Origin of the sequence: Pseudomonas sp. MWU13-2105 (assembly GCF_023242315.1) — a bacterium.
Lineage (GTDB): Bacteria > Pseudomonadota > Gammaproteobacteria > Pseudomonadales > Pseudomonadaceae > Aquipseudomonas.
The window spans coordinates 1-57671 of the sequence record NZ_JALLIY010000003.1; the positions used below are offsets into that span (position 1 = coordinate 1).

General features: G+C 61.5%; 47 protein-coding genes, 1 pseudogene and 1 riboswitch (1 of these 49 running past the window's edge). Of the genes and pseudogenes, 17 read left to right on the forward strand and 31 right to left on the reverse strand.

Annotated features, from left to right (window positions below):
* The coding region (locus M5B96_RS04805) for an OprD family outer membrane porin (protein WP_248795429.1) at window positions 1–279 on the reverse strand (279 nt) is incomplete at its 3' end.
* Window positions 280–849: 570 nt separating this feature from the next.
* Here M5B96_RS04805 and M5B96_RS04810 point away from each other — a divergent pair.
* The gene (locus tag M5B96_RS04810) at window positions 850–1032 is read left to right on the forward strand and encodes a hypothetical protein (protein ID WP_248795431.1); all 183 of its coding nucleotides are present in this window, start codon (window positions 850–852) and stop codon (window positions 1030–1032) included.
* Window positions 1033–1265: 233 nt separating this feature from the next.
* Here M5B96_RS04810 and M5B96_RS04815 read toward each other — a convergent pair whose 3' ends face one another.
* Genes M5B96_RS04815 through M5B96_RS04825 form a run of 3 tightly spaced genes read right to left on the reverse strand, consistent with a single transcriptional unit; the run spans window position 1266 to window position 4906 of the window.
* Window positions 1266–2240, reverse strand: a complete 975-nt coding sequence (locus M5B96_RS04815) for an FAD:protein FMN transferase (protein ID WP_248795888.1) — start codon at window positions 2238–2240, stop codon at window positions 1266–1268.
* Window positions 2230–4410 (reverse strand): PepSY domain-containing protein, encoded by a 2181-nt coding sequence (locus M5B96_RS04820; protein WP_248795433.1) that lies wholly within the window; start codon window positions 4408–4410, stop codon window positions 2230–2232. The genes M5B96_RS04815 and M5B96_RS04820 overlap by 11 nt, the downstream gene beginning before the upstream one ends.
* Before the next feature lie 25 nt (window positions 4411–4435).
* Window positions 4436–4906 carry a DUF2271 domain-containing protein gene (locus M5B96_RS04825; protein ID WP_248795434.1) on the reverse strand — a complete coding sequence of 157 codons (471 nt, stop codon included), beginning with the start codon at window positions 4904–4906 and terminating at the stop codon, window positions 4436–4438.
* A 197-nt stretch (window positions 4907–5103) separates the two neighbouring features.
* Here M5B96_RS04825 and M5B96_RS04830 point away from each other — a divergent pair, with 197 nt between their 5' ends.
* The 5 genes from M5B96_RS04830 to M5B96_RS04850 all read left to right on the forward strand — a co-directional run bounded on the left by M5B96_RS04830 (window position 5104) and on the right by M5B96_RS04850 (window position 12554).
* Window positions 5104–5763, forward strand: coding sequence for a response regulator transcription factor (locus M5B96_RS04830; protein WP_248795436.1), 660 nt, complete (start codon window positions 5104–5106; stop codon window positions 5761–5763).
* Window positions 5760–7103, forward strand: a complete 1344-nt coding sequence (locus M5B96_RS04835) for an ATP-binding protein (protein ID WP_248795438.1) — start codon at window positions 5760–5762, stop codon at window positions 7101–7103. Before M5B96_RS04830 ends, M5B96_RS04835 begins: the two co-directional genes overlap by 4 nt.
* A gap of 191 nt (window positions 7104–7294) precedes the next feature.
* A complete protein-coding gene (locus M5B96_RS04840) occupies window positions 7295–8725 on the forward strand; it encodes a GGDEF domain-containing protein (protein ID WP_248795439.1) in 1431 nt (476 codons plus the stop codon).
* Between the two features lie 551 nt (window positions 8726–9276).
* Window positions 9277–10227: an HD-GYP domain-containing protein gene (locus M5B96_RS04845; protein ID WP_248795441.1), complete on the forward strand. Its 951-nt coding sequence runs from the start codon at window positions 9277–9279 to the stop codon at window positions 10225–10227.
* A 164-nt stretch (window positions 10228–10391) separates the two neighbouring features.
* A complete protein-coding gene (locus M5B96_RS04850; RefSeq protein WP_248795443.1) occupies window positions 10392–12554 on the forward strand; it encodes a methyl-accepting chemotaxis protein in 2163 nt (720 codons plus the stop codon).
* 135 nt (window positions 12555–12689) lie between these two features.
* On the opposite strand, the gene atzF is transcribed toward M5B96_RS04850, so the two are convergent.
* The 7 genes from atzF to M5B96_RS04885 all read right to left on the reverse strand — a co-directional run bounded on the left by atzF (window position 12690) and on the right by M5B96_RS04885 (window position 22279).
* A complete protein-coding gene (gene atzF / locus M5B96_RS04855; RefSeq protein ID WP_248795445.1) occupies window positions 12690–14453 on the reverse strand; it encodes an allophanate hydrolase in 1764 nt (587 codons plus the stop codon).
* Entirely contained in the window at window positions 14450–18061 is a 3612-nt protein-coding gene (gene uca / locus M5B96_RS04860; RefSeq protein WP_248795447.1) for an urea carboxylase, read from the reverse strand. The genes atzF and uca overlap by 4 nt, the downstream gene beginning before the upstream one ends.
* A 183-nt stretch (window positions 18062–18244) precedes the next feature.
* On the reverse strand, window positions 18245–18871 hold the full coding sequence (locus M5B96_RS04865) for an urea amidolyase associated protein UAAP2 (protein WP_248795448.1): 627 nt from the start codon (window positions 18869–18871) through the stop codon (window positions 18245–18247).
* 10 nt (window positions 18872–18881) lie between these two features.
* Entirely contained in the window at window positions 18882–19595 is a 714-nt protein-coding gene (locus M5B96_RS04870; protein WP_248795450.1) for an urea amidolyase associated protein UAAP1, read from the reverse strand.
* Window positions 19588–20385 carry an ABC transporter ATP-binding protein gene (locus M5B96_RS04875; protein WP_248795451.1) on the reverse strand — a complete coding sequence of 266 codons (798 nt, stop codon included), beginning with the start codon at window positions 20383–20385 and terminating at the stop codon, window positions 19588–19590. The genes M5B96_RS04870 and M5B96_RS04875 overlap by 8 nt, the downstream gene beginning before the upstream one ends.
* Entirely contained in the window at window positions 20382–21197 is an 816-nt protein-coding gene (locus M5B96_RS04880) for an ABC transporter permease (RefSeq protein ID WP_248795452.1), read from the reverse strand. The genes M5B96_RS04875 and M5B96_RS04880 overlap by 4 nt, the downstream gene beginning before the upstream one ends.
* Window positions 21198–21211: 14 nt before the next feature.
* Entirely contained in the window at window positions 21212–22279 is a 1068-nt protein-coding gene (locus M5B96_RS04885) for a putative urea ABC transporter substrate-binding protein (RefSeq protein ID WP_248795453.1), read from the reverse strand.
* A gap of 65 nt (window positions 22280–22344) precedes the next feature.
* A riboswitch (guanidine-I (ykkC/yxkD leader) is annotated at window positions 22345–22447 on the reverse strand.
* 351 nt (window positions 22448–22798) lie between these two features.
* Between M5B96_RS04885 and M5B96_RS04890 the strand changes: the two genes are divergently transcribed.
* A complete protein-coding gene (locus M5B96_RS04890) occupies window positions 22799–23299 on the forward strand; it encodes a GNAT family N-acetyltransferase (RefSeq protein ID WP_248795454.1) in 501 nt (166 codons plus the stop codon).
* 88 nt (window positions 23300–23387) lie between these two features.
* Here the strand turns inward: M5B96_RS04890 and M5B96_RS04895 are convergent, their stop codons facing one another.
* The 5 genes from M5B96_RS04895 to M5B96_RS04915 all read right to left on the reverse strand — a co-directional run bounded on the left by M5B96_RS04895 (window position 23388) and on the right by M5B96_RS04915 (window position 30511).
* A complete protein-coding gene (locus M5B96_RS04895) occupies window positions 23388–25508 on the reverse strand; it encodes a TonB-dependent receptor (protein WP_248795455.1) in 2121 nt (706 codons plus the stop codon).
* A gap of 13 nt (window positions 25509–25521) precedes the next feature.
* Window positions 25522–26733, reverse strand: a complete 1212-nt coding sequence (locus tag M5B96_RS04900; protein ID WP_248795456.1) for an MFS transporter — start codon at window positions 26731–26733, stop codon at window positions 25522–25524.
* Complete coding sequence (locus M5B96_RS04905) at window positions 26723–28648, reverse strand: IucA/IucC family protein (RefSeq protein WP_248795457.1); 1926 nt, start codon at window positions 28646–28648, stop codon at window positions 26723–26725. Before M5B96_RS04905 ends, M5B96_RS04900 begins: the two co-directional genes overlap by 11 nt.
* Window positions 28649–29002: 354 nt before the next feature.
* Window positions 29003–29875, reverse strand: coding sequence for a helix-turn-helix transcriptional regulator (locus M5B96_RS04910; protein ID WP_248795459.1), 873 nt, complete (start codon window positions 29873–29875; stop codon window positions 29003–29005).
* 177 nt (window positions 29876–30052) lie between these two features.
* Complete coding sequence (locus M5B96_RS04915) at window positions 30053–30511, reverse strand: MarR family winged helix-turn-helix transcriptional regulator (protein ID WP_248795461.1); 459 nt, start codon at window positions 30509–30511, stop codon at window positions 30053–30055.
* A 70-nt stretch (window positions 30512–30581) separates the two neighbouring features.
* Here M5B96_RS04915 and M5B96_RS04920 point away from each other — a divergent pair, with 70 nt between their 5' ends.
* Entirely contained in the window at window positions 30582–32111 is a 1530-nt protein-coding gene (locus M5B96_RS04920) for an FAD-dependent oxidoreductase (protein ID WP_248795462.1), read from the forward strand.
* Here M5B96_RS04920 and antC read toward each other — a convergent pair.
* Genes antC through antA form a run of 3 tightly spaced genes read right to left on the reverse strand, consistent with a single transcriptional unit; the run spans window position 32101 to window position 35060 of the window.
* Window positions 32101–33144 (reverse strand): anthranilate 1,2-dioxygenase electron transfer component AntC, encoded by a 1044-nt coding sequence (antC, locus tag M5B96_RS04925; protein WP_248795463.1) that lies wholly within the window; start codon window positions 33142–33144, stop codon window positions 32101–32103. The two genes, M5B96_RS04920 and antC, sit on opposite strands and share 11 nt — an antisense overlap.
* Window positions 33145–33162: 18 nt before the next feature.
* Window positions 33163–33654, reverse strand: a complete 492-nt coding sequence (gene antB, locus M5B96_RS04930) for an anthranilate 1,2-dioxygenase small subunit (protein ID WP_248795465.1) — start codon at window positions 33652–33654, stop codon at window positions 33163–33165.
* Window positions 33655–33656: 2 nt separating this feature from the next.
* Window positions 33657–35060 (reverse strand): anthranilate 1,2-dioxygenase large subunit, encoded by a 1404-nt coding sequence (gene antA / locus M5B96_RS04935; RefSeq protein ID WP_248795467.1) that lies wholly within the window; start codon window positions 35058–35060, stop codon window positions 33657–33659.
* Window positions 35061–35329: 269 nt separating this feature from the next.
* Here antA and M5B96_RS04940 point away from each other — a divergent pair, with 269 nt between their 5' ends.
* Entirely contained in the window at window positions 35330–36340 is a 1011-nt protein-coding gene (locus tag M5B96_RS04940) for an AraC family transcriptional regulator (protein WP_248795468.1), read from the forward strand.
* Between the two features lie 34 nt (window positions 36341–36374).
* Here the strand turns inward: M5B96_RS04940 and M5B96_RS04945 are convergent, their stop codons facing one another.
* Genes M5B96_RS04945 through M5B96_RS04955 form a run of 3 tightly spaced genes read right to left on the reverse strand, consistent with a single transcriptional unit; the run spans window position 36375 to window position 40791 of the window.
* Window positions 36375–38759, reverse strand: a complete 2385-nt coding sequence (locus M5B96_RS04945) for a serine hydrolase (protein ID WP_248795470.1) — start codon at window positions 38757–38759, stop codon at window positions 36375–36377.
* Window positions 38711–39982, reverse strand: a complete 1272-nt coding sequence (locus M5B96_RS04950; RefSeq protein ID WP_248795471.1) for a putative glycoside hydrolase — start codon at window positions 39980–39982, stop codon at window positions 38711–38713. The genes M5B96_RS04945 and M5B96_RS04950 overlap by 49 nt, the downstream gene beginning before the upstream one ends.
* Entirely contained in the window at window positions 39979–40791 is an 813-nt protein-coding gene (locus tag M5B96_RS04955) for a polysaccharide deacetylase family protein (RefSeq protein WP_248795472.1), read from the reverse strand. Before M5B96_RS04955 ends, M5B96_RS04950 begins: the two co-directional genes overlap by 4 nt.
* 213 nt (window positions 40792–41004) lie before the next feature.
* Here M5B96_RS04955 and M5B96_RS04960 point away from each other — a divergent pair, with 213 nt between their 5' ends.
* On the forward strand, window positions 41005–41565 hold the full coding sequence (locus tag M5B96_RS04960) for a nitroreductase family protein (protein ID WP_248795473.1): 561 nt from the start codon (window positions 41005–41007) through the stop codon (window positions 41563–41565).
* An 18-nt stretch (window positions 41566–41583) separates the two neighbouring features.
* On the opposite strand, the gene M5B96_RS04965 is transcribed toward M5B96_RS04960, so the two are convergent.
* The 5 genes from M5B96_RS04965 to M5B96_RS04985 all read right to left on the reverse strand — a co-directional run bounded on the left by M5B96_RS04965 (window position 41584) and on the right by M5B96_RS04985 (window position 45115).
* Window positions 41584–42000 carry a hypothetical protein gene (locus tag M5B96_RS04965; RefSeq protein ID WP_248795474.1) on the reverse strand — a complete coding sequence of 139 codons (417 nt, stop codon included), beginning with the start codon at window positions 41998–42000 and terminating at the stop codon, window positions 41584–41586.
* 199 nt (window positions 42001–42199) lie between these two features.
* Window positions 42200–42970: an ABC transporter permease gene (locus M5B96_RS04970; RefSeq protein WP_248795475.1), complete on the reverse strand. Its 771-nt coding sequence runs from the start codon at window positions 42968–42970 to the stop codon at window positions 42200–42202.
* A gap of 5 nt (window positions 42971–42975) precedes the next feature.
* Window positions 42976–43788: an ATP-binding cassette domain-containing protein gene (locus tag M5B96_RS04975; RefSeq protein ID WP_248795476.1), complete on the reverse strand. Its 813-nt coding sequence runs from the start codon at window positions 43786–43788 to the stop codon at window positions 42976–42978.
* A gap of 165 nt (window positions 43789–43953) precedes the next feature.
* Window positions 43954–44379, reverse strand: a complete 426-nt coding sequence (locus tag M5B96_RS04980) for a potassium channel family protein (protein WP_248795478.1) — start codon at window positions 44377–44379, stop codon at window positions 43954–43956.
* An 88-nt stretch (window positions 44380–44467) separates the two neighbouring features.
* Entirely contained in the window at window positions 44468–45115 is a 648-nt protein-coding gene (locus M5B96_RS04985) for a BON domain-containing protein (RefSeq protein ID WP_248795480.1), read from the reverse strand.
* A gap of 289 nt (window positions 45116–45404) precedes the next feature.
* Here M5B96_RS04985 and M5B96_RS04990 point away from each other — a divergent pair, with 289 nt between their 5' ends.
* The 5 genes from M5B96_RS04990 (at window position 45405) to M5B96_RS05010 (ending at window position 51121) form a co-directional block, all read left to right on the forward strand.
* The gene (locus M5B96_RS04990; protein ID WP_248795481.1) at window positions 45405–46124 is read left to right on the forward strand and encodes an ABC transporter ATP-binding protein; all 720 of its coding nucleotides are present in this window, start codon (window positions 45405–45407) and stop codon (window positions 46122–46124) included.
* Window positions 46121–47008, forward strand: coding sequence for an efflux RND transporter periplasmic adaptor subunit (locus M5B96_RS04995; RefSeq protein WP_248795482.1), 888 nt, complete (start codon window positions 46121–46123; stop codon window positions 47006–47008). Before M5B96_RS04990 ends, M5B96_RS04995 begins: the two co-directional genes overlap by 4 nt.
* A complete protein-coding gene (locus M5B96_RS05000) occupies window positions 47008–48501 on the forward strand; it encodes an efflux transporter outer membrane subunit (protein WP_248795484.1) in 1494 nt (497 codons plus the stop codon). Before M5B96_RS04995 ends, M5B96_RS05000 begins: the two co-directional genes overlap by 1 nt.
* Entirely contained in the window at window positions 48498–49640 is a 1143-nt protein-coding gene (locus M5B96_RS05005) for an ABC transporter permease (RefSeq protein WP_248795486.1), read from the forward strand. Before M5B96_RS05000 ends, M5B96_RS05005 begins: the two co-directional genes overlap by 4 nt.
* 122 nt (window positions 49641–49762) lie before the next feature.
* A complete protein-coding gene (locus M5B96_RS05010; RefSeq protein WP_248795488.1) occupies window positions 49763–51121 on the forward strand; it encodes an MBL fold metallo-hydrolase RNA specificity domain-containing protein in 1359 nt (452 codons plus the stop codon).
* A gap of 58 nt (window positions 51122–51179) precedes the next feature.
* On the opposite strand, the pseudogene M5B96_RS05015 reads toward M5B96_RS05010, so the two are convergent.
* Window positions 51180–52160, reverse strand: a pseudogene (locus M5B96_RS05015) (zinc-dependent alcohol dehydrogenase family protein); the annotation flags it as partial.
* Between the two features lie 266 nt (window positions 52161–52426).
* Here M5B96_RS05015 and polX point away from each other — a divergent pair.
* Window positions 52427–54223, forward strand: a complete 1797-nt coding sequence (gene polX, locus M5B96_RS05020) for a DNA polymerase/3'-5' exonuclease PolX (RefSeq protein ID WP_248795489.1) — start codon at window positions 52427–52429, stop codon at window positions 54221–54223.
* Here the strand turns inward: polX and ftsH are convergent.
* The gene (gene ftsH, locus M5B96_RS05025) at window positions 54173–56065 is read right to left on the reverse strand and encodes an ATP-dependent zinc metalloprotease FtsH (RefSeq protein ID WP_248795491.1); all 1893 of its coding nucleotides are present in this window, start codon (window positions 56063–56065) and stop codon (window positions 54173–54175) included. The two genes, polX and ftsH, sit on opposite strands and share 51 nt — an antisense overlap.
* 294 nt (window positions 56066–56359) lie before the next feature.
* Between ftsH and M5B96_RS05030 the strand changes: the two genes are divergently transcribed.
* Window positions 56360–56614: an Lpp/OprI family alanine-zipper lipoprotein gene (locus M5B96_RS05030; RefSeq protein ID WP_248795493.1), complete on the forward strand. Its 255-nt coding sequence runs from the start codon at window positions 56360–56362 to the stop codon at window positions 56612–56614.
* A gap of 165 nt (window positions 56615–56779) precedes the next feature.
* Here M5B96_RS05030 and M5B96_RS05035 read toward each other — a convergent pair whose 3' ends face one another.
* Together M5B96_RS05035 and M5B96_RS05040 are read right to left on the reverse strand one after the other, a co-directional pair.
* Window positions 56780–57322, reverse strand: a complete 543-nt coding sequence (locus tag M5B96_RS05035; protein ID WP_248795889.1) for an Hsp20/alpha crystallin family protein — start codon at window positions 57320–57322, stop codon at window positions 56780–56782.
* 214 nt (window positions 57323–57536) lie between these two features.
* Window positions 57537–57671 carry the final stretch of a sigma-54-dependent Fis family transcriptional regulator gene (locus M5B96_RS05040; RefSeq protein ID WP_248795495.1) on the reverse strand. 1758 nt of this gene lie beyond the right edge of the window, so only the last 135 of its 1893 coding nucleotides appear in the window; its start codon lies off the right edge, out of view — the gene reads right to left on this strand; it ends in the stop codon at window positions 57537–57539.

Consider the following 57671-nt stretch of genomic DNA (forward strand, 5'->3'; position numbering starts at 1 on the left):
GTCGAGCTTGATGCCGAATTTACCGATGGCATCCACGCCAAATCCGATCGGCCCGGGTGTGTATCCAGATGCGAAGTTGAGGATAAAGCCTTGGGCCCACTCTTGAGACAAAGATTGCGTTGATCCGTGGAGAGCGGAGAAGTCTCGGCTGAAGAAGTAGTTTCGGGTCTGCAAAACCGCACTGGACTGTTCCAGGAACCCGGTGTCAGTGGCGTGAGCCAGGTTCACGCCAGCGCCTGTGAAAAACAGCGCACACAGCTTGCCTGTATTTCTGATCATAGTTCAGCTCTTGTTTTTATTAGACGTGACTCTCCATGGCCCTCATTTGGGGCTTGCTGGCAGGCGGGAGAGGTAGGACAGCAACTGGCGCGCTGCGTGTGCAGGGCCTGCGGTGTCGAGAGTCATACTCGCTGCATTGAGTGGGCGCAGCAAGAGCAACTTTATTCATGAGGCGTTGCTCAGAAGGCAACGAATGGGTGAGGCTGCTGAATGAACCTGAGGTAAAGCTGACGGTAGGTGTCTCTGACGCATTATGCGCATGCTGCGCCGAGCACAATGACGCAAGATATTAAGTCAGCGAGGTCGGTGTTTTTAAGCTCGTTACAGCCGTCTTGAATGATAGGAGGTCAGCGCGCGAGGAACGACCTGAATAACTATTTTTTCACAAATAACTAACGCTTTTATTACGCGGTAAGTTGCCGGAAATGCTGTCGGCGAGGGGGGTGGTGCAGTTAATGGTAATTACTCTCTTCTTGGTTTTTGATTTCGGATTTTATTAATATTCGCTAAACTTTTTAAAATATAGCCGATAAGATTTAAACAAATCACTGGTCCTTTGAGGTATTCGCCATGACATCAGCAATTGGTAGTTCAATCCGTGTAGCCATGCCCGTTAGCGCCCCGGTCAAGCCCCAGCAGGCGCCCGCCACCCAGATTGACAGCGACGGCGATCGCGACGGCAGCAAGCCGGGCGAAGTCGAGCAAAAAGCGACTTCGGGCTCCGTCGGTACGATCATCAACACCAAAGCTTAAGCTTTCATTGACGTCGACCCCGATCTTCACGCTTTTGCTTTGTTAGCAATAAAGCAGGAGCGGGAAACGGGGCCGACGCTCTCACTCTCAACTGTTTCAGTGCGCCGTCATCGCTAATGATGGGATTCAACTTGGGCCTATCCGCTTGCTGTTGTAATAGGCTCGCAAAAGTCAATCATACTTTCGTAGTAGGAAAGTTGCCTCTTATACAATAAAACTTCTGCGGCGCAATATCAGCGTTCTTCTCCTTCCTCCGCTGCAACTTGTAATTTTCCGTCCAGAACGTATATCTCCTTGAACGCTTGCCCATCGCGCAGCACGAACAAGGCCTGCATGCCGCGTTCCTGAGCCAGGCGTGGGCCTTGCGTTTCGCCCAGGACCATCAAGGCCGTGGCCCATGCGTCGGCGAGCAGGCAGGTTGGCGCCACCACGGTGACGCTGGCGAGGGGGTTGCTCAGTGGTGCGCCGGTCGCCGGGTCCATGGTGTGGGCGTAGGATCGACCCGCCACATCGACCCATTGTCGATAGTCCCCGGAGGTGGCAATGGCGGCGTCGCCGAGCTCCATGACCCCCATCACTTCACGCAGTCCCCGGTTGGGTTTTTCCAGGGCCACGGCCCACGCGCTGCCGTCGGGTTTGACGCCACGGGCACGCATTTCGCCGTCGATACCCACCAGGTAGCGGGTGATGCCAAAACCTTCCAGGCCATGGGCCAATTCGTCGACCCCGAAGCCCTTGGCGATGCCGTTCAAATCCAGGGTCAATGGCGCGCGCTTGCGTACCTGATTGCGCCGTGAATCGACCAACAGGGCGGCGCTGGCCGGCAAACGGGCGCGTGGCGGCATCGCCGCCGACGGCTGCGCGGTGATGGTCTGTTCGCCGGGGCCGAATCCCCAGGCCTGTACCAGGTCACCGACAGCGATGTCGAAGGCTCCGTTGGATTGCTGGCTGATACGCAGCGCCGCCGACAACACCCCAATCATTTCCCGGGGAACCGGCACCCATTCCTGTTCGGCGGCGGCGTTGAGGCGATTGAGGTCGGAGTCGACCTTCCAGGTCGACATCTGCTGGTCCACCTGACCCACGGCCTGCGCGAGGGCCTGGCCGATGGCGTCGGTGTCGATCCCAGCATCTGCATAGAACAACGCCGTGTAGCGCGTGCCCATGGTTTCGCCATTGAGGCTGTAGCGTTGCAGTTCAGTAGATATCTTCACGGTAGCGTCCTTGTGTCTTCAGGGTCAGCACACTGAGCTCGAGAGGCGCGAGCACTTCATCCAGCGCCTGCATCACGCCCTTGGCCATTTCGCGACTGCCACATACCAATACCTGCGCGCCTTTCTCAATCAACCGGCGCAGGGCCAGTGCATCGTTGATCAGCCTGTCCTGGACATAGCTGCGCTCCTGGGCCTGGGAAAAGGCCGCGCGTAACGCCGTCAGGCGGCGGTCCGCCAGGTAGCGCTTGAGTTCCGGCTCGTAGAGAAAGTCCGAGGCCGGGTGGCGTCCACCCCAATACAGGTGCATCGGGTGCCGGTCCTTGTTGTTGCGGATAAAACCGGCCAGGGGACCGATACCGGTACCGGCCCCGATCAGAATCACCGGCTGGCTGCCCGCCGCTGGACGAAACTGCGGGTTGGGCTGGATAAATGCATCGATCCGCGCACCAATTTCCAGGTCATGAAGAAACGCCGAGCACAGGCCGTCCTGGTGTTTACGTACGCAGATTTCCAGCACGCCATCCTCCGAACGACTGGCCAGCGAGTAGAACCGTGGCACCGGGCTGCCCGGGGGCAGGATTCCGACCAGGTCGCCGGCCTGGAAGCTCGGTAGCTCGCCGGCGGCCTTGAAGCCCAGGACCTGGGTCGGCGCATTCACCTGTTCACCGTAGACGGTGCGCTCAGTCAACAGCAGTGATTGGGTGCGCGGACGCTCTGGGGTGTGGACCAGGGTCAGCTCATGTCCGAGTTTCTCACCCAGGGCATGGCCCCAGCGGGCGAACGTCTGCGAGGATTGTCGGTTGATGGTTTCAAGTTCCAGCAACGCCGAGCCACCGGCTTGCAGCAGCGCGTCCTGGACCTGATGGGCGAACTGACAGAAGCGGGCAAACTGTCGATCACCAAAGCCCAGCACGGCAAACGGCAGACCGGGTTTGAGTCCGGACTTACCGAGTCGCGCCAGGAACTGTGTTGCCGAAGCCGGGGCATCGCCGTCGCCGTGGCTCGCGGTGAGAATGAACAGGCGCTTGGCGCTCTGGTACTCGCCGGTCCATTCATTCATCGAGGTGCTGTGTACCTGATGGCCGGCCCGGTGCAAGGCTTCATGCAGGGACTTGGCAAAACCCCAGGTGCTGTTGTTTTCGCTGCCGACCAGAAGCACGCAGTCGGCGGATTGCGCGGTGCTGTTGTGGTTCAGCTTCGGTCCGGCCTTGCGGCGACGCCACCAGAGCAAAATACCGGTCACGCTCATCAACGGTACGCACAGGGCGCAGGCCCCGAGCGGCAGGCCCAGCCACCAGAGGCCTTCAGCGGTATGCAGTTGGTAAATCCACTCGTAAGCGTTGTGCATCGCGTCGTGGGGCAGATAGGACAGCCAGGCTCCGTTGGCCGGGTCCACGTAACCATCGCCCTGGGCCGTGCGCAGGGTAAATACGTCCCGCGGATTGTCGGGGCTTGGGTAAACCAGCTCGCGCAGATCGTTCAGGTCGGTGCTCCGCAAGGCTTGCAGACTAGCGATCGGCAAGGCCGGAGCGGCGCTGATCTGGCTGGGGAAGGGCGGTTCATCCTGGCTGCCGTCGGCGACCAGCCCCAGGGTGGTGGCGGACAGGTACAGCCCGCTCAATGCCGATAGCAGCAGGCCGAGCAAGGCCAGGCGCCCGACTTCCGAATGCCAGCGCTGGCTGAATGTGCCCCGCAGCGGACGCAGCAGGTTGCGCCAGCCGCCCAGGCGCCGCGCCAGCAATAGCGTGCCGGACACCGACAACATCAGGATGAACAGCGCGCCGACGGCGGATACCGCGTGGCCGGGCACGCCGAGGAACAGCGAGCGATGCAGGTCTTTCACCCAGCGCGAGAAGGACGACGGCGCATAGGGCGCGAGGCCCTGGCCGGTCAATGGGTCGACGGTTTCCATCGCGGCCTGATCGTTCCGGGTGTAGTAGACGATCACTGTTCCGGAAGCGCTGCGGCGGATCTGCTCGACGCCAGGGAAATGCTCGGCGACGCGTCCGGCCAGTTGCCCGACATTGATTTGCCCGCTGGCGCTCGGAACACTGTGCAGGCGCTCCAGGGCCGGGTCAATGGACAGCAGCGCACCGCTGATGGCCAGGAGCATGACCAGCAGCGCGGCGATCAGGCCGGGCAGTGAGTGGAACTGGCGAAGCATGTTCAGCCTCCGGTAACGGCAGGTGTTACAGGTCGTAGGTAAAGGACTCGACATAGGTGTTGCCGATGGTCGGCTTGCCCGCCCCCTTGGTGGTCAGGGGCACGCTGACGTCGGCCCGGCCTTCGCGCTTGTTCTCCACGGCGCTGTCGATACGGATCTGAAACCCGGCATCGATCAAGCTGTCCGCCAACTCGACACTGACTTTGAGGGTGTCGCCGCTGCCGACGCTGGCACCGCTGACCCCATCAAATTCAGCGGGTTTCTGGCCGCTGCCGCGGGCCCAGTCGCTCAGATGCCGGTAATACTTGGCCTTGCGGCCGGCGACCCAGAGGGTTTTCTGGTACTGGCCATTGCCGTCGGTGACGTAGATCGCCAGATAGGCATCGCTACCGCTGTAGTCCTTGAGCTGGGTGGTCAGGGTCACTTCACGGGCCTGTGCCAGCTCCGGCAGGGCGAGGGCGCCGACGAGGCAGGTTGCAGCAATGAGGGTCTTCATGACGGTATCCTGTTTGAGCGGTGTGGCAAGAGAATGGACTTGCCGGCTGACAGCAACCTGAATCCTTGGAAATAGCTGCCGCAGCCGGCGTCTGTGGCATACCCTAGAGCGCATTCCTGACAGCCACCTGAATCTTCAGGCTCACGTCAGCAAAGGCATTTAAGCTGCGCCACGACAACCATCACGAGAGGTGCCGCATGCGGGTTTTACTGGTCGAGGACGCAGCAGGGTTGGGGGAGGCCGTGCGCGAGCAGATCGCCGATGATGGCCACGCCGTGGATTGGGTGCAGCGCCTGGACCATGCGCGCAGCAGTGTGCGCAGCACACCTTACGACCTGATCCTGCTCGACCTGATGCTACCGGACGGTCGCGGGCTGGACTTTTTGCGCCAGCAACGCTCGGCCGGGGATGTGACCCCGGTGATCATCCTGACCGCCCAGGACCAGATATCCGAGCGTATTGCCGGCCTGAATGCCGGTGCCGACGACTACCTGGTCAAGCCGTTCGATCTGTTTGAACTCTCGGCCCGGGTGGCCGCTGTGGCCCGCCGGTACAGCGGCAATCCCAACCCGCACATCAGGCTCGGTGATCTGCAGGTCGATATGAGCGCCCGCACGGTACAGCGTGGCGGCGCGATCGTGGATCTCACGGCCCGCGAGTGGGCGCTGTTCGAGGCGTTTGTCCAGCGTCCCGCGGCGCTGTTGTCCAAGTCGCAGCTCGAGGAGCGGCTGTACGCCTTTGGCGCCGAAATCGAGAGCAATACCATCGAGGTCTATATCAGCCGCCTGCGTAAAAAGCTCGGCCGGGAAATGATTGAAACCGTGCGCGGCATGGGCTACCGGTTGATCTGCGAATGAAGCCGTCGGCAAGCTTGCAGAAACGCCTGGGACTGGGCCTGACCCTGGGCATGACCTTGCTTTGGCTGGGGGGCACCGTCGGCGCCTGGCTGGTGGTGCAACATGAGTTGAACGAGGCGTTCGACAGCGCGTTGGAAGAAACTGCGCAACGCATCCTGCCGCTGGCAGTGCTGGAAATCGACAATCGCGAAGAACCGCGCGAGGCTCAACACGTTCCCACCCTGAGAATGCACAAGGAGTACCTGTCCTATCTGGTGCGCGATGCCAACGGCGAAATCCTGATGCAGTCCCACGACGCCAGCCCGAAGGTCTTCAGCAAACAGCCGGGCGAAGGCTTCTCCACCACTGAAAAGTACCGCCTGTACGGCGCCAGTGCACGGCATGGAACGGTGTTTATCGAGATCGCCGAGCCCTTGGGCCATCGCCGTGAAGCCGCGCGCGAAGCGCTGTTTGCCTTGTTGCTGCCGTTACTGGCACTGATCCCCATCAGTCTGCTGGGCACCTGGCTGTTCGTGCGGATCAGTCTGCGCAGCGTATTGGCCTATCGCCGAGCCGTTGAAGTGCGGGGTGTCGGTGATCTGTCGCCGATCCAGGTGGCACGCTTGCCGGCTGAAATCGATCCGCTGGCCGAAGCGGTCAACCACCTGCTGGAGCGCTTGCGCAAGGCGTTGGAGGCAGAGCGCAGTTTCACCGCCAACAGTGCCCATGAACTGCGTACCCCCCTGGCCGCGACGCTGGCGCAGATCCAGCGGCTGCGCCACGAGGCCCCCGAAGGCCCGTTGCGCGCGCGCGCGACAAAGATCGAAAGCTCCTTGCGGGAGTTGGCCAGGCTCTCGGAAAAGCTTATGCAACTGGCCAAGGCCGAAGGCGGCGGGCTGTTGTCCGAGACCCCCCAGGACCTGATTCCGTTGCTGGCCCATGTGGTTGATGAATGGAACCACCACAGCGCTCGGCGGATCGAGTTGCAGCTACCGGCCCAGGCCAGTGTCTTTACGGCCATCGACCCGGACGCCTTCGGCATCCTGTTGCGCAACCTGATCGAGAATGCGTTGAAGTACGGGGCGGCGGATCAGCCAGTCGAAGTCGGTCTTAGCGAGCGGGGGCTGTTGCGGGTGGTCAATGGCGGGCCGGCGGTGCCGGAGCCGGTGTTGCAGCGCTTGACCGAGCGCTTTGTCAGGGGCAGCAGCGAGGCGAGCGGTTCGGGGCTGGGCTTGGCAATTGCCAAGACCATTGTCCATGGGGTCAAGGCAAGCATGACATTGGCATCGCCCGCTCCGGGTCGGGCGGACGGTTTCGAAGTGGCCATCCAGTTTCATCTGGCATCGACTCTGCCCGGTTGAGCAGGGCCCTCTGGCTTTAATCGCCAGATAAGCGTCCTGGACAGCGAAAATGGGCGGGTGGTCTACAATTGAGATTCAAAATGTCCGGTCGCAGGATGTTTGCATAATGATGTAGAGAGCCGTTGGCATGTCGCAGGCTATGGAGTTGGCACTGGATCCGTGCCGGTAAAATGGATTTATGTGAGGGGGCTATGAATAATTCTATTGCTACCGACGAGCCGTCTGAAGCTATCCATCTTATAATTAAAATCTATGCTTGCTTGCTGCTCGCGGGGTTTGCGTTTGTTCCGGCCTATCTGACTGGCTACTTGTACTTCTTCCAGGATCCGAGCCTTTTATTCGAGAACCACACGTTCCATATCATTGCGATCACGGCCGCCGCCCTGGAGGGTTTGTTTGTTACTTACGTAACCTGGTGCTGCTATCAGTCGTCGGGAGATCCGCTGCTGCGCTGGATGACATTGGGCTTTCTCGGTTTTGTGATGACCTATGCCTTGCATGGGGCGTTCACCGGGCTTGCCCACTCCCATCTCTGGCTCTTCCTGCTTTACGGCCCGGCCTCGCGACTGGTCATGGCGATACTGCTGTTGGTCGGCATGCTGTCCTACCATCAACCCCCTGACTCTGCGGCCCAACGCACAAAGCTCCGCCCGTGGTTGACCTGGATAGGGCTGTTCCTGCTGGTTGACCTGGCAGTGGCATTCGTTGCTAACTCCCAGGTTGCTGGCCATCCCGCAGTACGCCTCTCGCTGGAAGGTGGGGCCCTGGTTTTTTCCGCCTTGAATGTGGCAGTGCTGCTGTTGCGTCGTTTCCGTTCGCCGCTGATGGTGATTTTTGCCATCTCGGTTACCGCGTTCGCGTTGTCTTCCCTTACGTTCATCCTGGCGCGTCCCTGGAACCATATGTGGTGGCTCGGCCATGCGATCTTCGCCGCTGGATTCTTCCTGTTGAGCTATGGGGTGGCGCAAGCGTTCCTCAGCACCCGCTCGTTCTCGAAAATCTACAGTCAAGGGGAACTGATGGTGCGTCTTGCCGAGGCGATGGCGTACACCGAAAATGCCTTGCAGGAACTGCAACGCACCAATCAGGAACTCGGCCACCTTGCGGCGACCGATCCATTGACTGGCGCGGACAATCGGCGTCGTTTCATGGAGCGAGTCGAGGCCGAAATTGACCGGGCCAAGCGCGGCGGCGTTCCGTTCTCGGTGTTGGCGCTCGACCTGGACAACTTCAAGTCCATCAATGATCGCTTTGGGCATCAGGTGGGCGATGACATCCTCAAGAGATTCGTGCAGGAGTGTCTCGAATCGATCCGGCCCTACGACGGCGTAGCCCGAGTGGGTGGGGAAGAGTTCATGATCTTGCTGCCCCAGACTTCACTCGAAGGCGCGCGGGTAATCGCCGAGCGTTTGCGAAACACCATTGCAACGACTTCTTTCAATATCAGCCAGCAACGGCTGACCACGGTCACAGTGAGCATCGGCGTATCGCAATACGGCCGTGACGGGGACGCCATCGAAGAAATTCTGCGTGTGGCCGATCAACGCCTATATGACGCGAAACACCAAGGCCGCAACTGTGTCGTCACTGCCATCAAAACCGTCCTGCAGCCTCTGCCCTGATCACCTACCGCCGGGTACTTCGCCATCGACAATAGATATGCCGTGGAGTCAGGCGTATTCGATGTCGCGGTTATTTTCGAGACGGTATCTGCGTAGCTGATATTTCCTGGCCTTCATCTTGATGTAGGGATTTTCCTACCCCGCTTCCCGGTATCCCTACCGCAGAATAAGGATGCGCCGATGGTGACGGTGCCATAGTTGAGCCACTATCTCCTTCAGCAGTCGAAACATCGCCAAACCAGCACGACACTTTCTTCAAAATCACCCGCGTAGGCTGACTTTCAAGAGCGCAACACTCAAGCCAAGGAGGCTTTATAGGAAGTGCCATAGAATAAATTTAACGAGGGCAGGTAATGTTGAAATGTCATGAGTTCTATCAGTTGGCTCCCGACAGTGAGGCAAAACCCTTTTGGAGGGATCGACCCACCAACCCTGAATTGGACGCGCTTTGCGCGTTGGGTTGTACCAGTGGAACAGCAGACGATAGCGGTTCATCCATTGCTGTTTCTCCCCAGGACGCCTCCAGCGCCCAGCAGCCCCCGCGAATGGCAATGAGCGACGAGCTGGTGGCAGCCAGGAACATCTGCGCAAAAGCCCAGGCCGCCGTGGTTGAGATGTTCAGGCATGTACGCATGGGGCGTGCTCTGGAACTGGAAAATATCAGCGCACTTGTCGATGACATTTCCAATTCGATTTCACGCCACCCCGACGCATTTATCAGCCTGGCTCGTCTGAAAAGTATCGATGATTACACCTATATGCATTCGGTCGCCGTCTGCGCCCTGATGATTGCCCTGGGCAATCAACTGGGCCTGCCCGAAGCCCTGATCCGCAGTGTGGGGCTCGCCGGCCTGCTGCATGATATTGGCAAAATGGCCATTCCCGGGTCGATTCTCAACAAACCCGGGCGCTTGACCGACGAAGAACTGCAGTTGGTGCGTACCCATCCTCTTGAAGGGGAAAAGCAGCTGTTGGCCACATCGCAGGTGTGCGAGATGGTCGTGGATGTTTGCCTGCACCACCACGAAAGGGTCGACGGCAAGGGCTACCCGCATCAATTGGCGGGCGAGCAGATCAGCCTCTTTTCGCGGATGGCCGCTGTTTGCGACGTCTATGACGCAATCACCTCCGATCGCTCTTATAACGATGGATGGGATCCAGCCGTTGCGATCCAGCAGATGTCATCCTGGGAGGGGCACTTTGATGATGAAGTATTTCGAGCCTTCTTGAAATGCGTGGGTATTTATCCCGTGGGCTCGCTTGTTCAACTGAAAAGTGGCGGTATCGGCGTGGTGGTCGAGCAGCACCGTCATTCACTCCTGACGCCCAAGGTGAAGTTGTTCTATGTGCCGGTGTTGAATGTTCATATAACACCAAAAATCGTGGACCTGAGTGATCCGTTGCAGAAGGACCGGATCTGTGCCCGTATCCCTGTCCAGCGCTATGGCTTCAAAGACATCGATGCCTTGTGGTTGGAAGATCGCGTACCGCAAAAAATTTGACAAAATATATAGCTGTACCGTCATTGCGGCAGATGGCTCTGGTAGCCGAGCGCGTGGCGCAAGCAGCATAAAAATATAATTCCAGCCTGGCGTGCGAAACATATTAGCGTGCCGACATCTGAAGATGTGGGTGATTATTAGCTTGGGCGGGAGATATAAATATCATGAAGTTTAACTCATTGCAGACTCGGATTTGCTTTACCGCTGGTCTGTGTCTGTTTATATCGTCGGCCAGCCTGGTGCTATACGGACTTTTTTCTTCTTCGGCCAATGAGCACTATGTGAGTGCTGAAGTTTCCACGCTTATTGAAAGCTCAACCATACGTGAGGTGCAAAATCTGGCGGAGTCCCGCGCCAATGCCATTCAGGCGAAGCTGCAAAATGCCCTCGATTCAGCACGAACACTGGCCAATGCATTCGCCGCCAGCAAGGCCGAGCAGAGTCCACTTCCGTTAGGTCGTGAACAGATCAATACGCTGTTGCTCAGCGTACTCAAAGACAACCCTGATTTTAATGGCACTTATTCCTGCTGGGAGCCGGACGCACTGGACGGCCAGGATCCGGCATTTCGCAATAACGAAGGCGGCAACAACCCCTTGACCGGGCGTTTCACCCCCTATTGGACGCGCAGTTCGGACGGTCATATCGCGGTTCAACCGCTGGTCGAATATGACTCCCAGGCTCGCCATCCCAATGGTGTGGCAAAGGGTGGCTGGTACACCGGGCCTCGCGACACCCAGAAAGAAAGCGTATTGGACCCCATCCCTTATGTGGTGCAAGGCAAGAACGTGTGGCTGACCACGCTTTCAGTGCCAATTATTGCCAATGGCAAATTCTACGGGGTGGTTGGCGCGGACTTCGATATCGCGTTTATCCAGAAACTCAGCGAACAGATGTCAGCCGGCCTTTACGGCGGCAAAGGCTCCGTTTCGATCCTGAGCAACCAGGGACTGGTCGTTGCAGACAGCCAGCGAACCGATCTGATCGGCCAACCGCTCAAGGGCTTACTGCCTGACACCTGGGAAAAAATCCTCGCCGATATCCAGAACGCCCGTGGTACCGGCCAGCTCAACAAGGACAGCCAGAACATCGAAGTGTTGATGCCCATTCAACTGGGCCGCACCGGCAAACCCTGGGCAATCTTGATTCGCCTGCCCAAGGCCGTGGTAATGAGCCAGGCGATTGTCCTGGAACAGGAGCTGAAGTCGCGCAGTCTCAGCAACAGCATCTGGCAGGTCTGCGTGGGCCTGAGCATTTCCCTCCTGGCCTTGCTGGCCCTCTGGTTCGCCACCGCCAAAATCGTCGGGCCGATTCGTGAGGCCGCAGCCTTGGCGGCCAGTATCAGCCTGGGGGATTTCTCACGTCGGCTGGTTCAAAAGTCCGAAGATGAAGTCGGACAGTTATCGTTCGCCCTGAATGATATGTCAGAAAGCCTGCAACGCCAGGTCAGAGTAGCCGAACGCATTTCCGAGGGGGACCTGGATCTGGAGGTCCAGCTATCGTCGCCCCAGGACACCCTGGGCAAGTCCCTGGCGAAAATGGTCAGCAACCTGAATAACCTGATTTCGGAAGTACAGGTCAGCGCGACTCAAATCACCGGCAGTTCCGCCCAGGTCACCGAGTTGAGTCAGTCGCTTTCGGATGGCGCGTCCAATTCCGCCTCGTCCATTACGCAAATCAGCGCGGTGATGACGCAGATGGCGGCACAGACTTCCGACAACGCCGCCAATGCCAAGAAAGCTGACGAACAGTCCCAGGTGTCACGGGGCGATGCGGGCGAAAGTGACAAGTTGATGAGCGAGTTGATTGCCGCCATGGCTGAAATCGACAAGTCGGGCAAAGACATCACCGCGATCATCACCACCATTGACAACATCGCTGCCCAGACCAATCTGCTTGCCTTGAATGCTGCGATCGAGGCCGCCAGGGCCGGTGAGCTGGGGCGCGGCTTTGCGGTAGTCGCCGATGAGGTCCGCAGCCTGGCCGCACGCAGTGCCGAAGCCGCCCAGCAAACGGCAGCCCTGATAGCCGACTCTTCGGTCAAGACCCAGCGCGGCATGATCATTGCCGGCCGTACTGCCGACTCCTTGAGAAACATCGTCAGCGGGACCAGCGAGGTCTCAAGCCTGGTGTCACTGATCTATCAGGCTTCGAGCGAGCAGGCATCCGGCCTGCAACAGGCCAGCCTTGGCCTTGAGCAGATCGATGAGGTCACCCAGCGCAATCAGTCCAACTCACAGGAGTGCGCGGTGGCTGCCAGGAACCTCTCGGAGCGTGCGAGCAGCATGCAACTCGGTCTCAGCCGGTTCAAAGTCAAAAGCGCCTAGGCCATGAGCAAACGGTGGTGGTGCGACTGAGCCGGAGGCGACGTCAAGTTATCTCAAGGAAAGACCACATTCGCCAGAACCGACGCCCCAGGGTCAGTGTTACCTGACCCTGGGGCGCTCATTGAGGTGCCGAACTCAGGATTGCGCGGACAACCAGGCCCGCCAGCCTCCCCAAGCGCTGACATCGGTTGCGCCGTCCAAGCCATGCCCCTCGCAAATGAACCCGGTTTCCCAGCGACCGTCGTCCAACTGCAGCTTACCCAACCCGAGAGGCGCCGGGATCCCGATCAGGAACGAGCCGAGCTCGCTGCTGGGCAATTGCCAGACCTCCACGGCGATGGCCACGCCGCCTTCCGCCACCCGGACCATCCCCGGCCGTTTCACGGGACCGCCGGCCAGCGCATACAGCCGATAGTTCGGTGAACTGCGGGTCGTTTCGAGCAAGCGCGCGCCCCGTTGCCGGAGTTGCCCGTTGAGCGCCAGGCCGTCCAGGTGCGCGCCGCAGACCACCAGGCGGACCTGATCATGGCGTGCCTCACGGCCCGCTGCTTGGCCCCCCTGGTAGGCATGGGCGAGGCTCAGCAGGTATTGATCGGTGAAGGCCCGGCCAAACAACGTCACGCCCCACGGCAGGCCGTTGTCCATGAAACCACTGGGGACGGCCACGGCGGCATAGTCCAGCAGGTTCATGAAGTTGGTGTAGTAACCCAGCTCCGCGTTGCGCAGCACCGGTTCTTCGGCTAACTCGGCCAAGGTCACCGGGCGGCCGAGGGTGGGCGTCAAGACACAATCCAGCTCGGCCAACAGGCGGTCGCATTCAGCCTTGAGTGCCTGCAGGCGATACTGGGCGCGGAAGGTCTGCACGCCGCTGACTTGTGGGGCTTTTGCCAGTACCGCATGGATCACCGGCAGGATGGCCTCCGGCCGGGTTTGTGCCAGGTCGCCGATGACGCTATAGCGCTCGGCCACCCACGGACCTTCATAGAGCAGCCGTGCGGCCTCGAGAAACGGCGACAGGTCGAGACTGACTGCTTCGCCACCCAACGCCTGCAAGCGCTCGACCGCGGCGGCAAACAGCCCGGGGCCTTCGGTGCAGCCGAAAAACTCCAGGTCCTGCGCGAGCGGCACACCAAATCGGAACGGCCGTACAGCGCCGAATGCAGTGCCATCGTTCCACGCTGGATTGGCGCGGCTGTAGGCGTCTTGCGGATCCTGCTGCGCGATCAGCGCCAGCAACTGGCTTGCCTCGGCGGCGCTGGCGGTGAAGGTCGTCACGCAGTCGAGGGTACGGCAGGCCGGGACTACTCCCGCGGTTGACAGCAGGCCCTTGGTCGCCTTGAGGCCGACCAGGTTATTCAACGCCGCCGGCACCCGGCCCGAGCCGGCGGTATCGGTGCCCAGGGCAAAGCTTGCCAGGCCCAGCGCGACCGTCAGCGGCGATCCCGCGCTGGAACCTCCGGATGGATAGTCATTGAGCACGCTGTTGCGGCAGGCACCGTACGGCGAACGGGTACCATTGAGCCCGGTGGCAAACTGGTCGAGGTTGGTTTTACCCAGCGGTATCGCCCCAAGGTCGATCAACTGCTGGACAACGCTTGCCGAGCGTTGCGGGGTATAGGCGAACGCCGGGCATGCCGCGGTCGTGGGGACGCCCGCCAGATCGATGTTGTCCTTGATCGCAAAGGGCACGCCGTACAACGGCAGCGTGTCCGGCGCGCGGGACTCAAGGGCGGCCAGGTAAGGCTCCAGCTCTTCGACACTGAGCAGGTGGATGAACAGATTGAACTCGGGGTTCAGCGCCTCGGCCTGTTCACGCAATGCGAGCAGCAGGCGGCGTGGCGAGCATTCGCCGCTCGCGTAACGTGCCCGCAGGACATCCAGTCGCAGATCATCTTTCATGGCTTTTCTCCTGTAGCGGTGACGGGCTCAATCACGACCACCCGCTGCCCGGCGCGTACCGCCGAGCCGGGTTGCACGCGCACTTCTCGAATGATGCCGGCACAGGGCGCCAGCAGCGGAATTTCCATTTTCATCGACTCCAGCACCAGCAACGCGGTGTCCGCGGCGACCCAGTCGCCCACCGTGACCTGAACCTGCCAGAGGTTGCCGGCAATCGGGCTTTCCACGCTGGTTTGATGAGCCGGCAGCGGGGCTTCGTCGCTGGCTTCGGCCACTGCTTCGGTACTTTCGAAATGAGCTTGGCCGCTGTCAATCCAGCGCTGTCTTTCAGCCGAGAATGCGCTTTGCTGCTGGTCCCGGAACGCTTGGATACTGTCCGCCTCATTGGCGAGGAAAGCCTGGTAGTCGGCCAGGCGCAGATGACTGCGCTCGATGTTCAGGTCGAAGCGGCCGAGAGGGAAATCGCGACGGATGCGCAACAACTCCTGTGCGCTGACCGGGTAAAAGCGGATCTGATCGAAGAAGCGCAACAGCCAGGGTTTGCCGGAGAACGCCGCGACTTCGCGGTAACGGTTCCACATCTGCAGGGTACGGCCGACGAACTGGTAACCACCCGGGCCTTCCATGCCATAAACGCACAGGTAGGCGCCGCCGATCCCCACCGAGTTCTCGGCGGTCCAGGTCCGCGCCGGGTTGTACTTGGTGGTTACCAACCGATGCCGGGGATCCAGCGGTGTCGCCACCGGTGCGCCGAGGTAGACGTCGCCCAGTCCCATGACCAGGTAGCTGGCCTCGAACACCGTGCGCTGTACTTCATCGAGGTCGGGCAGGTCATTGATCCGACGAATGAACTCCAGATTGCTGGGGCACCATGGCGCGTCCTTGCGCACCGTGGTCATGTATTTCTCAATGGCCAGCTGGCACGCCGGGTCATCCCACGACAGCGGCAGATGCACGATACGCGAGGGCACCTGCAAGTCGCGGGTGGCACAGACCGCGTCCCACTCGCCGGCGACGATCTCCAGCAACCGGGCCAACGGCAGTTGCTCAGGTTGATAGTGCACTTGCAGCGAGCGGATACCGGGCGTGAGGTCGATGACCCCGGGCAATGCCTTGGCTTCCAGGGCCTGCATCAAGGCGTGGCCACGGAAACGCAACACCAGGTCGAGTTCGGCGGCACCGATTTCCAGCAGCAGATGCGTATCGCCGGCCAAGCGTGCCAGCAGGCGCGTGTCGTCCTGGCCAAGGTCCAGGACAATGGGCGATTGCAGGGCGATTGCCTGCGCCGATGGGCCGGCATCCTCGGACGGCTCGGCCGTCAGCGCCGCCGTGGCGAGCTGGCGCGCCCGCGCGAGGTCGGTCGGCAGGAAGCGCACCTTGTCCCCGGCCTTGAGCTGGCCCAATTGCCAGAGGTCGGCCTCGATGACGGTTACCGGGCACACGAAGCCCCCCAGGCTCGGGCCGTCGGGGCCGAGGATCACCGGCATGTCACCGGTGAAATCCACCGCGCCGATGGCATAGGGGTTGTCGTGGATGTTGGACGGATGGAGACCGGCCTCGCCACCGTCTTCGCGTACCCATTCGGGTTTCGGTCCGATCAGGCGCACGCCGGTACGGCTGGAATTGAAATGCACTTCCCAGTCGGTGGCGAAGAAGGTGTGCATGTAGTGTTCGGTGAAATACTCCGGCGCGCCATGGGGGCCGTAGATCACCCGGATAGTCCGCAGCGCCGCCAGCGGCGCTTGCTCAGGGAGCCGCGCACCGGCGCTGGTATCGGTCAGCGCGGCCAGGTGCAGCACATCGCCGGCGCGTAGCGCTCGTCCGCCGTGGCCACCGAACTGACCGAGCGTGAAGGTGCTTTTGCTGCCCAGGTAATCCGGCACCTGCACGCCACCGCGCAAGCACAGGTAACTGCGCGCACCGGCACCCGTCATATTGCCCAGGTTCAAGACCGAACCGGCTTTGATCCGCAGCGCGGTATTCATTGCCATCTCGGCGCCATCGAGGGTCACCGGCAGCACCGCGCCGGTCACGGCCACTACGGCGTCCGTGTTGAAGCGCAGGCTCGGACCGTTCATGGTCACTTCGAGAGCCGCGCAACCCTCGGGGTTGCCCAGCAGCAGGTTGCCCAGGCGCAATGCCCGGCTGTCCATCGGCCCCGAAGGCGGCACGCCGACGGCCCAGTAGCCCTGGCGCCCGGGGTAATCCTGCACGCTGGTCTGAGTGCCGCCGCTGAGCACTTCGAAGGTCTCGGCGTGATAGCTCAGGCCTTCCAGGCAGCGGGTCCAGGGCTGGCCGCCGGCGAACGGCGCGTCGAGGAGGATTTGGCGCAGGTAGTCGCGGTTGGTCTCGACGCCATAAAGCTGGCTCTCACCCAGCGCCTGGTGCAGGTCCAGGCGTGCCTGTTCGCGGTCCTCGGCCCAGGTGATGATTTTGGCCAGCATCGGGTCGAAGTAGGGCGGGATCTCACAACCGGCCTCGATCCAGGTATCGATGCGCAGCGCCCGGCCATCGGCGCTTGGGAATTTCACCGCCGTCAACAGCCCCGGGCTTGGCTGGAAGTCCTTGCCCGGATCCTCGGCGTACAAGCGCGCTTGCACCGCGTGGCCGCGAGGTTGCAGGCGCGCGCCCAGCTCGCTGAGTGGCGGCAGGTCACCGGCGGCCAGTTGCACCATCCAGCGCACCAGGTCGACCCCCCAGACCTGTTCGGTAACACCGTGCTCGACCTGAAGGCGAGTGTTCACTTCCAGGAAGTAAAAGCGTTGATCGGCACTGTCGAAAACAAACTCGACGGTGCCGGCGCTGCGGTAGTTGACCGCCCGGGTCAATTGCACGGCGGCGCTGCACAGGGCTTCGGCCATGCCCTCGGGCAGGTTGGGCGCCGGGGTTTCTTCCAGCACCTTCTGGTTGCGGCGTTGCACCGAGCAATCGCGCACGCCCAGGGCCAGGACCTCGCCGGCACCGTCGCCGAACACCTGGACCTCCAGGTGGCGGGCGCGCTGGATGTATTTTTCGATGAACACGCCGGCGTTGCTGAAGTTGTTCTGCCCCAGGCGCTTGACGGTCTCAAAGGCTTCTTGCAGCTCTTTGGCGCCGTGGCAGACGCGCATGCCGATGCCGCCGCCACCCGCGGTGCTCTTGAGCATGATCGGGTAACCCACCTGGGCCGCGGCCCGCAGCGCATCGTCGAGGCTGTCCAGCAGTTCGCTGCCGTCCAGCAATGGTACGCCGTGCTGGCGGGCGAGGGCGCGAGCGGTGTGCTTGAGGCCGAACAGTCGCAGTTGTTCCGGGGTCGGGCCGACAAAGGCAATACCGGCCGCTTCGCAGGCCTGGGCGAAGTCGGCGTTTTCCGAGAGGAAGCCATAGCCGGGATGAATGGCCTGGGCGCCGCTGGCCCTGGCCGCGGCGAGGATCTTGTCCGCCGCCAGGTAGGTGCCGGCGGCGGCCCCTTCGCCCAGGCTCAGGGCCTGGTCGGCTTCCAGGATGTGGCGGCTGGTGATATCCGCTTCGGAATAGACCGCCACCCCTTTGACCTTGAGTTCACGCAGGGTGCGCAGGAGGCGGCAGGCGATGGCACCGCGGTTGGCAATCAATAGTGTGTCGAACATGACGGTTTCCCTGGAGGCGGCACTTGTCCGCCTCGGCTGGGGTGCGGGTCGTCCCACAGTTTTTCGAAAGGGTCTTGGGGTCGTCCCCAGACAGCGATCAAGGCCGCTGGCGTGGCAGCGTCTGGCCCGAACGACTCTGACACAGAGTGAACAGCCATAGCCGCAGGGGCTTGAGCCAGGGTTTCAGTCCCATATCAGCAGCTCCGCGGGCGTTGGGTTATAGCCATTGCACGGGTTGTTCAGTTGCGGGCAGTTGGAAATCAGCACGATCACGTCCATCTCCGCGCGCAGTTGCACGTACTTCCCGGGGGCGGAGATGCCGTCCTCGAAAGTCAGGGCACCTTCGGCTGTCACCGGCACGTTCATGAAGAAGTTGATATTCGGGCTGATGTCCCGTTTGCCCAGCCGGCCATCATGGGCGCAGGCGCGCAGGTAGTTGTCGCGGCAGCTGTGCATATGCCGTTTGTCCAGGGCATAGCGCACGCTGTTGCTTTCCTGGGCGCAGGCCCCGCCGAGGGTGTCGTGGCGACCGCAAGTGTCTTCGACGATGGTCAGCAATGGCCGGCCAAGGTTGGAGTAGAGCACGCTGCCGCGGCCCAGGTAGACGTTGTTCTGGCGCCGCAGGGTGCGTTGGACGTCGTAACGTTCACGCGGGTTGGCCGCGCTGTAGAACAGCGTATCAACCGCCTGGTTGCCTTTCAGGTCGAGGATGCACAGCGTCTGGCCGGCTTTCACTTCGGTGAGCCAAGGCTCGCCTGCCGGGACAGTGGCCCGATAGCGTGCCGATTCGGGGTGCGGATAAGTGGTCATGGGATCGTCCTCAGGCGAACAGGCGGTCGGTGTTGATGAAGCCGCGCAGGTTCTCCGGGCGCGAAGTACGGCAGTGTTCGGCGATGCTGGCATCGGCGCTGATGAAGGTCAGTTGCACCGGTTTGGGCGCGTACCCGGGGGCCGGGTCCATGGGGTGTTGCAGGGCGGTGATGATGAACAGGGTGTCCATCGGCGCGTAGAGTTCAATGCAAGCGCCTGCGGTGGAGTGGTTCTCGACAAAGTGCAACGCACCTTTGTCGTCGACATCGACTCGACTGAACAGATTCAAGGTCATGGACAGATCGCTGAGACCCAATCCCCACTTGCCCATTTCAACCAGCAGGTTGTCGCTGCCATTGCGGTAGAACCCGTTGCGCAGCTCCTGATAACGGCCCTGGCCATATTTTTGCGCGACTTCGTCGGCGCAGAGCACGCCGCCGAGACTGTCACTCCAACCGCAGGTATCACGAGTGATCGCCGCCAGCACCCGACCCATGTCCGAGTACAGGCAATGGCCGGCGGTCAGCTTGGCGGTGTGTTGGCATTTGAGGCTGTCGGGCAGGTTCAAGCGCTCGGTTTTCTCGTGCGCGTTGAACAACATCAGGCTGACGTTGGCGCCGCCTTGAAGGTCGGTCAGGCGCAGTAGCTGCCCGCGTTTGAGAACAAAGGAAAGGTGGCCTCCGCCGGGGAGGTATTCATCGGCAAAAACGCTCGTGTCATTCATGGGGCAGTCCCGGTATCGGTTGAAAAGTGCTCGGCAGAACGCTAGCGAGAGGTATCTGGGCCTCGCTGCGTTTGCTGTTGAGTGGCAGGTCGTAAGTGATGCGCGCGCCGTAGGCGTATGGCGCATGGGGATCGACGCGGACCTTGTCGAAGACCATCAGTCGGGTGCCCAGGCTGAAGCCTTCGCTGAGGTCGTGGGTGACCATGAACACGGTCAGCCGGGTTTCGCGCCACAGGTCCAGCAGCAAGCCGTGCATGTCCTTGCGGATGCCCGGATCGAGGGCGCCGAAGGGTTCGTCGAGCAACAGCACCCGGGGTTTCATGATCAAGGCCTGGGCGATGGCCAGGCGTTGCTGCATGCCGCCGGAGAGTTGCGCCGGGTATTTGTCCAGGGCATGGCCGAGGCCGACCTTGTGCAGCAGCGCCGCCGCCTGCTCGCGGGCCATGCGTTTGCGCTGGCCGAACAGCCGCCCCAGCAGCGGCGCCTGGGGCAGTTCCAGGCCCAGGGCGACGTTGTCCAGTGCGCTCAAGTGGGGGAACACCGAATAGCGCTGGAACACCACGCCACGGCTCGGGTCCGGCTCCGCCGCCAGCGCTTGGCCGTCGAGGAGGATTTCACCTCGGCTGGCCCGCTCCTGGCCCAGCAGCAAGCGCAGGAAGGTTGATTTTCCGCAACCGGAGGTGCCGACCAGGGTGCAGAATTCGCCTTCGGCGATGCTCAGGTTCAGGCCCTCCAGCACCACATGCTCGCCATATTGTTGCCAGACATTGTTGACTTGGATAAAGCTCATGAGCGGGCGCCTTCATACCAGGGGAAGGCACGCCGGGTGAGCCGCTTCAAGCCCCAGTCCATCAGCCAGGCCAACAGGGTGATCCACACCACATAGGGCAGAATGACGTCCATGGCCAGGTAGCGGCGGACCAGGAAGATCCGATAACCCAGGCCATCTTCGGAGGCGATGGCCTCGGCCGCGATCAGGAACAGCCACGCCGAGCCCAATACCAGCCGCAGTGAAATCAGCAGGCGTGGCAGCAGTTGCGGCAGGACCACGCGCAGGATCAGGGTCCAGGTCGAGGCCCCCAGGGTCTGGGCCTTGATCAGCAGCTCGACGGGGATTTCCCGAGCCCGCTGTTCCAGGTCGCGAGCGAGCATCGGGGTGATGCCGATGACGATCAGCATCACCTTGGACAACTCACCGAGGCCGAAGACGATGAACAGGATCGGCAGGATCGCCAGCGGCGGCACCATGGACAGCACCACCAGCACCGGCGACAGCGGCGCACCGAACAGCGGCAGGGTGCCTGCGGCAATGCCCAGGCATAGCCCCGCCAGCGCACTGACGCCCAGGCCGATGGCCAGGCGCCGCAGGCTCGACGCACTGTCCTGCCAGAACAGATAGCCGCCGCTGCGCTTGTCCTCGCTGAAGGCCATGCGTTTCACCGCATCGCTCATTTGCCCGGCACTGGGCAGGAGCTTGTCGTTGGGGTTGTCCGTCAGCCGTTGCGCGGAGCCCAGGAAATAGGCGCAGAGCAACAGGGCAAATGGCAGGATCACCAGCAACAACCGCGTTGGCCGATCGGGATGACGATTGATCAGGTGCATGGCGCGTCCTCCGCTTACAGCTTGCCGTCGACAGCCATCTGCACGTAGGTGGGATCAAAGCGCAGTTTCAGATTGGCTTTGTCGCCACGGGTGACCTGGTGGGCGAAGCTCATGCCGACCGCGCTGCTGTCCTTGGCCCCTTCGCCCAGCAGGCCGTGCTCAAAGGAGAAACCGGCAACCTTGTCCATGGTCTTGGGGAGCTCGGCGCTGTTGGCGAAGTCCAGCATTTGCTGCGGCGTGTAGAACAGCTGGGTCGTCGCCAGTTGCGATTTGAAGCCGGGCAGATCGGTGCCGGAGGCCTTGGCCATGTGCTCCAGGGCCGCTTCGCTGGCGGCGGAGTGGTTGGCCATCAAGGCCAGGACCTCGAACCAGGCACCGGTCAGGGCTTTGCCCAGCGCTGGGTTGTCTTTGAGCGTCTGGGTGTTGACCACCATCATGTCGATGATCTCGCCGGGAATCTTGCTCGAGTCGAACACTTCGCTGACCCCGGGTTTGGCCTTGATATCGGCGAGCATCGGATTCCAGGTTGTCACGGCCTGGACCGCGTCGGTGTTGAAGGCCGCGGAAATGTCGGCGTCGGAGGTGTTGACGACTTTCAGGTCCTTTTCCAGCAGATCGACGCTGTCCAGCGCGCGTGCCAGCAGGTAGTGCGAGACCGAAAGCTGGACCAGGTTGACGTTCATGCCCTTGAGGTCGGCGACGGTCTTGCCGTTGCCCTTGAGGACGATGCCGTCGTTGCCGTTGGAGAAGTCGCTGACCAACAGCGCGGTGCTGTCCACGCCTCCGGCGGCGGGGATGGTCAGGGCGTCCATATTGGTCATGGTGCAGCCATCGAACTGGCCGGCGGTGTACTGGTTGATCGACTCGACGTAATCGTTGAGCTGGGTGACCTTGATGTGGATACCGTACTGCTTGGCCCACTTGTCGACGATGCCCTGGGCTTGCGCATACTCCCAAGGCATCCAGCCGGCATAGATCGTCCAGCAAACGTTGAAATCGGTCTTGCTTGCCGCGTGGGAAGACAGGCTGATCAGCAGGGCGACGCTGGCGCTGAGAACTGCGGATAGAAAGGGCTTTCGCATGGTAGGACTCCAGTTGACGGTGGGCGGACAGGGAGCAGCGCGACACCTGGGTGAATAGGTGGTCTGTCTCCCGGGCTTTTATCCCGCCGTGTAACCTCAACTGGAGGTCGTCAGCTCTCGGACCAGTCACGCGCTTTCCAGCGAGTCGGAACCCTAGCCAACTATTTGCAAATTGTGGTGCGTTTAGCTCGCGCTACTCCTGCACATTCTGCTCAATGCGAGAGGCGTGCCAGATCAGCGGGATTTTCCCCGCGCCAAGCCGGAGCGGGCGGCGACGGGGGGAGAGCGCCGATTTTGCCGGAAGCGACGGCGGCTTGTTTCAGCGTCCAGCCCGCGGCTACGCTCCGGCTTGGGGCGGCTCGCACTCGATTGGGGCGGCCAGGTCGTCGCCAATGCCGGCAAACGTGGTGTCGCCCACCGTTGATGTGCAAAAAATATTGCTTATCCGAGTTGGACTGATAATGCTGCGGCGCGTGAAGACTTAAAGACCGGACCGTCAAGCAAGGAGAGGCGACCCCCATGAAAACAATCAGCATTCGCAAGCTGGAAAATACGGATATCGAAGCGTTGTTGGCATTCGAAATCCGCAACCGTGAATGGTTCGAATCTCAGATTGACGCGCGCGACCCTTCCTTCTACTCGTCGCAGGGGGTTGCCGCTCATATTGAGTGCTATCTGGCCGATTTTGCGCGCGGGACCTGGCACCCCTTTGTTATCGAAGATTCCATCGCGGGAATAGTGGGGCGGGCCAATTTGAAAAGCATTCACTCACCGAAGGGGGCCGCGGAAGTCGGCTATCGGATTGATCAACGCTTTTGCGGGCAGGGACTGGCCACCCTGGCGCTGCAGCATCTTATCCGGGAGGCGCGGATGCACTGGCAGCTTACGCAACTGTTTGCCCATGTATACAAAGACAATGTCGGCTCAAGAAAGGTACTTGAACGCTGTGGGTTCTTGCTTGAGCACGAATCCTGGATAGATGAAACGAAGGACGAATGTCGATTCATCCTGTCGATCTAAAAGAATAAATGGTGGGCAGGTAATAGCGTACTGAATGGCTGAGTCGGCGCAACCCAAGGGGCAGGGTTGCGCTTTCGCGGATCGCGTCTTACCAGTCGACCGCGTAACTCAGGCTCAAGGTCCGGCCTTCGGCATTCGGATAGGGTGCACGGGCGTTGGCCTGGGTGAACATGTTCTGGTAGTTGCGGTTGGCCAGATTGTAGACACCGCCTTCCAGGCGACCCACCGGCAACGCCACCGAGCCCAGCAGGTCGAACAGCGTGTAGCCCTTGATGTCGCGACCGTTGTTGTCCTTGAAGGCCACGTCGTAGTCCGACAGGCGCATGGCTTGCAGGCGCAGGTTGTAGTCGCCACGGTCATAACCGACGAAGGCTGTGGTCTTGGCCGGGGAAATACGCGTGGCGGGCAAGTCGATCCATTTGCCGTTCTGATCGGTCTCGCCCTTGGCGTAAGCGTAGGTGCCGCCCACCGACCATTGGTCCGTCACGTTGTAGCTCAGGCTGGTTTCCACACCACGCACGCGTTCCTTCTGGTTGATCAGGCGCAGTACGCGGTCGTTGGCATCATAGAACTGGGTGACATCCGAGGTGTTTTCGTAGGCCGTGACACTGGCTTGCCACTTGTCCCAGTTGCCACGCCAGCCCAGTTCATAACTGTTGACCTTGAGGGCCTGGGCGTTGAGTTGGTGGATGTCGTAGGTGCTGCTGACGTCGCGCAGGAAACGCTGGATATCTGGCAGGGAAAAGCCCTGGCTGAAGTTGACGAACACATCCTGGTTTTCGTTCAGGTGGTACACCGCCCCGAGGTTGTACAGCGTGTCGTTGTATTTCAGGGTGCCGCCGGGCAGCGTCGCGCGATTGCCGGTCTGGACGATTTCGCCATAGGCGATGCTGTCGGCAATCTCGCTGTCGATCCATTCGCGGCGCACTCCGCCACGCAGGGTCCAGTCGCCGATGTCGTAGGACAGTTGGCCGAAAATGGCCTTGGTGGCGGTCGCGACGTCCGGGCCCATTTCAAAGGTGGTGCCGGTCTTGGTGTAGGTCAACCCATTGACCCGGTACTGATCACCGCGCTGGCGCGAGGTTTCGTGATCATAGTCGGCACCCCAGACCAGCGTGCCGGTGGCCGCGCCGAGGTCCGGCATCTTGCTTTCGATCGCCGCCCGCAGGCCGTAGACATCCTGCACGCTGTTGTTGTCGGAAATCCCGGCCCGGCCCCGTGACAAGTCCGGGAAAAACAGCGCATCGGCACGCCGCCAGTAGCTTTCGAGCTGCAAACCCTGACCGTGGAAATCCTTGTCGGTGTAGTTGAGGTTGACGGCCTGATTGTGGGTGTACGGCTGGTCATCCAGTTGCAGGCCTTTTACCGCGACGGCGTTGTTGCTGTTGCGCGGGTCCTTGGTGTAGTCGGTGTCCTGCTGGTCCTTGTAGTCCTGCAGCGACAGGCTGATCTTCTTGTCGGCATCCAGCTCGTAGCCGAAACGACCTTGCAGGTCGTAGGTGCTGGTGTCCATGTTGCTGCCCTGGGACGTGTCCTGGGGGATGCGCCTGCCGTTGCCGTCGAACTGGTCGTTGCGCTGTACGGTGTTGGCCGACACGTACCAGTCCAGTGCGTCCTTGCGCCCCGTGGCGCTCTGGAACGCATCGTAGGCGAAGCCCTTGCGATTGAGGTTGTTGCCGGTGGTCATGCCGATCTTGCTGCTGAACGCCAGTTCTTCGCCCTTGTTGCGCTTGGTGATGATGTTGATGATGCCACCCGAGGCGCCTGCACCGTAGACGCTGCTGGCGCCGGAGATCACTTCGATGCGCTCGATGCTCTCCGGGGCGATGCTGTTGAGCTGGCGAAAGTTATCCCGCGTCGCGTTCTGGGAAACCCCGTCGATCAGGATCAGCGTGTTGCGCCCGCGCAAAGTCTGGCCAAAGTTGCTCATGCCGCCGCTGGAAGGGGCAATGCCCGGCACCAGTTGGCCGAGGATATCCGCGACCCGGCGTCCGGCGCCGGTCTGCTGGCGGATCTGCTCTTCATTGATCACCTGCACTGAGCCCGGAATCGAGGCGATGCTGGTTTCGCTACGGGTGGCGGACACCACCATTTCCTGCAGTTGCAGGGTGCCGGGGGCCGCCTGGGCGGGTTCGCTCTGATCGGCCCAGGCCGGTGTGCTCAGCGAGCCGATAAAGGGCAGCAGGATGGACAGTTGTGTTTTTTTCATGGTTCGTTCTTTTTCAATGCTGAGAGGGGTTGGTCGATAAAAAAGTGCTTTGCGGCGTTCGTGAACATGAGCGGATTGCGCGGATACCCAGGGCGGCAATGGCGTATGTAACTGCAACCAGCCAAAAGCTCTGCGCCAAGCCGACGATTCCCATGCCGATGCCACCCAGCAACGCCCCGCACAAGGCGCCGGCTTTGGCGGCGCTGTTGCCCAGGCCCAGGGCAAAGCCCTGCTGGCTGGGCGCAACGGTGTTGGCGATCAGGGTGTAGGCGACGGGCAGCAACGCGCCTTGCCACACGCCCCACAGCAGCCGGCTGGCCAGGAAGCCCAGCCATTCGCTGGCCAGGGCGGTAAAGGCCAGGGTCAAGGCACAGGACCAGGCGACCCATTCGATGACGCGCAGGGTGTGTGCCGGCTGATGGCGGTCGAACAGGCGCCCCCACAGCGGCGCGGACAAGGCGAGGGTGGCGGCACTGGCGGCATAGCTGGCGCCGATCAGCCATCCGGGCGCGTGCAGGACGTCCGCCACGTACAAGGCATAGAAAGGCTGCGGCATCATCTTGGCGGCCTGGATCAGGACGATGACGCCGAGCATTGCCCCCAGCCAACCCTTGGGCAGCGCCGTGTGCGCCGGCTTTTGCTTGGGCGGCAGGCGTTGCGTGTCGCTGGGCAGGAACAGACTGGTCAGCGCGCACGACAGGCAAATCGCGGTGGCGCTGTAGCACAGCAAGGCGAACCCCGAGACATCCATCAGCCAGCCGCCCAGCACCGGCCCGGCCAGCGAGCCCACCGCCGTGGCCGATTGCAGGCGGGCGAGCACCTGGCCCCGCCCGCCGGTGCCGCAGCAGGCCAGGGCGTAGGCCTGGGCCGCGGCGATAAACCCGGCCAACGCGCCTTGCACCACCCTGACGCCCACCAACAGCCAGGGGTCGAAGGTGATCGCGGCCAGCGCCTGGCACACCGCCAACGCCAGAAGCGCGCGAATGATCATCGGCTTGTGCCCGGTCCGGTCGCCCAGTCGCCCCCACAAAGGGGTCAGGACCATCGCCGCCATCATCGGCCCGGCGTACACCAGCGCCGACAGCAGGCCGGTGTACTGGGCATTGGCGGCGCCGAGCAGCTTCTGGATCTGCAGGGGCCAGAAGGGGCCGCTCATTTCCATGGCGCCCATGGATACCAACTGGATCCCGACCAGCAAGCGCAACGCCGTGTGGTTAGCTGCCATCGGCGTTGACGCTCAGCGGGTTGCGCAGTCTCCCGACGATATCGGCGTGACTGTCGAGCAGGCGCATGCGCATGAACGACTTGGCCGGCCAGTCCTGTTCCAGCAGGGCCTGACGTTCGCTCGCCCAGCGCTGTGGTTCCACCTGCTCGCGCAGGGCATCGAAGCACTGGCTGACCTGCGTCGCCAATTCACCCCAGAGCAGGGCCTGGGGGATGTCGAAGTGGCGGGCGCCGAGCAATACCAGTTCGCCCAGGTGACACATGAAGACCGTATGCAGCAACTTGTCGCGCACGAAGCCGGCGTCGTCATAGAGCGTCATCTTCGGATCGTGCAGTTCGATGTCCAGACCCTGTGCATGCAGGGTCTTGCGGTCGATCCGGATATCACCGAAGTCCCGCAGCAACAGGCGGCTCAGTTGTCCGTCCGCGGCCATGATCATGAAGCTGTTTTGCTGGTGGGCCTCGAACGCCACGCCGTAGCGCAGGTACATGCCCAGCAGGCCAGGTAACGCAATCGACACGTAGTCGTGGAAGAACGCTTGCATGGCGTCGCTGTCGTCCGTGCCCTTGGCCAGCCGCACCCACTGCTTCAACAGCGGTTGGCCGTGCTGGTCGATCGCAAACAGGCTGCCGACCGGAATGGCCATTTCGCCGGGTTGCAACTGGCTCAGCGGGTTGTCCCGGTACAGTACGGCCAGGTGGCGGGAACGTTCGTCGTCTGCCGGTTGCGGCTTGAAATGCACCCCGAGGCGTTCGGGAACGATCCCGAGAATGTTCCGGATCGCGGGTTCGCGTTCGAGGATGGTTTGCATCAATTGGCTGATGCGCGGGCCCATGCGTGCCGAGCGCGGTGAAACGGTGCGTTGCACGCTGGTCAGGCGCAGTGACACCGGCAGCTTGACCATCGGCGCATCACGTCGGCCTTCTGGCAATACAGTGCGGAACGACATGGTCGGGTGGGCGCTGAACGCGACGATATCGGTCAGCACCAGCAAGCGGTCGCCGATTTCGTTGGCGAAGGTCTGCGGCAGCTCCTGGCGGGCCTGCCAGGGATGGGCCGGCAGTGGCAGGTAGTCGCCGGCTGCAAGGCCTTGACGCGTCAGTTCAGCGCTCAACTGCTGTGCCGCCTGGGGGAAGTGGCCTTGCCACCACTGCCAGTAATCCGCGGTGCCCGCCAGTGACTCGACATGGGCAAACTGGCGGTGCAAGGCACAGAGGATCACCGGGAAACGGGCTTCGAACTCCGGCGAGAAATCGATGACCTGATCGGTGCTCAAGCCCAGTTTGGTCTTGTAGTTGGGATGCCATGGATGCCCCAGCGTGCCCCATTGTTCAAGCAGGGAGGTCGGATTGGCGACGCTCGGCTCATCCTTGAGCCAGCTCAGCAGATTGTCGTCATGCAGCGGGTCCATCGATTCATGCAGCTGGAGTGTCCAGCGTTCGTGGAAGGCCAGGCAGAGCGTGTCGTTGGCGAAACTGTCGTCGAGCTCTGCGTTGAGGCGCTGCAGTACCTTGGTGTCGGCGGGCGACTCGAGACCTGTGTTGAGCAGGGTCAGCAGTTCCGAGGGAAACTGGATCTTGTGTGGTGGATGATCGTCGCCGTAGGCCGTGATGTCGCCACGCAGGTCCCAGCTGCTCATGCGGCCCTGGAGCAAATGGTCGAAGCACAGGCGGGTGCGGTCGGGCAGTGTCAGCCAGCATCGAGGCGGCTCGTCGTATTCGAGAGCGCCGGCATCCAGCAGGCCTTCGCGAAACAGCGCCTGGATCAAGCGCTGGAAACTGCGTTCGGCGGCGGGCGCGAGGGTGTTGACCAGTGCATCGAGGGTGATGTGGTTGGTCTGGAAGAGAGGGCTGCCGAGCGCTTCGCTCCAGCGACTCAGCAGGGCTTGCGGTTTCTTGCTGTATACATTCGTCAAGTCAGACTCCTTGTGCTCGGCCTTGAGTGAAAAGCACGCGGAGGATAGCGATTAAAAACACTAAAACCAATGATAATCATTGTTATTTGTATCTTTAAATTTACCTTTACGCAAAAAAACGGTCATTTCCTCTGTTCGCAAAGGCCGCTCTAGCCCAGGTATTTCAGGGGCTCGGTGGGGTTCGGGGGCAGATCGGCCTCACCCATGCAGAGGAAATGTAAATATTTCCCTGCGCTGGAATGAGACCGGTCTTATGGTGGGGTTGTCTGGGCTGGTGGTTTACCAGGAGCAGCCACAACCTCCCTGAGGACCCTGTCAGAGGGGGGGCTTTGTCGATGACCCGACCGGTCACGCTTATCCATAGTCATCCGGTCGCCCCTCAACCGTGCCCAGCGGCACGCCAGGGCTCTCGGCGGAAACAGCCGGCACGTGCTTGGTCCGACTGGGCATGAAAGCCATCCAGCGTGTCAGCCCATGCCGGCCGCTGACCCCCAATTTGGTGGTGGCGCGCTTGAGGTAGGTTTCCACCGAGCTGTTCTTGACGCTCAGGCGTTCGGCCATTTCCGACACCGTGATACCGGTCAGCAGGCCCAGGCAAACCTCTTGCTCGCGGGCGGAAAGGTTGATGGCATCCTGCGCCAGGCGTTCGCTGAAGGCCTGATGCAAGGCGTCGTGCTTGGCCCCCGCCGGTGTGCCGGCGGCCCAGCGTGTCCGGTGTTGCGCGAGCAGTTGCGCGTGGTGCTCGACCAGCGGCAGCAACGTATCGGAGAGGCTCTTGAGCAGCGACAGTTCGGTCAGGGAGAACGGCCGCAAGGTTGCCAGGCGATGGAAGCCGATGACCCAGCGCAGATCGCCATTGCTCGAGACCGCGTTGCACTGGTGAACGCTGCGCCGCGGGTCTTTCAGGCCCGGCGGCGTCTTGATCTGGATCAGCAGTGGGGCCTCCATCTCCATGACGCTTTGCAACAGCGGGTGAGGGAGTTCGTTCGATACGCAAATGTCGTGCTGCTGGCCGGCGCTGCCGAGGTACTTGGTCGGGCTGATACTGGCCCGGTCGGCATCGAGGGTCCACTCGCTGAGGTCGAGTCCATGAATCGGCACCTGACTGTTGACGAACGCCAGCATTTGCTCGGCAAAGGCGCAGTCTCCGGTGCTGGAAACCAGTTCGCCCAAGCGTAGATAAAGATGCGGATCGTGGCTGTGTTCAAGGTCCTGCGTCAGCTTCATGCCGTTATCTTCCTTGATGGTAATCGTTCGAAGAGTGGCTCCATGTTGGGGGGCGCTCTTGTCGGTTGATGATATCCGACATTCAAGCGTAGGGATTTATCCTACGTCTGTACTGGGAAATAGGGACGGCAGTTGTAGGGGAGGGCAAGCGGTTGAGACTCGGGCAAAGCCTTGTGGCTATTGGCCTGCATTGAGGTCGTCGGCAAACTTGCGCATCAGGCGCACCAGGTCAGCCACATCCTGGTTGTCCCAGTTGGCGAAAATGGCCTGTCCGAGCCGTTCACGCGCCTCATCGATCCGATCGGTCATCACCTTGCCTTTCCCGGTGATGACCGCTTCACGGATGCGACGATCGTTCGCGTTCTCCTGGCGGTCGACCAGCGCCAGGCTTTCCAGCTTCGCAACCTGCCGACTGACGGTGGTGTAGTCGCGTCCCACGCGGTCAGCCAGCTCGACCACGCCGATCGGGCCCAGCCGCTCAACCAGAACCAGCAACGGGAACAGTGCACGATCGAGGGAGATACCGGCCTCTCGAACCATTGCTTCGTCGCGCTGAGGGCGGTTCATCACGCTGACAATTTCAACCAACGCACCGTGAAGTTCGCGAATCTGAAGGTTGATATGTGTATTTTGCACATTATTTCTTGACACTATTTTCCCTCCGGGATAACACTTATATGTGCAAATTACACATATTGAGGTCGAGATGAAAGAGCAATATGAAGCCGACGTGCTGATTTGCGGTGCCGGGGCGGCGGGGCTGACGCTGGCGATTGACCTGGCGCGCAGGGGAATTTCCTTTCGCCTGATCGAGAAGCGGGACGGCCCGTTTGGTGGCTCGCGGGGCAAGGGTATCCAGCCCAGGACCCAGGAAGTGTTCGAGGATCTCGGGATCCTCGACCGGCTCGTCGCGACCGGCGGGGAATACCCACAGCAGCGGCACTACCGTGACGATGGCGGTTACAGCGATTCTGATGTCATGGAGCGCAATGAGCCGACTCCAGGCGAGCCGTATCAATTGCCGCTGATGGTGCCGCAATTCCTCACCGAAGGCGTGATGCTCGAGCGTCTGCTCGAACTGGGCCGGCGGCCTGAATTCGGCTGTGAACTGATCGGCTTCGAGCAGGACGCGGACGGCGTCACGGCACGTCTTTCAGGTCCTGCCGGCGAGCAGAGCATTCGCGTGCGTTGGCTGGTGGGCGCCGATGGCGGCCGCAGTTTTGTGCGTAATGGGTTGGGGGTCGGCTTTCCGGGCAAGACCCTGGGCGTTCGCGCCGTCGTCGCCGATGTGCTACTGACAGGGCTTACGCGTGATGTCTGGCACTGCTTCAACGATGGCGACATGCTGCGGCAGATTTTTCTTTGCCCGCTGGCCGGGACCGCGATGTTCCAGATACAGGGGCCAATCCCCCTCGATGCTGACGTCGACCTTGGCGCCCAGGGGCTGGCCGCCATGGTGGCCGAGCGCACCGGCCGCGACGATATTCATATCCAGTCGGTGTCCTGGGCATCGGCGTACAACATGAATGCGCGGCTGGCCAATCATTACCGCGTCGGCCACGTGTTCCTCGTCGGGGATGCCGCGCACATCCATCCGCCAACCGGCGGCCAGGGTCTCAATACCAGCGTGCAGGACGCCTACAATCTGGGCTGGAAGCTGGCGGCGGCCACCCATGGGGCGCCGGATACCTTGCTCGATACCTATGAGGAGGAGCGGCGGCCGGTGGCGGCGGGGATGCTTGGCCTGGCGACAAGGCTACTCGATGCCCAGACGCGCGGCACAATGCACCGTGGCCGCGAGGTGCAGCAACTCGATATCGGTTATCCCGGATCCTCGCTGGCGTTGGGCAAGGCTGACACTGCCAGTGCCGTGGTCGCCGGCGACCGTGCCCCGGATGCCCTGGTCCGGGGGGCCGGCGGTCAATCGATCCGACTGTTCGACCTGTTCCGAGGCGGGCACTGGACGTTACTCGGCTATCAGGTCGAGCGCGCCTCGGTGCCGCCACGGGCAGGCCTGCGTATCCATGCTTTCGGCCCGGGCGGTGACCTGTTCGATACGGGGGAGCACTTCCGTGATGCGTACAATCCCGCTGTCGGCGATTGGCTGCTGGTGCGTCCGGACGGCTATCTGGGGGCCATTGTCACGGCCACGCAGGTGGCGACGCTGGAGATCTACCTCGAGCAGGTCGGACTCGGCAGGGCGGCTGTCGGCCACGCCGATCCCGTCAAGGAGTAAGGCTACCTCCAGAGTTACTCTCGATGAACTTCTCGTAGTACAGATGCGCGCCTTCGATACCTTGTTCGGCCAACCAGGTCTTGACGGCCTCGATCATCGGCGGCGGGCCACAGAGGTAGATGTCAAACGGGTTGGCATTCAGGGCCGGGCGGTCGAAATGTTCGGGAATCCGCCCGGTCTTGCCTGGCCATTCCGGCGACGGCCGGCTGACCACCAGGTGATACTCGAAGCCGGCGATGCGTGTTCGATAGTCCGCCAAACGACTCAGTTCGCACAGGTCGGTATGCTGATTGACGCCATAGAACAACTGGACCGGTTGCCCACATCCGCCCTTGGCGGCAATCTCATCGAGCATGCCGAGAAACGCCGAAAGGCCAGTGCCACCCGCGACCATCACCAACGGTTTGTTGACCTGCCGCAGATAGAAACTGCCCAGCGGGGCCTCGAACTCCAGTGTCTGCCCGGGCTGGCAACGCTCGCGGATAAAATTGCTCATCATCCCATCCGGTAGCAGCCGGATAAGGAAGCGCAGCTGATTGCCCGGGTTGGGCTGGTTGGCGAACGAATAGGAGCGCCAGGCCTCGGTGCCAGGCACTTTCAGGCGTGCGTATTGGCCGGGCAGGAAGTCCAGCAGCCGCTCGCTGGAACTGGCGTCGAGATGCAGGATCGCTGTGCTGCTGGAGACCTGTTCGACCTTGCTGATCACGGCCTGCAGGCGCTGGGTGGCGCCGGCATTGCACAGGCTCGAATCGAAGTCGAAGTAAAAGGACGCGGCGGACTGCACGCGGGTCTGGCACGAGAGCATCCGGCCTTGCGCCAGGTCGGTTTTACTTAACACTTCGTCGTCGACATAGTCTTGCGTGTACTGGCCCGATTCGCAGCGCCCCTGGCAAGTGCCGCAGACGCCTTCACGACAATCCAGGGGAATGTTGACGCCGTTGCGCAGGGCTGCGTCGAGCAGCAATTCGTTGGCCTTGACCTCGAAGAACGAGGTCTTGCCATCGGCAAAATTGAAAGCCACTTTGTGGTTCATGAACGCGTACTCCGTGGCTTACAAATGGTAGAAATCGAGCACTGAATTGATCGTGTCGTTGAGCAGCAGCACATGCTTGCGGGCGATCTTCCAGCTCTCGCCGTCGGGCCGCAGGCGGTAGCTGGCACGGCCGTAGAATTGCTCGGAGGTGGCCATGCGGTAGTACAGCGTCTGCCAGTTGAGCCTGACCTCCAGCTCATCGTTTTCCAGCGCCGCGATGCGCACGTTGTTGAGCATGTGCAAGGTGCGTGGCATCGGGATGGTCGAGGCGGCCTTGCCGGTGCGCAAGCGGAAGACCCGGTCTTCCAGGCCGCCGCGGTTGGCGTAGTAGATCAGCGACATGCCCTTCTTCGGGTCGGTGGTGTAGACGTGTTCCGAATCCCATTGCGGCAGGTGGAATTCGCTGTCCTCGCTGAACAGGTCGAGGTAGGCATCCCAGTCCTGGGCGTCGCACAGTTCGGCCTTGCGGTAGAAAAATTGCTCGACACGGTATTGCAGTTGCGAATTCATGGTCACACCTCACGCAGTTGCAGGGGTTGCTCTTCGGCGGCCTTGCGCGCCAGGCCTTCGAGCAGGAAGCGCTGCCAGTTGCCGTGCTGGTTGACGTAGAGGCCTTCGTGGGTGAACTCGGTGCCGGTCAGGGTCGGTTCGATGCCGAGGGTTTCGCTGTTGCGGGTCGGGCCGTTGAGCCATTTGTCATGGCCGCGGGAGATATCGCTCCAGCGCTCCAGGCGTGCCTGGAAGCCACGCTGGGCTTCACGGAACTCCACCAGGTCATCGGGAGTGCCGAGGCCGGAGACATTGAAGAAGTCTTCGAACTGGCGGATACGGTTTTCGCGATCGGTATCCGACTCGCCCTTGACCCCCAGGCAGAAGCTGTGGATCTCGGTCTTGTTCCAGGCCAGCGGGCGAATGATCCGCAACTGCGAGCTGATCTGATCGAGGAAGAACATGCTCGGGTAGACGTTCAGGTTGCGCAGGCGATGCATCATCCACTCGGCCTTGTCCTGGCCATATTCCTCGACCAGGCGCGGCATGATGCTGGCGTAACCGGGACGCACCGCCGGGTTGGGCATGTCGCTGAACAGCAGGCTGTGACCGTTGTTGAAGGAGAACCAGCCGTCGTCGGTCTCGGCATCGCCGGCCCCGAGCTTGCTATAGTCCAGGGTGTTGCTCGAAGCGCTGCCTTTCTCGGCGTTGACCTGCTGGCGATGCTGCACCGTGGCGACGTAGTTGTAGTGCACGGTGCTGACGTGATAACCGTCCAGGCCGTTTTCGTTCTGCAACTTCCAGTTGCCGTCATAGGTATAGGACGATTTGCCGGGCAGCACTTCCAGTTCGCCAGTGGCCGATTGCGCCACCATCATGTCGAAGAACACCTTGGCGTCGCCCAGGTAATCTTCCAGGCTGTCGCTGCCGTTGACGTCAAGGCTGACGAAGACAAAGCCCTTGTAGCTTTCGATACGGGCTTTTTTCAGGCCGCGGGTGGCCTTGTCGAAACCCTCGGGGTATTCACCCGGCGCCTTGACCTTGACCAGGCGGCCATCACTCTTGTAGCACCAGGCGTGGAACGGGCAGGTGAAGGTCGACTGGTTGCCCTTGCCGACACGGGTCAGGGTCGTGCCGCGATGCTGGCAGGCGTTGACCAGGGCGTTGAGCCGGCCTTCGCCGTCGCGGCTGATGATCAGTGGCTGACGGCCGGCACGCATGGTCATGAAGTCGTGCTGGTGGGCGATCTCGCTTTCGTGACAGGCGTAGATCCAGTTCTTCTCGAAGATCAGCTCCATCTCGAGATCGAACAACTCAGGTTCGGTGAACATTTCCCGGGCGATACGGTAGATGCCCTCGACCGGACGGAAGTCCAGGCAACCCTGGATGAAGGTCTGCCATTGGGCGACGCTTTTCGAATAATGCATGAGTCGGTACCTGTTTCATCGGGCGAATCGGTACCTGCATTAGAAGTGCGCGTCGACCTCGCGGTCTATCCGCATAGTTGGCGAAGACAGTCCGGAAATTTTGTGGCCGGTAATCGCACACTAAATATCGGAAAACGGGTCGTCTAGCCACGGGGCAGTCCCCGGCGACCGGCCTGTTGTGCAAGGATGACTTGGCGTGGGGATTGCTTCTGTACCCGCGAACGCGCCGTCAGAGCGCGTACCGATAACAGCCTTGTTGAGTAACGCCGATGAGTAGCGAGCGCGAACATCATTTTCGGGACATCCATGCCGATCACTTCGACCTGGCAGGGGCGCACTCATGGATGTCGACGATCTGCGGTCCGCATTTGCTCTATGCGAGCAAACCCGACAGTATCCAGTTCCACCACAGTGGCAACGTGCTCAAATCGATGTCGACCACCCTGGGTATCATCGAGTACGGCACCGATGTCACGGTAGGGGTCAGCGACCTCGACAGTTTCAACAGCTACAGCCTGAGCCTGCCGTTGAGTGGTGAGCAGGAACTGAGCCGGGGCGGGCTGCTGTTGCGCTCCGATCGTGACCATGGCGTCATCGTCTCGCCCAACGAGAGCCAGCAACTGAGCATCACCGGCGATTGTCGCAAGCTGCAGGTGGTGATCACCCGCAGTGCCATGCGCAAGACCCTGGAGGACATGTTGCAGCATCCCCTGGACAGCGCCCTGCGTTTTGAGCCCGAAATGGATGCGGTGAACGGGGCAGTTGCCTCCTGGTGGCGCACGGTCAGGCATTTCATCGAAGAGATGGAGCGCAGTGAGCTTTACGGCCAACTGTTGTTCAATCGTGACCTCGAGAGTGCCTTGCTCAAAGGCCTGATCCTGTCCCAGCCGCACAACTATTCCGCTGAGCTGCGCGAGCGCCTGGGGGTGAAACTGCCGCACTACCTGCTTCGTGCCAAGGACTTCATCCATGCCCATGCCCGTGATGCGCTGAACCTTGACGACATCGAAGCCGCCGCCGGGGTAGCGCGTTTCAAGTTGTTCGAAGACTTCAAGAAGTACTTCGCAATGTCACCCATGGCTTACCTGAAGAAATATCGCTTGATGGGCGTGCGCCAGGAAATCCTCGAGGATCGATCGGTGCGCAATATCTCGGTGATCGCGATGGGGTGGGGCTTCAGCCATCTGGGGCGCTTTTCCTGCGAATACCGCAAGCTGTTCGATGAAACGCCGAGCATGACCTTGCAGCGGGTCGATGCCCGGCGTGACAGGTCCTTGTAAGCTGCCGGGCCTTGTCTGAGTGTGGGGGCCCGGGTCAATAGCGCAGGTTCTCCTGCCGCAGTCGCGCGAAGCGCTCCAGTGCCGTGGCGTCGAGTGCTTGCGCCGCATCAGGCGACGCGCCGTCGTGGATCGCTTGCCACACCGCTTGCGAGCCGATCGAAGCACGGGTCGCGGCCAGATCGAAGGTCTCGGGATAGAGCTCATGCAGCGTGACGAGCAGCGTCAGCCCCAGGCTGGCGACGGGGCGTGGCGCGGCCGTCGGGTCACGGACGATGCTCACGCCGTGACAGAGTTGACCACGCCAGGTCGACTCGCTGGGGACAAAGTCGATCTTCTCGAAATGCACGCCTGTAGCACGTGCATTCAGGGCGTTGGCGAGCCGGCTCGCATCGATCCATGGCGCGCCGATCCATTCGAATGGATGGGCCGTTCCGCGGCCCACGCTCAGATTCGCGCCTTCGAGCAAGGCGACATCCGGGTACAGGTCCAACTGGGGCAGAGTGCGCAGGTTCGGCGACAGCGGCACCCAGCCCAGGCCGGTGTCGGCAAAAGTCATCGCGCGCCGGTATCCGCGCATCGCCACGACGCGCAGATCGGCACCGATATGCTTGTTGTGGTTGAACAGGCTCGCCAGTTCGCCGACCGTCATGCCGGGCACCAGCGGCGTCTGGAAATAGCCGGTGAATGATTCGCGGCCGCTGTCCTGCACGGGGCCGCCAAAGCGCTGGGCACCGAGCGGGGCGGGCCGGTCCAGTACAAACAGCGGGATGCCCTGCGCCGCCGCGGCTTCGAGGGCGTAGCCCAGCGTGGTCTCGTAGGTGAAGAAGCGTACGCCGGCATCCTGGATATCGAAGACCAGCGCATCCAGTCCGCGCAGCGAACCGGCCGGGAAGCGCCGTGTCGCGCCGTAGAGGCTGTGGACGGTAAGGCCCGTCGCCGGGTCGAGTACGTCGCCGACGCGCTCGTCCAGATCGCTGTTCAGCCCATGTTCCGGCGAGAACAGCGCTGCCAGGGTGACGCCCGCTGCGTGGGCGAGTACATCGACGGTGCGCCTGCCGTTGGCATCGAAACCGCTGTGATTGGTGAGCAGTCCCACGCGCAGGCCGGCGAGTGGCGCAAACTGCTGCGCTTCAAGCACATCGATACCGGTTTGCACGGGGCCCGTCGAAATTGGCAGGCCCTCGGCGGCACGCAGCGCCGGCAATGCCGACGGTTGCAACCGGCCGATCTGTGCGGCGCTCGCCGACGCCCCCCGGCTGGCCAGCAGCGCGAGCAACTGGGTGCGCAGCGGGCGGGCGTCACCGCGGTCGTTCGGATACACGCGGTTGCTCAGGATGACAATGAACTGCTGTGTCAGTTGATCGATCCACAGGCCCGTGCCGGTGTATCCGGTGTGGCCGATCATGCCAATCGCGGGGAGACGATCACGGTTCGGCACCAAGGGCGCGGCCAGTTCCCAGCCGAGTCCGCGCCATGCCTGGCTGGCGAGCGGCGAGGCGGGCGTGGCGAGCGCGGCTATGCTCGGTGGCCGCAGGATTTGCGTGCGGCCCGCGTGTCCGTCGTTGAGCAGCATCTGCGCGAAGCGGGCGAGGTCGTCCGCCGTGGAAAACAGCCCGGCGTTGCCGGAGACGCCGTCCATCCATTGCGCCGTCGGATCGTGGACCTGGCCGCGGCGCAGGCCGCTCTTGTCGAAGAGCGTCGGGGCACTGCGTGCGGCTCGCCCGGCGTCCGGCGCAAAGAGCGTATCGCGCATACCCAGCGGTGCGAAGATATGAGTCCGGCAATAAGCGTCGAGGGGCTGGTGACTGATGCGCGACACCAACTCGCCGAGAACCACGAAATTCAGGTCACTGTAGATGACGCGTTCACCTGGTGCGCTACGCAGACCCTGCGTGGCGATCGCATGCAACACGCCTTCGCGGCCCGGCTGCGCCGGTCGCGCAGGCAGGTCCGCACGCAGTCCGGAGGTGTGCGCCAATAGGTCACGCACGGTCACTGTGTCTTTGCCTCGCGCCGCAAAAGCCGGCCAATAGCGTGCCACGGGGGCAGTGAGGTCGATGCGCCCGGCTTCGGCCAGTTGCATGATTGCCGTGGTGGTGGCGATAACCTTGGTCAGCGACGCGAGATCGAACTCGGTGTTCAACGTCATCGGCTCGGGGTCCGGGATGGTCGCGCGTTGTCCAAAGGCTTCCCGATAGAACACATGGCTGGCATCCCCGATCAGCACGACGGCTCCCGGGATGCGCCCCGTGGCGATCTGCCCCTCGACGATCCGTGCGACTTGCTGGCGAGCCGCGGCATCGAGATCGGCGGCGGCGATCTGCGTCGTCGCCATGGCGGCGAGGAGCGCCGAGCATTTCAGTGCCGCGATCAACGCGGCGGTAAATCGGCGGCGTCGTAGTGATTGTGCGGGTTCCATAACATCCATCCATCGCTGTCGGCGGCGTCGGCGGCCTTTATCTGTGCACTGATCGCCGTGGCATCAAATACGCGATGATCGAACGCATAATCGCGAAAGGCCTGGAGCCACGGACGAAAACGTACGCCTGGCAGATGGGTGCGCCTTACGGCCTCTACCAGGGAGCGCCTGACGATCTGGCCGGGATCGATGACCGGGTTACGCAGGCCCGGCAGCCCCCAGGTAAAGCCAGACGGGTAGAGCATCGGCGAAATATAGTCGAGCGGTGTGCCGAGCGTCTCGAGTTGCTGGCCGATGGCGGTATCGTCGAGATTCCAGCAAACGTAGCCGAAGATGTCGGCGGAGACGAATACGTTGTAGGGCGCCAAGCGCGCGCGGGCGGCTTGCAGGAAACCGACGATCGCCGTTGTCCGGTTGCTTCGGGTATTCGGCAGGGCAAAGTGCAGCCCGCCCTTGTCGGGAAAGCGCACATAGTCGAACTGGACTTCGTCGAAGCCCATCTGTGCCGCTTCCTCGGCGATATCGATATTGTGCCGCCAAACATCCTGGGAGAACGGGTCCATCCACTGCAGCTTCTCGCTATCGCGCCATGGCTCGCCTTGCGCGGTGTGCACGCTCCATTCGGGGTGCGCGCCGGCGAGCGGATCGTCCTTGAACACCACGATACGCGCGATCAGGTACAGGTGCTGCGCATGCAGCCTGGCCAGCAGCGCCGCAAAGTCCTGTAGCTGCGGAGCGCGCTCGGCCAGATGGGCGGTGGCGCCACTTTTCTCGCGGGCCACGCTGTGATACGGGGTCAGGCCGCGATCACCCTTGACGTCGATCACCAAGGCATTGATGGCCGTGCTCTGGGAAAGGCTGACGGCCTGGTTGCGCAGCGTCGCGCTGGTCACGCCGAATACCGACAGATAGAGCGCTTTCGGGCGAAACGGCGTCAATGCGAGCCTTAGCGGCGTGTCGTCGGACACCTCGGCTTCGGTGCGCTGATATCCGGGAGCGCGAGCCGCCACGGTCGCGACCGGCTGGGCGATCTCGAACTGCCCATGCTCGTCGGTGCGGATGACGCCGGCCGATGTCGTGATGATTGCCCCGACCAGCGGATCCAGTGTGCTTGAGTCGACTACGACGCCGCTCACGGCCAGGGCGCCTTGAGCCGTCAGCAGCGTGGCGATGGTGAGCAGTCGCGCTATCGCGTATTGCCTTGAAGGGCGTGGGAGAGTCATGGGGCATTCCCCGTCGCAGGGCGTGGCGCGGTGTCCGGTTCACCGAGCAGGCGCGCGAATGCCCTGGCGCCGTAAGCGTCGGTCATCAGGAAGCGCGGCAGTGCCAGTAGTCGTGCATGGCGGTCCGCCTTGCGTGCATCCAGGGTAAAGGCGGCCAGGTAGTGCTCCTCGGCGGCGAGCGCGATCAGCTCGTCGTCGTAGATACCATAGGGCCAGGCGAGCATGTCGATGTGAGCGCCGGTTTGTGTTTCGAGACGGCGACGTGAATTGTCCAGTTGCGTGCGGACGAACTGCTGGAAGTCGGCGGGGCTACGTTGTTTGCGTTCGACCTTGAAATTGGGATGCCAGTAGGTGTGCGACTGGATGTCGACGAGCCCGGTCTGTTTCAGGGTCTGCAATTGCTCCCAGGTCAGCGCATAGGAGGCGTTCGAGATCGCCGACGGATAGATGAACAGCGTGACCGGAAATCGATCGCGCTGCACGATGGGCAGGAGCTTTTCGAATACCGAACGATGCCCGTCGTCCACCGTGATCACCACCGGCTTTTGCGGTAACGCCGCATTGGGATCACGCAACCAGTCGATCACCTCGCGTAGCGGCACGATATGGTAGCCATATTCGCGGAGGACGCGTAGCTGGCTTTCGAACGTGACCATGCGCACGGTCATCGAGTCGTCCGCGGTCTCCGAGAAACGGTGGTAAACCAGGATCGCGACACGCGGCTCCACGGGCTGCGTGACGCCGTCCGTGCCCCAGGCGAGTGCGCAGAGGCCTGCCAGCACGACACACACCATGAATTTACCGCACATCAAAGCGCTCCTGCGCGAGTCACGCTCACTCGCGTCATCCGTCTCGCGAATGCGAGGCGGATTCAGTGTGTGTTGTGTCCGGTCGCGTCCATATGATGAAAGTCAAAGCCGTACTACATGAGACATGACCGGCATGTTGACTTGATCTATATCAAGGTTAGTCCATCGTTGGCGCGCGACTGTGTGAAACGACACTAGCGCAGGTATACGCTCATGAATATCAACGAGGCAATCTCGGGCCGTCGCTCGATACGCGAGTACACCACTGAAGCTGTTGACGAACCGATCATTCATCGCTTGATCGATGCCGCCATCCAGGCCCCCAGTGCAGTCAACCAGCAACCCTGGACCTTCACGGTGATACGCGATCAGGGGCTGCTGGAGCGGGTCTCGCGCGAGGCCAAGGCTCACATGCTCGCGACCATGCCGACGGGAACCCATTCCGCGCACTTTCATTCGATACTCAATGATGCGGATTTCCAGATCTTCTATCACGCCCCGGTGCTCATCCTGATTTCGGGGAGTGCTCAAGGTCAATGGATGGTCGAAGATTGCGCATTGGCGGCTGAGAACTTGATGCTCACCGCCTATGCCGAGGGACTCGGTACCTGCTGGATCGGCTTTGCCCAGCCTTTTCTCGGTACGCCGGAGGGCAAGAGCCTGCTGGGGCTTCCCTCCGAGTGGTTGCCGGTTGCGCCGATCATCCTGGGACATCCCAAGTCCGTGCCGGCCCCGGTCCAGCACAATGAGGCGCAGATCCGCTGGATTGGCTGAACAGCACGCGCAACAGTATTACCTGGGGGGCGGCGGGGTCGCTGGCACGACCCTCCAGGCTTCAGGACACTCACGTACATAAGGGTAATAGCCTTTTGCTGGTGGGCAGTAATACCAGTTCGGCACAGAGGGCGCACCGGGTGGCGCGGCCGTTGTCGCGCCCTGGTAGGGCATCTGAATCATCACCGAGGGCGGGAGGTCGGGGTAGTAATACTGAGGGGCAGGGTAGTAGTAGACCGGATAAACCGGGACGTAATACGGACCGCTGATGCGCGCGGCCTCCCAGCCCAGCCCCAAGCCAAGCGCCAGCCCCCACCAGCCCACGCCGCCGCGATAACCGCCGCCGTGTGGTGCGGCGTTGGCCGGCACTGCGAGGCTGGTGGCGATCACAAGCATGCCCATGAGAACGCAACGTCTTGCCGAGTCGATTTTCATGATGTCTGTCCAATAGTGCAACGTTCTGTGGCGCTTGTTACCCGATGGATTCAGCGCGATTTTCTTCCATCGAGGAAGCGAGCCCGTGTCCCGTGCATCTGCCAACCATCGCGTGATTGTCCAATCGAGCATAGGAGTGGCGGGGGGGCGTCAAGCTGATCTATGTCAGATGACAGTGGGGGATTGGATGAATGTTTTCTCAGCGCGCCAAGCCAGGATAAAGCCGGGCCGCCAGCAGTAACAGCAGGGCGAAAACCGACAGCATCACCGCAAAGCTGGTACTCAAGGCATAGACACTGTTGCCGCCGACAATCATGCCGCCGCGCAAGGCATCCACCAGGTAGGTCAGTGGGTTGCAGACCGCGACCACCTTCAGCCAGCCGGGCATCAGCTCCAGCGGGTAAATGGCGTTCGAGGCAAAGAACAGTGGCATGGTCAGGACCTGGCCGATTCCCATGAAGCGCTCCCGGGTCTTGACGATGCAGGCGATCACCAGGGAAAAGGTCGAGAAAATGCAGGAACCGACGAACACCCCCGCGGCAACCGTGAGGATCGGCAGCAGCTCCCAGCGGATTTCGACCTTCAAGGCGATGGCCACCAGATAGACCACGATCGCCTGCACCAGCCCGCGCAGGCCGGCGGCAAAGGCCTTGCCCATGATCAGGGCGCTGCGGTGCGCCGGGGTCACCAGGAGCTTGTGGACGATCCCCAGGTCGCGCTCCCAGATGATGGCGATGCCGTAGAATATGGCGCTGAACAGAATGCTCTGCGCGAGGATGCCCGGCGCCATGTAATCCAGGTAGCGCAGGTTGCCCGTGGGGATGCCGCGTACCTGGCTGAAGACCTGGCCGAATACCGCCAGCCACAGCACCGGCTGGATGGCTCGCGAGAGCAGCTCGGTAGGGTCGCGAATCAGTTTGCGCACCTCGGCATCGCAGACCGCGAACGTCTCATTGAGGTAAGCGAACATGCCCATCACCCTAGCCTCTGCGCGACGTCGCGGCTGTCGCGGGTGCCACGGTAATCGCCGCCCGGCTCGATGCTGACACCACTGAAGTGCACGAACACATCATCCAGGTTGGCCTGCTCGCCGACCTGTGCCTTGAGTTCAGTGGGGTTACCGACGACGGCCAGGCGTCCCTGGTGAAGAATTGCCAGCTCATCGCAAAGCACGTCGGCTTCCTCCATGTCGTGGGTAGTGATCAGGATGGTCATGCCCTTGCTCTGGCGCAATTGCAGCAAGCGTTCCCAGACGGTCCGGCGGGCGATGGGGTCGAGGCCGATCGTCGGTTCATCGAGGAACAGGACTTGTGGGTAGTGCAGCGTGGCCTGGGCGATTTCAAGGCGGCGAATCATGCCGCCGGAGTAGGTCCGGACCAATTTCGACGCCGTTTCTTCCAGGCCGGCAAACGCCAACGCCTCGTTCACCCGCGCCAGCCGTTGTGCGCCGCGCAAGCCTTGCAAACGGGCCGAAAGGTTCAAGTTCTCGATAGCGGTCAACGCCCCGTCGGCCGAGAGCATCTGCGGCACATAGCCGATATGACGACGAACTTCGATCGGTCGGCGGGCAATATCAAAACCCGCCACCATTGCCGAACCGGAAGTGGGGTCGAGCAAGGTAGTCAGCATCTTGATAACGGTGCTCTTGCCGGCCCCGTTGGGACCAAGCAGGCCAAAGATACAGCCGTGGGGCACTTGCAGGTCCAGGCCTTCGAGTGCCACGAAGTGGTCGAAGCATTTGCGCAAAGCCTTGGTGGAGATGGCAAAGGACTCAAGGGTGTCGGTCATGGTGCGATGGCTCTGGGCGAACATGATCATTGATCAGCGACAGCATCGGAGCGGGAACCGATCACAACCGGCGCCCGCGGCTCGACCTGCGCTGTTATTGAGCTTGAACTTCGGCTTTGGGACTTGATGAAAATCAACTCCAGGGCATGACGCGGGCCAGGGCAGCTATTTGTGCTTCCAGTATTTCTGCATTTCGAGAAACAGGAACGAGGCGGTCCAGGAAATCAGCACCAGGCCGGTCAATGCCTGCAGCCCGGTCAGGTACTTGAGCTGACCGACCGGGGAGATGTCGCCGAAACCGATCGTGGTGTAGGTGGTGAAGGAGAAGTAGACGCAGTCCATGAAGGAACCGTCGAAGTTGCCCACCAGGCTGCCCCATTTGCCGGCACTGACCATCAGGTAGTAGACCAGCGCGAAGCACCAGACTTCTGTCGCATGGGCAATCAGCGCACCGAATACCCCGATGACAATCCGGAAACGGTTCGAGAGCTTGAGCTGGGGCAGCCAGTCATTCAGGCGTAGCAGGCATTCATAGTGGATTACCACGGTAACGATAACCACCAGGGTGTTGATCAGCGTGACGGCCAGCATGGCTGTCCTCCGGTTCGGCGAGGGGGCATGAGACCGACAGGCGGCTTCAATTGCCCGGACGAGGCAAGCGCTCCTCCGGGCGATTGCGTCAGGCAATCAGCAGATGATCGTCCACCTTTCTCACACCTGGCACCGACCAGGCGGCCCGGGCGGCCAACTGCCGTTCACGCCATAGGTGGACCTTGCCTTCAAGCTTCACGACATCGCCATCGACCTTGACCTGAATGCCCTTGGCATCGACCTCGGCGTTGCGTTTGAGGGCTGCTTCGATGCGTTGCTGGATGTCGACAACGTCCACCCGCGGACGCAAAGTGAGCAGATTGTTTACCCCCAAGACCCCGGACAGCTTGCGCACGGCCCGTTCCACCGCCTCTTTCTGGTACTGCCAGTCCACTTCACCCTCAAGGCTCATCCAGCCCTTTTGTACAATGACTTTGATCGTGCCTTCGGCAACATCGGAACTCCAGGTGATGATATTCAAGGCGCGGTTGGCGATGGTGTCGTCGTCCGTGCCAGCGCCTTTTGCCAGCCTGACCTGTATTTCCTCTGCCACTGCACGCACGCCTTTGACGCCTTTGACTGTGCGTTCGGCGCTGATTTTCTGGGCGTAGCTTTTGACATGACCGGAGAGCGTGACCACACCGTTTTCCACCGCCACGCCAATATTGGCGGCGTCGATTTCAGGTTGGAACTCAAGCTCTTCCAATATGCTTTTACGCAGACTCAAATCGTTCATGGTGGTGTCCTCTGGCTGATGCAAGGAGTGGGGTGGGTCACGAAAGCCCGGTCAATCTTTTCTACGCCTGAGCGCCGGAGAAACATTGAGCTAAATCAACAACGCTTTGTTGAGGCGGCCCCGCCGCATCTGTAGCCCAATAGACGGCCATTTGTTGATAAAGATCAGGGGGTACTGGGCAGAACGCCAGATACTTGCGACACCGGCTGACGCGTTCCAATTGAAAGGGATGTCGGGGGAGTCCCCCTATAACGAGCGGGACACCCAGGCCATGTGGGCAGGAGAAATCATGAGTACGGACCCAGCCGTCAGCGCAAGTCATCCGGCAATCGTGTCAAGTGGCCTGAGCAAATGGTTTGGCGAGGGCAGTGCGCGCATGCAGGCGGTCAACCAGGTGGCACTGGTCGCCGGCTTTGGCGAAATGGTGTTTATCGTCGGTCCTTCCGGTAGCGGCAAGACTACGTTGCTGAGCATGATCTCCGGCATCCTGCGTCCAGATTCCGGCACGGTGACGATCAACGGCCAGGATATCTGGAGCCTGGGCACCGATGAGTTGGCCGAGCTGCGCCTGAACAACATTGGCTTCGTGTTCCAGGACTACCATCTGTTTGCGCGGTTGACCGCCGCCGAGAATGTTGCGATCCCGCTGATTCTCAAGCATCACGACTGGGACGATGCCATCGTACAGGCCAGGCAGAGCCTGGAAGTGGTCGGCCTCAAGGATCGCGGGGACATCCTGCCGGTCAAGCTTTCCGGGGGCGAACAACAGCGCGTCGCCATAGCCCGGGCAATTGTCGGCGGGCCACAGATTCTGATCCTCGACGAACCGACTGCCTCCCTCGATGGTGATACCGGGAAAATGATCATCGCCTTCGTCAAGGAACGAATTCTAAACCAGCAGCGTTGCATCCTGATCGTCACCCACGATGCGCGGATCAACGAGTACGCCGATCGCATCATTCACATGGAAGACGGCCGTATCAGCGAAGCCGAACGGGCGCCGTCATGAAAAACCGCTGGTTGTTCAGCCTGGCGTTACTTGGTGTCCTGGCCGGCCTGGTGGCCGCGTACCTGCTTGGACGCACCCCCCAGACACTGCCACCGGCCTTCGCCCCGGCCAGCAGTCCTTATGACAGCGCAATCTATGCCAACGGTATTATCGAGAGCGAGCAGGCCGGCGGCGCCAATATCGTGATTTACCCGCAGGTGGCCGGGCCGGTGACTCAAATACTGGTGCATGAGGGACAGCGGGTCACGCGCGGGCTGCCGTTGGTAACCATCGACGATGCCGTGCCCAGGGCCAACTTCGAGTTGGCGCAAGCCAATCTGAGCACTGCCCGGGATCAGTACAACAAACGTCTGGCCTCCTATGCCATCGACGCCAAGTCCATCAGCAAGGATACCCTCGATACCGCCCGGGATAATGCGGTCCAGGCCCAGGCGGCACTGAAGGCTTCCGCTGCGACGCTGGCGCAGTATGCGATCAAGGCGCCGGCGGATGGGGTGGTGCTGACCGTCAACAGTACCGTCGGCAGCTATGTCTCGTCCCAGGGTGCCTATGACGTCTATACCCAGGGGTTCAACCCGCTGCTGGTCATGAGTTCCGAGCAGGACCACCTGGCTGTGCGTTGTTACGTCGACGAGATCCTGATTGCCCGCTTGCCCGCCCCCGAGCACATCCAGGCGCAGATGCTGATTCACGGTACGGATATCAAGGTGCCGTTGGAGTTTGTGCGGGTGCAGCCCTATGTGTCGCCGAAGATCGAGTTGTCCAACCAACGCCAGGAGAAAGTCGACCTGAGGGTCCTGCCGGTGATTTTCCGGTTTGAGAAAAAAGACCTCCCGATGGTCTATCCGGGGCAGTTGGTGGATGTTTTCATAGGGCGCAAATAATGGTTCGGCCAAGCGCACTTCGCCCGATACGGTCCCGTGGCCGCTGGTTGATCCCCGGCCTGCTGGCGTTGGTGAGCGCCTGCACGGTGGGGCCGGACTTCTTGCGTCCGGCGGCCCCTTCGCAGCAAGGCTATCTTCATGAGCCGGTCACCGCCACCGTTGCCGCGCAGGGACAGGCGCAGCGTTTTTTGCCGGGGGCCGAGGTCACGCCGGGCTGGTGGCGACTGTTCCAGTCAGCTTCGCTGGATGCGGTGGTGCGCCAGGCCATCGCCAACAACATGACCCTGCAGGCGGCCGAGGCCAGCTTGCGGCAAAGCCAGGACACGCTCATGGCCGGCTATGGGGTGTTCTATCCGCACCTGGATGTTCATGCCGGTGCCAGCCGCGAACGTAGTGCGCCGATCCAGCAAGGGCAGGCTACGGCGGGGTCGGTCTTCAATGTGCTGACCCTGAGTGGCACGATCAGCTACACCCTCGATATTTTCGGTGGCGAACGGCGAACCGTGGAAGGCCTGCAGGCCCAGGTCGATCATCAAACCTGGCTGACCCAGGCGGCTTACCTCACCCTGACCGCGAATGTCGTTAATACCGCCATCGCCCGCGCGGCCTATGCCGCTCAGCTCCAGGCCACCGAGCAACTGATTGAACTGCAAAGGCAACAGCTGCAAACCACGCAGGCACAGGTACGCAGTGGCACCACTGCATATTCGGCGATCCTGAGCCTGCAAAGCCTGATCGCCAGCAACGAGGCGCTGCTACCGGCGCTGAAGCAGAAAATCAGCCAGGCCGAGCATTTGCTGGCGACGCTGGAGGGGGTTGTGCCTGCCGAGGTCAAACTCCCGGACCTGCAGTTGGCCGGACTGTCGTTGCCCAGGGATCTGCCGGTCAGCCTGCCTTCGGTACTGGTTCGCCAGCGCCCGGATATCCTCTCCGCCGAGGCGCAACTGCATCAGGCCAGCGCCGCGATCGGCGTGGCCACGGCGGCGATGTTACCCAGCTTCAGCCTGACCGGGACCTACGGTAGCGCCGGTTCGAGCGCGGGATCGCTGTTCGCCGGTGCGGGGCGCTTCTGGAGTGTCGGGCCATCGGTGGATATCCCGCTGTTTCAAGGCGGCAGCTTGTGGTTTGGGCGTAAAGCCGCGATCGATGCCTATCAGCAGGCCGCAGCGAATTATCGGCAAGTGGTGCTCGAGTCCTTTGCCCAGGTCGCCGATGCCCTCAAGGCGCTGGAGTTCGATGCCCAGGCCCTGCAAAAACAGGCCGAGGCCCAGGTCGCCGCGCAAGAGGCGCTGCGACTCTTGCAAGCCAACTACCGCTCGGGCCTGGTGACTTATCTGGAGCTGCTGGCCGCCGATGTGCAACTGCATCAGGTCAACATCGCCTATCTGCAAGCGCTGGCCCAGCGTCATCAGGACACTGTCGGCCTGTTCGTTGCCCTGGGCGGCGGCTGGTGGAACCGCGTGGACGCTATCAGCAGCAGGCCGGGCCCATGAAGAACTTCGGTATTCTGCGCATTGGCTTCAAACTCCTGGTCAATGATCGCTCCAAGTTCTCCGCGTTGCTGGTGGGCATTACCTTTTCGGTATTCCTGATGATGCAGATGACGGCGATGTTTGCCGGGATCCTCAACCGGGCCTACTCGACGGTGACCAATGTGGGGGCGGCGATGTGGATCCTGGACCCGGCGGTGAACACCCCGACCAGCGTCATCCCGCTGCCGGATTACCTGCTCGATGCGGTACGCAGCATGGACCAGGTCCGCTATGCCGTGCCGATCTTCATTGGCGGCGCACAGGTCCGGCTGGCCAGCGGCACCTACCAGTCGGTCAGTGTGATCGGCCTGGACGACACCAGCCTGTTCGGCCGGCCGCAGCTGGAGCAGGGCGCCATCGAGGATATCTACGCCGAAAACGCGTTCATCATGGTCCATGATGCCGAATTTTCGAAACTGGAGAACCCCAGGATAGGCACCGCCTTCGAGCTCAATGATCATCGCGGCACCATCGTCGGCATTGCCAAGGTACTCACCAGCGGCCTGACCGGAGTGCCGACGCTCTACACCACCTACAGGCGCGCCATCGAATACCTGCCGACCACCCGGTTCACCATCTCCTACATCCTCCTGGAACCGCGCAATGAAGCGGCCGTGAGCCTGATCAAGCAACAGGTCTCGAAGTTGGGTTACATCGCCCTGACCAAGGACGAGTTCAACCAGCGCATCGCCAATTACTACATCTATCAGACCGGGGTGGGCACCAATATCCTGATGATGACGATCATCAGCTTTCTGGTCGGCTTGTCGATTTCCGGGCAGACCTTCTACACCTTCATCCTGGAGAACCTGGACAAATTCGCCGCGCTCAAGGCGATTGGCGCCAAGAGCCGCGAGCTGATCTACATGATCCTGTTCATGGCCACGTTCACGGCGATGACCGGTTATGGACTGGGCATCGGCCTGGTCACGCTGATGATCTCCGTGGCGCGCTCCAACCTGCCCAACTACGCGGCCATTATCACGTTCTGGAATCTCGGGCTGGCCTTCGTCATGGTGCTCCTGATCGCCGGGGTCTCCAGTTATGTGGGGATCCGCAAGGTCCTGAGGATCGAGCCCTTCGATATTTTCAGGGGCTGAAGGGCGGGCCGCTCGAACCCACCGGCCGGCCCGGGAAACCATCTCCGTTGATAAAGATCAACCGCCCGTCCCGCCGAAGGGAGGATGAATAGAGCACTTCAACAGTGTTCAAAGAGACGACCATGCGAATGACATTTCTCGGTGCGGCGGGTACGGTCACAGGAAGCAAGTACCTGCTGGAGCATCACGGCAAACATGTGTTGATCGATTGCGGCCTGTTCCAGGGCTACAAGCAGCTGCGCTTGCACAACTGGGACGCCTTCGGCCTGCCGGTGCGCGATCTGGATGCCATTGTGCTGACCCACGCCCACCTGGATCACAGTGGCTACTTGCCGGTGCTGGTGCGCAACGGTTATCGCGGCCCGATCTATGCCACCGCCGCGACCTGCGAGTTGGTCAAGATCCTGCTGCTGGACAGTGGGCGGTTGCAGGAAGAAGAGGCCGAGTTCGCCAATCGCCATGGCTTTTCCAAGCATGATCCGGCGCTGCCGTTGTACACCGAGCAGGATGCCGAGCAGGCGCTGAAGCTGTTGCGACCGCTGGCGTTGCACCACAAGGTCGATATCGCCCCGCAGATGAGCCTGCAGTTGCGCGGCGCCGGGCATATCCTCGGCGCCGCCAGCGTGGAAATCGTTGCCGATGGCGTGACCCTGGTGTGCTCAGGCGACCTCGGGCGGCCGAATGACCCGTTGATGTTCGCGCCGGAAACCATCGAGCAGGCGGACTACCTGCTGGTGGAGTCGACTTATGGCGACCGTCACCACTCGGTCGAAGACCCGGAAGAGAAATTGGCTGAGGTCATTACCCGTACCGCGTTGCGCCACGGTATCACCCTGGTGCCGTCGTTCGCGGTCGGGCGTGCCCAGTTGCTGATGTATTACCTGTATCGGTTGAAGCAAAAACACGCGATCCCGGACTTGCCGATCTACCTCAACAGCCCCATGGCAACGGATGTCACGCGCCTGTATGAGCGCTTTCGCGATGAGCACCGCTTGTCACCGGAAGAATGCCGGGGCATGTGCGAGGGCACGCACTTTGTGCATTCGACCCAGGAGTCCATCGATCTTGACCAGCAGCGTATCCCCGCGGTGATCATCGCCGCCAGCGGCATGGCGACCGGCGGGCGGGTCCTGCACCACCTCAAGACACTGGCGCCGAACCCGCTCAATACCCTGCTGATACCCGGCTTCCAGGCCGGCGGCACGCGCGGTGCGCACATTGTCGCGGGGGCGCCGTCGGTGCGCATCCACGGCCAGGATGTACCGATCCGCGCCGAAGTCGTGCAGATGGACAGCCTGTCCGCGCATGCCGATGCCGATGAAATCATCCAGTGGTTGCGCAGCTTCAAGCGGCCGCCCAAGCATACCTACGTGGTCCACGGCGAGCCCAATGCCGCGGATGTACTGCGTCAGCGCATCAGCCGGGAACTGGGCTGGTCGGTATCGGTACCGGAGTATCGCGACGGCGTCGAACTCAGCTGAGCCCCGCGGCGTCAGGCCGCGGCCCTGACGATCCGTCGTCGGGAGCGCTGGCTGGCCAGGGGGTCAGCACGATCGCTCCCTTGACCGCTCCGGCCCTGAGTTGCGCCAAGGCCTGGTTGGCTTCGGCCAGGGGGAAAACCGTGACGTCGCAATGCACTGGTGTGCGCCGGATCTCGTCGAAAAAAGCCGTGCCGTCGTCGCGCGTCAGGTTGGCTACCGAGCGTATGCAACGCTCGCCCCAGAGCAGCCGGTAGGGGAAACCTGGCACATCGCTCATATGAATTCCGGCACAGATCACACAGCCCCCGCGGACAGTAGAGGCCAGTGCCTGTGGGACCAGCGGGCCGACCGGGGCAAAGATCAGGCTGGCGTCCAGTAGATGGGGGGACGGCTGGTCCGAAGGGCCCGCCCAGGTCGCGCCGAGCGCCCGGGCGTAAGCCTGGCCTTCAGTGTCCCCGGGTCGGGTGAAGGCATAGACCTGCTGGCCCCGACCCAGCGCCACCTGGATCGCCAGATGGGCCGCCGCGCCGAAGCCATAGAGTCCCAGATGCTGCGCCGTGCCGGCCAGGCGCAGGGCGCGGAAGCCGATCAAGCCGGCACAGAGCAGGGGGGCTGCCTCGGTAGCGCTCATGCCTTCGGGCAGGGCAAAGCAGAAGCGGGCATCGGCGACGGTGTATTGCGCATAGCCGCCGTCCAGGTGGCAACCGGTGAATCGCGCTTGTTCGCAGAGATTTTCCCGGCCCGAGCGGCAGAACTCGCATTCCCCGCACGTCCAGCCCAGCCAGGGCACGCCGACCCTCTGGCCGGTCCAGCTGGAGGCGACATCGCTGCCGACAGCGATCACTTCACCGACGATTTCATGCCCGGGCACCCTGGGCAGCACCGCCTGGGGCAATTCGCCGTCCAGCAGGTGCAGGTCGGTGCGGCAAACACCGCAGGCCAGGACCTTGATCAGCAACTGCCCATCCGCCGGATGCGGAATCTGCCGCTCCTCCGATTGCAGGGGCTGGCCGGGGGAATGCAGGACCATGGCGTGCATGATGATTCTCCATAAGCAGTGGTCTTCAGGCCGTCCTGGTTCATCAGCCCATTTCATGGCGATGGATCTGCGCTACCAATGTGCGTGACGCATCGCCATGGGCTTTCTGGAAGCCCAGACCGACCGCTGGGCATTGCTCGTAGCAGCATAGGCTTTGTAGATCCGGATACACACCTCGTTTACGTGCGGATCTGATCCAGATCAGTTATTGACCAATACTTTGCGCCATGCTGCTTGAACACCTTCTCCGTAGAGGAAGTCGCTCCATGAGTCCTTCCGGATTACGCCTCAAAAAAACTGTCGTCGATACGCCTGTGCAGTCCCATGTACTTGCCCGATGGCCGGCCAATGAAACCATCGCGCTGATTTTTGACGATATCGCCGAACTGTTGGCGGTCCAGGGCGCCAACCCTTTCCGGATCCGTGCCTACCATAACGCCGCGCGGACGCTCAGGGGACTGACGTTCGAGCTGGCGAAACTGATTGCACAGGGTAAGCAGCCGGCGAAACTACGTGGCATCGGCAAGGATCTGCTGGGCAAGATCCAGGAGATCACAACTACCGGTGACTGCGCGCTGCACCAGCGCTTGCGCGAATCCATGCCAGGGCTGGTTCAGTTGCTGGCCATTCCGGGATTGGGCGCCAGGCGGGTACAGCATCTCTATCAGGAACTGGGCATCCAGACCCTGGCACAATTGCGCGAGGCGGCCAGGAACGGGCGTATCCGGCAGTTGCGCGGCTTTGGCGAGCAGATGGAAACCCACCTGCTCAAGGCGACACAAGGCGCGGTGGGCGAACAGCGTCTGCCGTTGGCCCGGGTGATGCCACTGGCCCGGCGGTTGTGCGAGTACCTGCAACAGTTTCCGGGGGTGCGGTCCGCGACCGTGGCCGGCAGCCTGCGTCGTATGCGCGATACGATCGGTGATATCGATCTGCTGGTGACGGCCCCTCCTGCCATAGAGGTCATGGCTCATTTCCTGCGCTATCCAGCTATCAAGACGGTGCTGCAGCAAGGTTCGACACGAGCCAGTGTGATCCTCGATGACGGCCTGCAAGTCGACTTGCGCCTGGTCGACCCCGCAGTCGAGGGGGCGGCACTGGTGTACTTTACCGGTAGCAAGGCGCACAACATTACCCTCCGTTTGCGGGCCAAGAAGCAGGACCTGAAGCTCAGCGAGTATGGGCTTTTCAAAGGGCGTGAGTGCCTGGCCAGCGCCAGCGAGGCGCAGGTCTACCAGGCACTGGGGCTGCCCTGGATCGCACCGGAACTGCGCGAGGACCGCGGTGAGATCCTCGCTGCACAGAAGGGGCAACTGCCTTGTCTGATCGAACCGGGCGATCTCAAAGGCGATTTGCACGCCCATACGCCGCCGGGCGGCGGCCCCCGCGCCCTGGAAGACATGGCGCTCGCGGCTCGCGCGGCGGGTCTGGAATACCTGGCGATCACCGATGACTCGGCATTCCTGCAGAGTGGGCAGGGCCCTGAGCTTGAGAGGCTGGAGCAGCAGATTGAACGGATCGATGCCATCAACCGGCGATTGTCGGGCATTACCTTGCTCAAGGGCCTCGAAGTGGAGATACTCGAAGATGGCCGCCTGGATGTGCCGGACAGTCTGTTGGCGCACCTGGATCTGGTGGTCGGGGTGGTGCGCAAGCATTTTGCGTTACCTTCGCCGCAGCAGACCCGGCGGCTGTTGCGCGCCATGGAACATCAGTATTTTACCGTCCTGGCCCATCCGCTGTGTCGCCTGATCAACGAGCGTGGGCCCCTGGCCCTGGATTTTCCGGCAGTGGTCAAGGCCGCGGCGCAGCGTGGATGTTGCCTGGAGCTCAACGCGCAGCCCCAGCGCATGGACCTGTTCGACCTGCAATGCCAATACGCCCGGGATCATGGTGTGCTGATCAGTATCAGCGCCGACGCACGGAGCGGCGAGGATTTCGACTACCTGCCTTATGGCATCGGCCAGGCCCGAAGAGCCTGGCTGGAGAAATCACAGGTGCTCAATACCCGCTCACTGACGCAGCTCGGAGATTATCTTCGTACCGTCCATGGCAAGGCCTGACGAGTCGCTGGGGGCGATAATGTGGCGCAACCCGGTGGCCGTTGCCAGGGGCAGCAGGGCGGGAAACTCCTCGGGTGTGAGCGTCTCCTTTTCCATCAGTAGCTTGGCTCCGCCATCCAGATCGACACGCCGCTGGTTGAGCAGCGTCTTGGCCCGCTCATAGGCCTCATCGATCAAGGCGCGAATACCCAGGTCAATCTCCCGGGCGGTTTGCTCCGAGTAGTCTTTTTCGCCCATGCCAGGCAGGTGCTCACCCAGGTAGGTGGGCGTTTGCCGTTCCAGTACCGACTGGCCGAGCTCGGCGCTCATGCCAAAACGGGTGATCAACTGTCGGGCGATATCAGTGGCGCGAGCCAGATCATCGGCCGCGCCGGTGGAGATCTGGCCGTAGACGATATGTTCGGCCGCGCGGCCGGCCATCAGCACCACAATCCGATCCTTGAGCATCTGGCAACTGATCAGGAAATGGTCTTCGGTGGGGCGCTGCAAGGTGTAGCCCAACGAACCGGCGGCTCGGGGAATAATGGACACTTTGTGCACCGGGTCCATCCCGGGCAGCGTCGCGGCGGCCAGGGCATGCCCCATCTCGTGATAGGCCACGATCAGGCGTTCCTCGGGATGCAGCAGGCTGCTTTTGTGTTCAATACCGACGACGATGCGTTCCACGGCGTTGGTGAAATCTTGCAAGTTGACGGCCTCGGCCTTGCGGCGGGTGGCGACGATGGCCGCTTCATTGACCAGGTTGGCCAAGTCGGCACCGGTGAAACCAGTGGTGATTTCGGCAATTCTCTCGGCGTCGGTGCTGGGGGCCAGGGTGATTTTCTGCAAGTGGACCTTGAGAATGGCCAGGCGTCCCTTGCGGTCAGGGCGGTCGATCAGGATCTGTCGATCAAAGCGACCGGCGCGCAGCAGGGCGGGATCAAGAATTTCCGGTCGATTGGTCGCGGCCAGCAGGACCACCCCTTCGCGAGGGTCAAAGCCGTCCAGCTCGGCCAACAGCTGATTGAGGGTCTGCTCTTTTTCATCGTTGCCACCCAGGGTCCCGACACCGCGTGCCTTGCCCAATGCATCCAGCTCGTCGATGAAAATGATGCAGGGGGCGGCCTGCCGTGCCTGCTCGAACAGATCACGGACACGGGCGGCGCCCACGCCAACGAACATCTCGACGAATTCGGATCCGGAAATGGAAAAAAACGGTACACCGGCTTCACCGGCAATCGCCTTGGCCGCCAGCGTCTTGCCAGTGCCCGGGGGGCCGACCAGCAGCGTGCCTTTCGGGATATGGGCGCCCAGGCGCGAGTACTGTTCCTTGTCCTTGAGGAACGAGACGATTTCCACCAGTTCGGCCTTGGCTTCATCGATGCCGGCGACATCGGCAAAAGTCACCCCGGTATCGCGCTGGACAAACACCTTGGCCCGCGACTTGCCGACATTCATCATCCCGCCGAGGCCTTGTTTCTCGGCCATGCCGCGGAACAGGAAATGCCAGACCACCATGATCATGACAAAAGGCAACAGCCAGCCGATCAGACCGGTGAGCAGGGTGTTTTCGTTGACCCCGGAGAAACTGGCATCAGAGCGTGCCAGTTCGGTTGCCAGGGCGGGGTCGACGCGTACGGTGCTGAACCGGTCATGGCCATTGATGGGCTCCTGCAGCTTGCCGCTGATCTGATCTTTTTCGACCTGCAATTCACTGACTTTATGTGCGTCCAGCAATTGCAGGAACTGGCTGTAGGGCAGGCTCTCCACGGTGCGTTGGCCGCTGAGGAACATCTGCAGCGCGGCAAACACCAGCAAGGCAATAAAAAAATACGACAGATTCCATTGATGAGTCTTTTTCATGACCTTGATCCAGAAAAGAAGAGAGGCTAGGGCGGCGTGTTCAAGCCCGAACTATCGTCTGGTGAAACACGGTGCAACAGGCCGGCTACCCCGTTTTTTACGCTTCGGCGCCAGGAAATCATTGAGTTATATCAACAATGTGCGGATCTGTAATCAGCGGCTAATAGCCTTGTCGCGAGTGCTTGAATCAAGCGTTCCCTCCGTTAGTTGATAAAGATCAGAATTCGGTTTCTTTAAACTCCGATACTTCCTGGACCATCTGATTTCTCAAGTGCACTTACCGAGGGCAATACCATGAACAAGTTTCTGTCTATTGCAGTACTGGGCGTGACGTTGGCCGCGACCGCAGGTTGCAGCCATCAACATGCTCGCGAACTGGATGCACGTCTGGACTCTGCGGAAAACAATGCCGCGTCGGCCCGATTAAAGGCGGATGAGGCTTACTCGAAGGCTGACCAGGCGCTGGCCGCCGCCGCCCAGGCGCAACGCACCGCTGACGAGGCCAATGAACGGGCCAACCGCATGCTGGAAAAAGCCGCTCGCAAGTAACGTCGGTGTTGCAACCCGGCCAGGGAGGCTGGGGTTGCGAATGTTCTACAGGCACTATCAGAATCAGACAAAGTGCATGGGGTTTGCCATCAGCCGCTGTTATTAGACTGGCAAACAGTAAAAAGCCCCTGCCGGTATTCCGGCAGGGGCGAAGTGCGTAGCCTTTCAGTCGCCCTTGATCGGCACGACTTTTTCCGCCTTCATGGCTTCGGCTTTCTTCGGCAAGGAAATACTCAATACACCTTTGCTGAAGTTGGCTTCGATCTTTTCCGCCTCGACGGAGGTCGGCAGGTTGAAGACACGCTCGAAGCTGCCGTAATGGCGTTCGGTCATGTGATAACCCTTGCGTTTTTCTTCCTTGTCCTCTTTTTTCTCCCCTTTGATGATCAAGCTGCCATTGGACAGTTTGATCTCAATATTTTTCTGATCCATGCCGGGAAGTTCCGCAGTGATTTCGAAGCTCTTGTCTTTCTCGACGATATCCACGGCCGGCATTGCGTGAGTAATCAATTCCCGGCGCCAGAACGGTTCCACATCGAACAGGCCACGACCAAAGGATGGCAGCCCGGAGCCGTGGGTGAAGTCTTCGAACAGGTGATCGACTTGTTGCCGCAGTTTTTCCAGAGGGCGCCACAAGTCAGTCGTTACCGGATGGTGGCTGGCCTTGTCTTCGCTATGCAGCGGCATTTTTTTCACGGTATTAGCCATCGTCACATCTCCTCTTGGGTGAGCCGGGCGGAGCAAGCCTGTTGGGCGCTTGCCTGTCCCGGTACAGTGGGATCGATTCGCCAGTCCTGACAAGGTCGGATTTCCCAACCACGACTTCCAATCGATACGGCGCCGTGAGAACACGGCTACTTACTGTCGCCGTGAATGCGTTCGAGGTGCTTGACTTAGATCAGACAGAGGGCAAACAGATCGCTTACCCCTGACCTCTGCCCGGCATATCGATCGCATGCTGGTGCACCCGTCGATACAGCGTGGCCCGGGAGATGCCCAAGGCCTTGGCCGCGGCCGTGGGCTTCCAGCGATGGCGCACCAACGCATCGATAAGGGC

Coding starts and splice junctions, on each gene's coding strand:
- antC (WP_248795463.1), bottom strand. CDS start 33,144: ATGAACCACAAAGTGGCTTTCAATTTTGCCGATGGCAAGACCTCGTTC.
- M5B96_RS05030 (WP_248795493.1), top strand. CDS start 56,360: ATGAACAAGTTTCTGTCTATTGCAGTACTGGGCGTGACGTTGGCCGCG.
- M5B96_RS04885 (WP_248795453.1), bottom strand. CDS start 22,279: ATGCGAAAGCCCTTTCTATCCGCAGTTCTCAGCGCCAGCGTCGCCCTG.
- M5B96_RS04960 (WP_248795473.1), top strand. CDS start 41,005: ATGAATATCAACGAGGCAATCTCGGGCCGTCGCTCGATACGCGAGTAC.
- M5B96_RS04835 (WP_248795438.1), top strand. CDS start 5,760: ATGAAGCCGTCGGCAAGCTTGCAGAAACGCCTGGGACTGGGCCTGACC.
- M5B96_RS04945 (WP_248795470.1), bottom strand. CDS start 38,759: ATGGAACCCGCACAATCACTACGACGCCGCCGATTTACCGCCGCGTTG.
- M5B96_RS04985 (WP_248795480.1), bottom strand. CDS start 45,115: ATGAACGATTTGAGTCTGCGTAAAAGCATATTGGAAGAGCTTGAGTTC.
- uca (WP_248795447.1), bottom strand. CDS start 18,061: ATGTTCGACACACTATTGATTGCCAACCGCGGTGCCATCGCCTGCCGC.
- M5B96_RS04830 (WP_248795436.1), top strand. CDS start 5,104: ATGCGGGTTTTACTGGTCGAGGACGCAGCAGGGTTGGGGGAGGCCGTG.
- M5B96_RS04955 (WP_248795472.1), bottom strand. CDS start 40,791: ATGTGCGGTAAATTCATGGTGTGTGTCGTGCTGGCAGGCCTCTGCGCA.
- M5B96_RS04850 (WP_248795443.1), top strand. CDS start 10,392: ATGAAGTTTAACTCATTGCAGACTCGGATTTGCTTTACCGCTGGTCTG.
- M5B96_RS04890 (WP_248795454.1), top strand. CDS start 22,799: ATGAAAACAATCAGCATTCGCAAGCTGGAAAATACGGATATCGAAGCG.
- M5B96_RS04940 (WP_248795468.1), top strand. CDS start 35,330: ATGAGTAGCGAGCGCGAACATCATTTTCGGGACATCCATGCCGATCAC.
- M5B96_RS04975 (WP_248795476.1), bottom strand. CDS start 43,788: ATGACCGACACCCTTGAGTCCTTTGCCATCTCCACCAAGGCTTTGCGC.
- M5B96_RS05005 (WP_248795486.1), top strand. CDS start 48,498: ATGAAGAACTTCGGTATTCTGCGCATTGGCTTCAAACTCCTGGTCAAT.
- M5B96_RS04810 (WP_248795431.1), top strand. CDS start 850: ATGACATCAGCAATTGGTAGTTCAATCCGTGTAGCCATGCCCGTTAGC.
- M5B96_RS04840 (WP_248795439.1), top strand. CDS start 7,295: ATGAATAATTCTATTGCTACCGACGAGCCGTCTGAAGCTATCCATCTT.
- M5B96_RS04895 (WP_248795455.1), bottom strand. CDS start 25,508: ATGAAAAAAACACAACTGTCCATCCTGCTGCCCTTTATCGGCTCGCTG.
- M5B96_RS04820 (WP_248795433.1), bottom strand. CDS start 4,410: ATGCTTCGCCAGTTCCACTCACTGCCCGGCCTGATCGCCGCGCTGCTG.
- polX (WP_248795489.1), top strand. CDS start 52,427: ATGAGTCCTTCCGGATTACGCCTCAAAAAAACTGTCGTCGATACGCCT.
- M5B96_RS04995 (WP_248795482.1), top strand. CDS start 46,121: ATGAAAAACCGCTGGTTGTTCAGCCTGGCGTTACTTGGTGTCCTGGCC.
- M5B96_RS04980 (WP_248795478.1), bottom strand. CDS start 44,379: ATGCTGGCCGTCACGCTGATCAACACCCTGGTGGTTATCGTTACCGTG.
- M5B96_RS04875 (WP_248795451.1), bottom strand. CDS start 20,385: ATGAGCTTTATCCAAGTCAACAATGTCTGGCAACAATATGGCGAGCAT.
- M5B96_RS05035 (WP_248795889.1), bottom strand. CDS start 57,322: ATGGCTAATACCGTGAAAAAAATGCCGCTGCATAGCGAAGACAAGGCC.
- M5B96_RS04910 (WP_248795459.1), bottom strand. CDS start 29,875: ATGAAGCTGACGCAGGACCTTGAACACAGCCACGATCCGCATCTTTAT.
- antA (WP_248795467.1), bottom strand. CDS start 35,060: ATGCATTATTCGAAAAGCGTCGCCCAATGGCAGACCTTCATCCAGGGT.
- M5B96_RS04865 (WP_248795448.1), bottom strand. CDS start 18,871: ATGACCACTTATCCGCACCCCGAATCGGCACGCTATCGGGCCACTGTC.
- M5B96_RS04950 (WP_248795471.1), bottom strand. CDS start 39,982: ATGACTCTCCCACGCCCTTCAAGGCAATACGCGATAGCGCGACTGCTC.
- M5B96_RS04965 (WP_248795474.1), bottom strand. CDS start 42,000: ATGAAAATCGACTCGGCAAGACGTTGCGTTCTCATGGGCATGCTTGTG.
- M5B96_RS04880 (WP_248795452.1), bottom strand. CDS start 21,197: ATGCACCTGATCAATCGTCATCCCGATCGGCCAACGCGGTTGTTGCTG.
- M5B96_RS04900 (WP_248795456.1), bottom strand. CDS start 26,733: ATGGCAGCTAACCACACGGCGTTGCGCTTGCTGGTCGGGATCCAGTTG.
- M5B96_RS04825 (WP_248795434.1), bottom strand. CDS start 4,906: ATGAAGACCCTCATTGCTGCAACCTGCCTCGTCGGCGCCCTCGCCCTG.
- M5B96_RS04870 (WP_248795450.1), bottom strand. CDS start 19,595: ATGAATGACACGAGCGTTTTTGCCGATGAATACCTCCCCGGCGGAGGC.
- atzF (WP_248795445.1), bottom strand. CDS start 14,453: ATGAAAGATGATCTGCGACTGGATGTCCTGCGGGCACGTTACGCGAGC.
- M5B96_RS04970 (WP_248795475.1), bottom strand. CDS start 42,970: ATGTTCGCTTACCTCAATGAGACGTTCGCGGTCTGCGATGCCGAGGTG.
- M5B96_RS05000 (WP_248795484.1), top strand. CDS start 47,008: ATGGTTCGGCCAAGCGCACTTCGCCCGATACGGTCCCGTGGCCGCTGG.
- antB (WP_248795465.1), bottom strand. CDS start 33,654: ATGAATTCGCAACTGCAATACCGTGTCGAGCAATTTTTCTACCGCAAG.
- M5B96_RS04990 (WP_248795481.1), top strand. CDS start 45,405: ATGAGTACGGACCCAGCCGTCAGCGCAAGTCATCCGGCAATCGTGTCA.
- ftsH (WP_248795491.1), bottom strand. CDS start 56,065: ATGAAAAAGACTCATCAATGGAATCTGTCGTATTTTTTTATTGCCTTG.
- M5B96_RS04845 (WP_248795441.1), top strand. CDS start 9,277: ATGAGCGACGAGCTGGTGGCAGCCAGGAACATCTGCGCAAAAGCCCAG.
- M5B96_RS04920 (WP_248795462.1), top strand. CDS start 30,582: ATGAAAGAGCAATATGAAGCCGACGTGCTGATTTGCGGTGCCGGGGCG.
- M5B96_RS05010 (WP_248795488.1), top strand. CDS start 49,763: ATGCGAATGACATTTCTCGGTGCGGCGGGTACGGTCACAGGAAGCAAG.